General features: G+C 52.5%; 59 protein-coding genes (1 of these 59 cut by a window edge). 32 read left to right on the top strand and 27 right to left on the bottom strand.

Going from position 1 to position 56566, the window contains the following annotated elements:
- Positions 1-67: the 5' end (the start) of a M14 family zinc carboxypeptidase gene (locus tag AJE_RS09840; protein ID WP_008950735.1), read on the bottom strand. Its footprint begins 2480 nt before the window's first position; 67 of the gene's 2547 nt are visible here — the first part of the coding sequence; its start codon is at positions 65-67; its stop codon lies beyond the left edge, outside the window.
- A gap of 125 nt (positions 68-192) precedes the next feature.
- Here AJE_RS09840 and nfuA point away from each other — a divergent pair, with 125 nt between their 5' ends.
- On the top strand, positions 193-771 hold the full coding sequence (gene nfuA, locus AJE_RS09835) for a Fe-S biogenesis protein NfuA (RefSeq protein ID WP_008950734.1): 579 nt from the start codon (positions 193-195) through the stop codon (positions 769-771).
- Positions 772-891: 120 nt separating this feature from the next.
- Entirely contained in the window at positions 892-1899 is a 1008-nt protein-coding gene (locus tag AJE_RS09830; RefSeq protein ID WP_008609685.1) for a polysaccharide deacetylase family protein, read from the top strand.
- Here AJE_RS09830 and AJE_RS09825 read toward each other — a convergent pair.
- Genes AJE_RS09825 through AJE_RS09805 form a run of 5 tightly spaced genes read right to left on the bottom strand, consistent with a single transcriptional unit; the run spans position 1896 to position 5656 of the window.
- The gene (locus AJE_RS09825; RefSeq protein ID WP_008950733.1) at positions 1896-2534 is read right to left on the bottom strand and encodes an SCO family protein; all 639 of its coding nucleotides are present in this window, start codon (positions 2532-2534) and stop codon (positions 1896-1898) included. The genes AJE_RS09830 and AJE_RS09825 overlap by 4 nt on opposite strands.
- Positions 2524-3435, bottom strand: a complete 912-nt coding sequence (gene cyoE, locus AJE_RS09820) for a heme o synthase (RefSeq protein WP_008609687.1) — start codon at positions 3433-3435, stop codon at positions 2524-2526. The genes AJE_RS09825 and cyoE overlap by 11 nt, the downstream gene beginning before the upstream one ends.
- Position 3436: 1 nt before the next feature.
- Entirely contained in the window at positions 3437-4429 is a 993-nt protein-coding gene (locus AJE_RS09815) for a COX15/CtaA family protein (RefSeq protein WP_008950732.1), read from the bottom strand.
- Positions 4426-4935 carry a hypothetical protein gene (locus AJE_RS09810; protein WP_008950731.1) on the bottom strand — a complete coding sequence of 170 codons (510 nt, stop codon included), beginning with the start codon at positions 4933-4935 and terminating at the stop codon, positions 4426-4428. Before AJE_RS09810 ends, AJE_RS09815 begins: the two co-directional genes overlap by 4 nt.
- Positions 4922-5656, bottom strand: a complete 735-nt coding sequence (locus tag AJE_RS09805; protein WP_008950730.1) for an SURF1 family protein — start codon at positions 5654-5656, stop codon at positions 4922-4924. The genes AJE_RS09810 and AJE_RS09805 overlap by 14 nt, the downstream gene beginning before the upstream one ends.
- 21 nt (positions 5657-5677) lie before the next feature.
- Between AJE_RS09805 and AJE_RS09800 the strand changes: the two genes are divergently transcribed.
- Positions 5678-5887 (top strand): DUF2909 domain-containing protein, encoded by a 210-nt coding sequence (locus AJE_RS09800; protein WP_008950729.1) that lies wholly within the window; start codon positions 5678-5680, stop codon positions 5885-5887.
- 6 nt (positions 5888-5893) lie between these two features.
- On the opposite strand, the gene AJE_RS09795 is transcribed toward AJE_RS09800, so the two are convergent.
- From AJE_RS09795 to lexA, 5 genes are all read right to left on the bottom strand, one after another.
- Positions 5894-6772 (bottom strand): cytochrome c oxidase subunit 3, encoded by an 879-nt coding sequence (locus AJE_RS09795; RefSeq protein ID WP_008950728.1) that lies wholly within the window; start codon positions 6770-6772, stop codon positions 5894-5896.
- 1 nt (position 6773) lies between these two features.
- Positions 6774-7328: a cytochrome c oxidase assembly protein gene (locus tag AJE_RS09790; RefSeq protein ID WP_008950727.1), complete on the bottom strand. Its 555-nt coding sequence runs from the start codon at positions 7326-7328 to the stop codon at positions 6774-6776.
- Between the two features lie 8 nt (positions 7329-7336).
- Positions 7337-8923 carry a cytochrome c oxidase subunit I gene (gene ctaD, locus AJE_RS09785; protein ID WP_008950726.1) on the bottom strand — a complete coding sequence of 529 codons (1587 nt, stop codon included), beginning with the start codon at positions 8921-8923 and terminating at the stop codon, positions 7337-7339.
- A gap of 3 nt (positions 8924-8926) precedes the next feature.
- Complete coding sequence (gene coxB, locus AJE_RS09780) at positions 8927-9997, bottom strand: cytochrome c oxidase subunit II (RefSeq protein ID WP_008950725.1); 1071 nt, start codon at positions 9995-9997, stop codon at positions 8927-8929.
- A gap of 418 nt (positions 9998-10415) precedes the next feature.
- The gene (gene lexA, locus AJE_RS09775) at positions 10416-11039 is read right to left on the bottom strand and encodes a transcriptional repressor LexA (protein WP_008950724.1); all 624 of its coding nucleotides are present in this window, start codon (positions 11037-11039) and stop codon (positions 10416-10418) included.
- Between the two features lie 85 nt (positions 11040-11124).
- Here lexA and plsB point away from each other — a divergent pair, with 85 nt between their 5' ends.
- The gene (gene plsB / locus AJE_RS09770; RefSeq protein WP_008950723.1) at positions 11125-13632 is read left to right on the top strand and encodes a glycerol-3-phosphate 1-O-acyltransferase PlsB; all 2508 of its coding nucleotides are present in this window, start codon (positions 11125-11127) and stop codon (positions 13630-13632) included.
- Here the strand turns inward: plsB and tesB are convergent.
- Positions 13617-14486 (bottom strand): acyl-CoA thioesterase II, encoded by an 870-nt coding sequence (gene tesB, locus AJE_RS09765; protein WP_008950722.1) that lies wholly within the window; start codon positions 14484-14486, stop codon positions 13617-13619. The two genes, plsB and tesB, sit on opposite strands and share 16 nt — an antisense overlap.
- Positions 14487-14547: 61 nt before the next feature.
- On the opposite strand from tesB, the gene AJE_RS09760 reads away from it, so the two are divergent.
- Entirely contained in the window at positions 14548-15006 is a 459-nt protein-coding gene (locus AJE_RS09760) for an EVE domain-containing protein (RefSeq protein ID WP_008950721.1), read from the top strand.
- A 33-nt stretch (positions 15007-15039) separates the two neighbouring features.
- Positions 15040-15282, top strand: a complete 243-nt coding sequence (locus AJE_RS09755) for a hypothetical protein (protein WP_008950720.1) — start codon at positions 15040-15042, stop codon at positions 15280-15282.
- 90 nt (positions 15283-15372) lie between these two features.
- Here AJE_RS09755 and AJE_RS09750 read toward each other — a convergent pair whose 3' ends face one another.
- Positions 15373-17112, bottom strand: coding sequence for a DUF885 domain-containing protein (locus tag AJE_RS09750; protein WP_008950719.1), 1740 nt, complete (start codon positions 17110-17112; stop codon positions 15373-15375).
- A 262-nt stretch (positions 17113-17374) separates the two neighbouring features.
- Between AJE_RS09750 and AJE_RS09740 the strand changes: the two genes are divergently transcribed.
- The 10 genes from AJE_RS09740 (at position 17375) to hemB (ending at position 25147) form a co-directional block, all read left to right on the top strand.
- The gene (locus AJE_RS09740) at positions 17375-18379 is read left to right on the top strand and encodes a GGDEF domain-containing protein (protein WP_008950717.1); all 1005 of its coding nucleotides are present in this window, start codon (positions 17375-17377) and stop codon (positions 18377-18379) included.
- A 104-nt stretch (positions 18380-18483) separates the two neighbouring features.
- The gene (gene ubiE / locus AJE_RS09735; protein WP_008609703.1) at positions 18484-19239 is read left to right on the top strand and encodes a bifunctional demethylmenaquinone methyltransferase/2-methoxy-6-polyprenyl-1,4-benzoquinol methylase UbiE; all 756 of its coding nucleotides are present in this window, start codon (positions 18484-18486) and stop codon (positions 19237-19239) included.
- A complete protein-coding gene (locus tag AJE_RS09730; protein ID WP_008950716.1) occupies positions 19239-19856 on the top strand; it encodes a ubiquinone biosynthesis accessory factor UbiJ in 618 nt (205 codons plus the stop codon). Before ubiE ends, AJE_RS09730 begins: the two co-directional genes overlap by 1 nt.
- Positions 19847-21475 (top strand): ubiquinone biosynthesis regulatory protein kinase UbiB, encoded by a 1629-nt coding sequence (gene ubiB, locus AJE_RS09725; RefSeq protein WP_008950715.1) that lies wholly within the window; start codon positions 19847-19849, stop codon positions 21473-21475. The genes AJE_RS09730 and ubiB overlap by 10 nt, the downstream gene beginning before the upstream one ends.
- Before the next feature lie 30 nt (positions 21476-21505).
- A complete protein-coding gene (gene tatA / locus AJE_RS09720; protein WP_008950714.1) occupies positions 21506-21757 on the top strand; it encodes a Sec-independent protein translocase subunit TatA in 252 nt (83 codons plus the stop codon).
- A 2-nt stretch (positions 21758-21759) separates the two neighbouring features.
- Entirely contained in the window at positions 21760-22137 is a 378-nt protein-coding gene (gene tatB, locus AJE_RS09715; protein WP_008950713.1) for a Sec-independent protein translocase protein TatB, read from the top strand.
- Complete coding sequence (gene tatC / locus AJE_RS09710; protein ID WP_008609708.1) at positions 22115-22867, top strand: twin-arginine translocase subunit TatC; 753 nt, start codon at positions 22115-22117, stop codon at positions 22865-22867. Before tatB ends, tatC begins: the two co-directional genes overlap by 23 nt.
- Positions 22864-23358 (top strand): hypothetical protein, encoded by a 495-nt coding sequence (locus tag AJE_RS09705; protein WP_008950712.1) that lies wholly within the window; start codon positions 22864-22866, stop codon positions 23356-23358. The genes tatC and AJE_RS09705 overlap by 4 nt, the downstream gene beginning before the upstream one ends.
- A 1-nt stretch (position 23359) precedes the next feature.
- Positions 23360-24139 (top strand): TatD family hydrolase, encoded by a 780-nt coding sequence (locus tag AJE_RS09700; RefSeq protein WP_008950711.1) that lies wholly within the window; start codon positions 23360-23362, stop codon positions 24137-24139.
- Positions 24140-25147, top strand: a complete 1008-nt coding sequence (gene hemB, locus AJE_RS09695) for a porphobilinogen synthase (RefSeq protein WP_008950710.1) — start codon at positions 24140-24142, stop codon at positions 25145-25147.
- A 46-nt stretch (positions 25148-25193) separates the two neighbouring features.
- On the opposite strand, the gene gppA is transcribed toward hemB, so the two are convergent.
- Entirely contained in the window at positions 25194-26738 is a 1545-nt protein-coding gene (gppA, locus tag AJE_RS09690; RefSeq protein ID WP_008950709.1) for a guanosine-5'-triphosphate,3'-diphosphate diphosphatase, read from the bottom strand.
- Entirely contained in the window at positions 26707-27987 is a 1281-nt protein-coding gene (rhlB, locus tag AJE_RS09685; protein ID WP_008950708.1) for an ATP-dependent RNA helicase RhlB, read from the bottom strand. The genes gppA and rhlB overlap by 32 nt, the downstream gene beginning before the upstream one ends.
- Before the next feature lie 101 nt (positions 27988-28088).
- Between rhlB and trxA the strand changes: the two genes are divergently transcribed.
- Entirely contained in the window at positions 28089-28415 is a 327-nt protein-coding gene (trxA, locus tag AJE_RS09680; RefSeq protein WP_008950707.1) for a thioredoxin TrxA, read from the top strand.
- A gap of 196 nt (positions 28416-28611) precedes the next feature.
- Positions 28612-29877, top strand: coding sequence for a transcription termination factor Rho (gene rho / locus AJE_RS09675; protein ID WP_008950706.1), 1266 nt, complete (start codon positions 28612-28614; stop codon positions 29875-29877).
- 27 nt (positions 29878-29904) lie between these two features.
- Here the strand turns inward: rho and AJE_RS09670 are convergent, their stop codons facing one another.
- From AJE_RS09670 to AJE_RS09645, 6 genes are read right to left on the bottom strand one after another with little or no spacing between them, the layout of a single operon-like run.
- The gene (locus AJE_RS09670; protein WP_008950705.1) at positions 29905-30771 is read right to left on the bottom strand and encodes a hypothetical protein; all 867 of its coding nucleotides are present in this window, start codon (positions 30769-30771) and stop codon (positions 29905-29907) included.
- Between the two features lie 57 nt (positions 30772-30828).
- A complete protein-coding gene (deoA, locus tag AJE_RS09665) occupies positions 30829-32136 on the bottom strand; it encodes a thymidine phosphorylase (protein ID WP_008950704.1) in 1308 nt (435 codons plus the stop codon).
- The gene (locus tag AJE_RS09660; RefSeq protein ID WP_008950703.1) at positions 32137-32568 is read right to left on the bottom strand and encodes a cytidine deaminase; all 432 of its coding nucleotides are present in this window, start codon (positions 32566-32568) and stop codon (positions 32137-32139) included. It abuts the gene before it with no gap.
- A gap of 56 nt (positions 32569-32624) precedes the next feature.
- Positions 32625-33800 (bottom strand): MFS transporter, encoded by a 1176-nt coding sequence (locus AJE_RS09655; protein ID WP_008609719.1) that lies wholly within the window; start codon positions 33798-33800, stop codon positions 32625-32627.
- Positions 33801-33843: 43 nt separating this feature from the next.
- Positions 33844-34635, bottom strand: coding sequence for an amidohydrolase (locus tag AJE_RS09650; protein ID WP_008950702.1), 792 nt, complete (start codon positions 34633-34635; stop codon positions 33844-33846).
- Positions 34623-35801, bottom strand: a complete 1179-nt coding sequence (locus AJE_RS09645; RefSeq protein WP_008950701.1) for a methionine aminotransferase — start codon at positions 35799-35801, stop codon at positions 34623-34625. The genes AJE_RS09650 and AJE_RS09645 overlap by 13 nt, the downstream gene beginning before the upstream one ends.
- A 134-nt stretch (positions 35802-35935) precedes the next feature.
- On the opposite strand from AJE_RS09645, the gene AJE_RS09640 reads away from it, so the two are divergent.
- From AJE_RS09640 to AJE_RS09615, 6 genes are all read left to right on the top strand, one after another.
- Entirely contained in the window at positions 35936-36577 is a 642-nt protein-coding gene (locus tag AJE_RS09640; RefSeq protein ID WP_008950700.1) for a methylthioribulose 1-phosphate dehydratase, read from the top strand.
- Complete coding sequence (mtnC, locus tag AJE_RS09635; protein WP_008950699.1) at positions 36574-37251, top strand: acireductone synthase; 678 nt, start codon at positions 36574-36576, stop codon at positions 37249-37251. The genes AJE_RS09640 and mtnC overlap by 4 nt, the downstream gene beginning before the upstream one ends.
- A gap of 15 nt (positions 37252-37266) precedes the next feature.
- A complete protein-coding gene (locus tag AJE_RS09630) occupies positions 37267-37809 on the top strand; it encodes a 1,2-dihydroxy-3-keto-5-methylthiopentene dioxygenase (protein WP_008950698.1) in 543 nt (180 codons plus the stop codon).
- A 195-nt stretch (positions 37810-38004) separates the two neighbouring features.
- Positions 38005-38910, top strand: coding sequence for a LysR substrate-binding domain-containing protein (locus tag AJE_RS09625; protein WP_008950697.1), 906 nt, complete (start codon positions 38005-38007; stop codon positions 38908-38910).
- Positions 38911-39444: 534 nt separating this feature from the next.
- On the top strand, positions 39445-39750 hold the full coding sequence (locus AJE_RS09620; protein WP_008609726.1) for a helix-turn-helix domain-containing protein: 306 nt from the start codon (positions 39445-39447) through the stop codon (positions 39748-39750).
- The gene (locus tag AJE_RS09615; protein WP_008950696.1) at positions 39747-40997 is read left to right on the top strand and encodes a type II toxin-antitoxin system HipA family toxin; all 1251 of its coding nucleotides are present in this window, start codon (positions 39747-39749) and stop codon (positions 40995-40997) included. Before AJE_RS09620 ends, AJE_RS09615 begins: the two co-directional genes overlap by 4 nt.
- 75 nt (positions 40998-41072) lie before the next feature.
- Here AJE_RS09615 and lepB read toward each other — a convergent pair whose 3' ends face one another.
- The 4 genes from lepB to mtnA all read right to left on the bottom strand — a co-directional run bounded on the left by lepB (position 41073) and on the right by mtnA (position 43997).
- Positions 41073-41807 carry a signal peptidase I gene (gene lepB, locus AJE_RS09610; protein ID WP_008950695.1) on the bottom strand — a complete coding sequence of 245 codons (735 nt, stop codon included), beginning with the start codon at positions 41805-41807 and terminating at the stop codon, positions 41073-41075.
- Between the two features lie 47 nt (positions 41808-41854).
- A complete protein-coding gene (locus AJE_RS09605; RefSeq protein ID WP_008950694.1) occupies positions 41855-42064 on the bottom strand; it encodes a hypothetical protein in 210 nt (69 codons plus the stop codon).
- 121 nt (positions 42065-42185) lie between these two features.
- A complete protein-coding gene (locus tag AJE_RS09600) occupies positions 42186-42896 on the bottom strand; it encodes an SIMPL domain-containing protein (RefSeq protein ID WP_008950693.1) in 711 nt (236 codons plus the stop codon).
- Between the two features lie 72 nt (positions 42897-42968).
- Positions 42969-43997, bottom strand: coding sequence for an S-methyl-5-thioribose-1-phosphate isomerase (mtnA, locus tag AJE_RS09595; protein WP_008950692.1), 1029 nt, complete (start codon positions 43995-43997; stop codon positions 42969-42971).
- A 90-nt stretch (positions 43998-44087) separates the two neighbouring features.
- On the opposite strand from mtnA, the gene mtnK reads away from it, so the two are divergent.
- The 7 genes from mtnK to AJE_RS09560 all read left to right on the top strand — a co-directional run bounded on the left by mtnK (position 44088) and on the right by AJE_RS09560 (position 51353).
- Positions 44088-45287 carry an S-methyl-5-thioribose kinase gene (gene mtnK, locus AJE_RS09590; RefSeq protein WP_008950691.1) on the top strand — a complete coding sequence of 400 codons (1200 nt, stop codon included), beginning with the start codon at positions 44088-44090 and terminating at the stop codon, positions 45285-45287.
- Positions 45288-45410: 123 nt separating this feature from the next.
- Positions 45411-46091, top strand: a complete 681-nt coding sequence (locus tag AJE_RS09585; protein ID WP_008609739.1) for an ABC transporter ATP-binding protein — start codon at positions 45411-45413, stop codon at positions 46089-46091.
- Entirely contained in the window at positions 46079-47020 is a 942-nt protein-coding gene (locus AJE_RS09580) for an HlyD family secretion protein (RefSeq protein WP_008950690.1), read from the top strand. The genes AJE_RS09585 and AJE_RS09580 overlap by 13 nt, the downstream gene beginning before the upstream one ends.
- On the top strand, positions 47020-48027 hold the full coding sequence (locus AJE_RS09575) for an HlyD family secretion protein (RefSeq protein WP_008950689.1): 1008 nt from the start codon (positions 47020-47022) through the stop codon (positions 48025-48027). The genes AJE_RS09580 and AJE_RS09575 overlap by 1 nt, the downstream gene beginning before the upstream one ends.
- Positions 48027-49220, top strand: a complete 1194-nt coding sequence (locus AJE_RS09570) for an efflux RND transporter periplasmic adaptor subunit (protein WP_008950688.1) — start codon at positions 48027-48029, stop codon at positions 49218-49220. Before AJE_RS09575 ends, AJE_RS09570 begins: the two co-directional genes overlap by 1 nt.
- Before the next feature lies 1 nt (position 49221).
- Entirely contained in the window at positions 49222-50457 is a 1236-nt protein-coding gene (locus AJE_RS09565; protein ID WP_008950687.1) for an ABC transporter permease, read from the top strand.
- Positions 50458-50579: 122 nt separating this feature from the next.
- Positions 50580-51353: an amino acid ABC transporter substrate-binding protein gene (locus AJE_RS09560; RefSeq protein WP_008950686.1), complete on the top strand. Its 774-nt coding sequence runs from the start codon at positions 50580-50582 to the stop codon at positions 51351-51353.
- A gap of 45 nt (positions 51354-51398) precedes the next feature.
- Here the strand turns inward: AJE_RS09560 and AJE_RS09555 are convergent, their stop codons facing one another.
- Together AJE_RS09555 and AJE_RS09550 are read right to left on the bottom strand one after the other, a co-directional pair.
- Positions 51399-52001 (bottom strand): redoxin domain-containing protein, encoded by a 603-nt coding sequence (locus tag AJE_RS09555; RefSeq protein ID WP_237709336.1) that lies wholly within the window; start codon positions 51999-52001, stop codon positions 51399-51401.
- A 30-nt stretch (positions 52002-52031) separates the two neighbouring features.
- Positions 52032-54086 (bottom strand): protein-disulfide reductase DsbD family protein, encoded by a 2055-nt coding sequence (locus AJE_RS09550; RefSeq protein WP_008950684.1) that lies wholly within the window; start codon positions 54084-54086, stop codon positions 52032-52034.
- Positions 54087-54283: 197 nt separating this feature from the next.
- Between AJE_RS09550 and AJE_RS09545 the strand changes: the two genes are divergently transcribed.
- Positions 54284-56527: a TonB-dependent receptor gene (locus AJE_RS09545; RefSeq protein WP_008950683.1), complete on the top strand. Its 2244-nt coding sequence runs from the start codon at positions 54284-54286 to the stop codon at positions 56525-56527.
- Positions 56528-56566 lie beyond the last annotated feature (39 nt).

Here is a 56566-nt window from a genome sequence, read left to right as displayed (position 1 = left end):
CGTCAAAATAACTTGCCTGCACCTGCCAGATACTGCAGAGCAGGATGATGCCTAACATTTTTTTCATTATTGTCTCCCCAGACTCGCGGCTAAGTTAGCCAGAAACTGCCACAAAACTCAAGCAGGGCTGGCATCAGACAGGTAGGAAGAGTATGATAGCAACATAACCTAGTAATTTAGTCAGGTACTACGATGATTACGATTTCAGAACAGGCTCAGGCACACTTTGCCAAATTGCTGGAGAAGCAAGCGGCCGGCACTCATATCCGGGTGTTCGTGGTCAATCCGGGCACGGCCCAGGCGGAATGTGGCGTATCTTACTGCCCGGCTGATGCGGTAGAAGAAACCGATATCCGCTTACCTTTTAACGGCTTTGATGCCATCGTTGATGAAGAAAGTAAGCCGTTTTTGGTGGACGCTGAAATCGATTTTGTCACCGATCAGATGGGTTCACAGCTGACCCTAAAAGCGCCGAATGCCAAAGTACGCAAGGTGAGTGACAATGCCCCGTTGATGGAGCGGGTGCAGTATGTGATTGACAGCGAGATCAACCCGCAACTGGCTAACCATGGTGGCCGGGTCAGCGTGATGGAAATTACCGAGTCAGGTGTTGCAGTACTGCAGTTTGGCGGCGGTTGTAATGGTTGCTCCCAGGTTGACCTGACCCTAAAAGAAGGGATTGAAAAAGAGCTGTTAAATCGCTTTAGTGGTGAGCTGGCCGGTGTGAAAGATATCACTGAGCATCAACGTGGCGAGCACTCTTACTACTAAAAAGCCAGCGCTTTTTATGCTATAACATGCTCTCGGATTGGTCGGCGGCCTTTGGGCGCAGCCGACAGCGGCCTTTCTGGCCGTCTTCGGTTTTTTTGGAGTGGTGTTTGGAGTGCTGTTATGCGCGCTTTGCTGTTTTGCTGTTTATTAAGCCTGAGTTTGCCCGCCTCTGCGGCCGTGATGCTGATCTATCACCATGTTGCCGAGGATACCCCCAGAGTCAGCTCTGTCACCCCCGCTGAATTTCGCGGCCATCTGCAGTATCTGCGTGATAATAATTTTCAGGTCATCGGCCTCGACGTACTGATAGACCAGCTAAAAAGCGGCAAGCCCATTGCTGATAACGCGGTAGTGATCACCTTTGATGATAGCTATGAAAATAATTACACCACTGCGCACCCGATCCTGCAGGAATTCGGCTATCCCTACACCATCTTTATCAGCCCGGGAGATATTGATAAACGCACCGGTCCGGTAATGAGCTGGCAACAAATTAAACAAATGTCAGACGATGGCGTTCTGGTTGCCAACCACGCCATGTGGCATGAGCATATGGCCAGACCGGAAAAGGGCGAATCTGAAGCCGACTGGTTAAAACGGATGCGCCAGACTATTCTGGATGCCGAGCGGCGGATCAAGGAAGAAACCGGTCAGAGTCATCAGTGGCTGGCCTACCCCTATGGTGAATTTAGCGCCCCGCTGGAACAACTAGTAACGGAACTGGGCTTTATTGGCATTGGTCAGCAATCCGGTGCCATCGGGCCGCTGACGAAACTCACCCGCATCCCCCGTTATCCCGCGGCCGGTCAGTATGCGGATTTGAAAGATCTGGGGCAAAAGTTACGAACTTTGGCCTTTCCAATCACCGGCTATCTGTCTGCCGACCAAGTGATTAGTAGCAATCCGCCAACCTTACGCCTGCAACTGAAGATTGAAGATTTCCGTAAGCAGCAGTTGCGCTGCTTTGCCGGCTCTGAGGTCCTGGAGCCAACCTGGTTAGATGACAATACCTTTGAAGTCAGGGCCAGTAAGCCAGTAAATCGCGGGCGCAGCCGCTACAATTGCACTGCGCCGTCGCTGAGTAAAAAAGGCTATTTTTACTGGTACTCGCAGCCGTGGCTAAATTAATAACCCAACTTTGCCAGCACCAACGGAAAATCGGCCAGTAGCTGTTCGGTATCAATGACCGGCACCTGGCCAATTGCCATTTCAGGTTTGAACATCGCTACCAGCTGCCCCTGCGGATTAATCAGCACCACCGAAGCGCTGTGGTCGACCAGATAATTCCCCTCTGCATTGCTGTTCAGTGCATACATCAGACCCAGCTGCCGCACAAAGGGAAACAGCTGATCATGGCCGGCGGTCAGCCCCAGCACTGCCGGTTGCTGAAAGTAGTTTACATAATTATTGAGCTGCTCCACGCTGTCGCGCTGCGGATCAACCGAAATAAACCAGACTTTCAGCGGCTCCTTCACCATAGCAGCCAATTCCGGTTGCACCCCGGCCAGCTTGGCCAGCGTCAAAGGGCAGATATCCGGGCAATAGGTATAGCCGACAAAAGCCAGCGTCCATTGCTGATACAGCTGCTCACGACCGGTAGGCTGACCATGCTGATCGACTAACTGAAACTCCTGCAGATTGCGCGCTTGCGGATACACCAGTGCGGATTTCGGCTCAGCCGGCTGCTGCCATAGCTTATAACTGAGGCCACCGGCCACCACGGCAGCAATCGCCAGCAGTAAGTAAGTCAGATTACGAAACATAAAGCGCTAACACCTTAAAGTAATGGTCTACTAACAATAACAGGAAGAGTACCATTAAATGCACGATCGAGAACTTAAAAGTCGCCATCGCGGTGTCAGAGCCGGCAGCAAACTTCAACTTCCACGCATATTGTAAAAAGCGCAGATTCAGCAAGGTACTGCCAACCAGATAGATGGCACCGGTCATCCCGACAATGTAGGGCAGCAAGCACACCAGACATAACAACAGGGTATAAAGCAGGATAGCGCTCTTGGTAAAGTCGATACCGTGGGTTACCGGCAACATCGGCATGTTCACCCGGGCATAGTCATCGCGGCGGTGAATCGCCAGGGCCCAAAAATGCGGCGGCGTCCAGGTAAAGATAATCATCACCAATAGCAGCGCATAGCCATGCACCTCGCCGGTTACCGCCGTCCAGCCCAGCAACGGCGGCATAGCGCCGGCTAAGCCACCGATCACGATATTCTGCGGTGTTGCCCGCTTGAGAAACATGGTGTACACCACGGCATAACCAAACAAACTTAACAGCGTCAGCCAGGCGGTCAGCGGGTTCACCGCCAGATAAAGCAGGGCAAAGCCGGCAGCCGCCAGGCTACAGGCAAAGACGATCGCCTGCTTGCTGCTGATCCGTCCGCGGGCAACCGGTCGGCTGTGAGTACGCGCCATTTTGGCGTCAATACGTTGATCCACAACATGATTCAGTGCCGCCGCCGCCGCCGATAACAAACCTATGCCCAGGGTCGCACTTAACAGCAGCCACCAGGGCGCCAGGCTATTGCTGGCCAGCACCATTCCAACCCAGGCGGTCAACACCAGCAGCGCTACCACCTTGGGTTTAGTCAACTCCAGATAGTCGCGCCAGCGCCGGCTACTTGAGCCACTAATAATTGCCGTTGCCATCTTAAGCCTCCTGCGGTTTGGGGTATGCGATCTGGTAGCAAATCAGCACTGACAACATCAGTAAATTCGCTCCGACAAAATTATGCGCCACGGCATTTAACAGTGGTAAGTGCAAGACAATATTCAGTAAGCCCAGCGTCAACTGCACGGCCAATACCGCAGCCAGGGCCAGCGCAAACCTGCGCATCAATACTTCACTGGCCTGACGATACAGGCGCCAGGCAAAGGTCGCGACAATAAGGGTGGTGACTACAGCACCCAAGCGATGTAAAACATGAATAGTGGCACGCGCATCCTGCGACATCACGCCGTATTCGTAGTCATCATGGCCCAGGTGCAAATCGAAGGCTTCCGCAAAGGCCAGCCGGCTACTCCAACCGGCTTCACAGAACGGCAATTCGATGCAGGCCAAGGCGGCGTAGTTCGCTGCGGTCCAGCCACCCAGCGCGATCTGCAAACAGACCACCACTAAACTTAACAGCGCCAGCGGTAATAATGGCCTGAGCCCGGTATCCCGACTACGCCAGGCCGGCTGCTGCGTTAACCAGTAAACGGCCAACAAACTAAAGAGCGTAAAACCAAACATCAGATGCGCCAGCACCACTATCGGCAACAGGCCCATCGTCACCGTCCAGGCGCCGAGCGTAGCCTGAAAGATCACAATCAGCAGCAGGGCGGCCGGTAAACTGCGCTCAGTTTGTTGCCGCCGCCAGTGCATTACCGCCAGTGCCGCGATCAACAGGCCAAGCGTACCGGCCAGATAGCGGTGGATCATTTCATTCCAGGCTTTGGCATGTTCCAACGGCCGCTCGGGAAAGCGTTCTGCCGCCAGTTGCATTTTCTCCGGTTTGTGCGGCACCTTTAAAAAGCCATAACAACCGGGCCAGTCCGGACAACCGAGGCCGGCATCGGTTAAGCGGGTGTAGGCCCCCAGAATAATCACCAGCATGGTCCAGACTAACGTCAGCGTGATTAATTTTTTTTGTAGGCTCATACGCTGGTCCTGTCGTAGTTCATTAACTTCATTAAATCGGCACGAATCGCTTTCGCCGTAGCGGCCATCTGCTCGGCCTGGGCCGGTAGCGGATACTTCAGCAGCGCCAGACCACGTTGATCAACCAACACAATATGTTGCTGTAAGTCGGCACTCAGGGCGGCCGGGGTCTCGGCCTGGGTAAACATCGGATAATCGCTCAGACTGGCCTGCCCCAGCAGCACCGGCTGCACCTGGTTTTGCTTGCGGCCCAAACCAATATATAACTGCTTAACGGTATGCAGCGCCTGCTGGCAGGGAGTAGCACATTGCTCAGCGACGACCACGATACGCCAGTGCTTGGGCACCTTACCGGCGTCAGGCAACAGGTAAACTTCCTGGCTTAACCAGTCACCACGACTGGAGCTGCCCGGGTTGAACCAACCTAATTCCAGCACCAGCTTCGCCAGCAACAGTGGCAGGGCACAGCACAGGATAAACAACAGCAGAAATTTATTCTTGTTCATAGTTTTTCTCTCGTTGCCAACTGGTCGCCAGTCCGACGGCCAGCACCGCGATCGCCAGACCAAACCATTGCAAGGCATAACCACGGTGTTTTTCCGGCGGCATCACCACCGGCTGATAATGGGGGATAAAGTCAGATGCCTGCTGCTGATACAACACCGCCGGATACAGTGACCAGGGTAATTGTTGTTGCAGCAGGGCATAGTCGATTTGCTGCATGCGCATCGGATAGCTGTCGCCTTCCAGATTCTGCCCCAGCAATAGTGCATTAGACGGCCGGCTGCGTACCAGGGCCGCTATCGCGATTTCTGCCGGGATCTGCGGCTCGGGCAGCACTTGCCGGTTTTGGCCGGCAGCGAGCCAGCCCAGATTCACCAGCACCAGCGTACTGCTATCCGCAAATTGCACCGGAATAATCACATCGTAGCCAACCTTGCCGTGCAGAATTTGATTATCCAGTAACCAGATATAGGGCGGGACCCAATAGCCGGTGTCGCTAAGCAGAGCACCATCCAGTTCGGTTGCAGAACCCACCAGCAGCTGCCGGCCGCTTAGTGGCCCCTGCTGCTGCACTGCGGCGATCTGCTGTAACTGCACGGTTTTTTCGGCTGCCCGTTGCCATTGCCAATGTGATAACTTGATCAAAATGGCAAAAGCGGTCAGAGTAATTAATAACCAGACCCGGTTAACCGTAAATAATTGACCGAACAACTTAAACTGCATCAGTCAGACTCCGGAGTAGCTATGCTTATTAAAATCATTATCGGCGCACTGTTAATCTTTATCGTGTTTAATCTGGCCAGAGCCGGGGTGGCAATGGTGCGACAGCAGGAGAGTACCCTGCCAATGTCGCACTTTCTTGGCCGCAGGGTCCTGTATTCTGCCATCGCCCTGGGCCTGATCCTGCTGGCGATTGCCACCGGCCTGATCACACCAAACCCGCGGCCTTACTAGGCCGCGTCACAACACATAAACAAAGAAGAACAGGCACACCCAAACCACATCAACAAAGTGCCAGTACCAGGCTCCGGCCTGAAACGCGAAGTGTTTTTCTGGCGTAAAGTGTCCTTTCAGCACCCGCAGAAACACAAAGAACAGGATCAGGGCGCCCAGCGTCACATGTAGGCCGTGGAAACCGGTTAACAGGTAAAAGGTATTGCCATAGAAGCCGGAATCAAGCCGCAAGCCCAGATCGCGATAGGCGTGCACATATTCGTAGCCCTGCAGGCATAAGAAGATCACCCCCAGCAACAGGGTAACAAACAGCATGCCCTTTAGCTGACCCCGTTTATTCTGCTCCAGACCGGTATGGGCAAAGTGCAGTGTGACCGAGGAAATCAGCAGGATAGCCGTATTAATCGCCGGCAAACCCCAGGCTGGCATGGCCTGAGTTTCTATACCACCCGGTGTTTTTACCAGTGGCCATACCGGCTGAAAATCCGGCCACAGGATGGCAAAGGTCATGGCATTATTGCTTGCCCCTCCCAGCCATTCCATCGCAATGACCCGGCCGTAAAACAAAGCACCGAAGAAGGCCATAAAGAACATCACTTCCGAAACAATAAACCAGCTCATACCTTGCCGGAAAGATCGATCCATCTGGCTGCTATACAAGCCAGACATGGACTCATCAATCACATTGCGGAACCAGCCAACCAGCATAAAGACCAGAATGGCTAAGCCCAGTAACAATAACCAGCCACCAAAGCCAGTTTGTTGTTTACTCATATCAATAACATAGTGACCGGCGCCAAAAGCGATACAAAACAACGCCACGGCACCGACGATCGGCCAGGGGCTTTGCGCCGGGACATAATATTTTTCGTACGTTTTACTCATCTTATTCCCCAAGATTTTCAGTAGCGGCACTACCCTGCCAGTTAGCTGTCACATCGTACAGGGTGTAATTCAGCGTAATAGTGCTGAACTGCGCAGGCAGAGCCGGATCAACGTAAAACTGAACTGGCATCAGCATCTTATTGCCGGCTGCCAGTTGTTGTTGGGTAAAGCAGAAACATTCGATTTTATGCAGATACAAAGCGGCCTGTCCGGGCGAAACTGAGGGCACCGCCTGACCGACAATCATCCGGCCGGTTGGATTTTCGGCCAGATAATTCATCACATGCACTTCACCCGGATGTACCGTCAAACGGCGGATCTCCGGCTGAAAAATCCATGGCATGTCTTTATTCGGTCTGGCCAGAAACTCAATGGTCACTTCACGGCTGGTATCAATGCCATCTGCCAGTACCGTAGCCGGTACATTTGAGGTTTTGCCATTGATGCCAGTGACTTCACAGAACACGTCGTAAAGTGGCACCAGCGCAAAGCCAAAACCAAACATCAGTACCGTTACCAGTAGCAGTTTGCTTACCAAAGTCCGATGCAGCTGCATAGGGCCTCCTATTTCACTTCCGGCGGTGTATCAAAGGTATGGTAAGGTGCCGGCGACGGCACCTGCCATTCCAAACCTTCAGCGCCTTCCCATACCTGTGCTGTCGCTTTTTCGCCGCCGCGGGCACATTTGACAATCACCCAGACAAAAATCAGCTGCGATAAGCCAAACAGGAAACCACCCACGCTGATAAAGGCGTTAAAGTCCGCAAATTGCAGCGCATAGTCAGGGATCCGCCGTGGCATACCCGCCAGGCCAACGAAGTGCATTGGGAAAAACAACAGATTGACTGAGATCAGCGAACACCAGAAATGCAGCTGACCTAATCTTTCGTCGTACATATAGCCGGTCCATTTCGGTAGCCAGTAGTAGGCAGCGGCAATAATGGAGAACACCGCGCCGGATACCAGTACATAGTGGAAATGCGCCACCACAAAGTAGGTATCGTGATACTGGAAGTCCGCCGGCGTAATAGCCAGCATCAAACCGGAAAAGCCGCCGATGGTGAAGAGTACGATAAAAGCCAGTGCAAACATCATCGGGACTTCAAAGGTCATGGCACCGCGCCACATGGTTGCGACCCAGTTAAACACCTTCACGCCGGTCGGCACGGCAATAAGCATGGTGCAATACATAAAGAACAGCGTGGCAAATACCGGCATACCGGTGGTAAACATATGGTGCGCCCAAACCAGGAACGACAAGACCGCAATACTGGCGGTGGCATAAACCATAGAGGCATAACCAAACAACGGCTTGCGGGCAAAGGTCGGTATGATAGCCGACACAATACCAAATGCCGGCAGGATCATAATGTATACTTCCGGGTGACCAAAGAACCAGAAAATATGCTGGAACAATACCGGATCGCCGCCACCGGCCGCATCAAAGAAGCTGGTGCCAAAATACTTATCCGTTAATACCATAGTAACAGCGCCCGCCAGTACCGGCATCACCATAATCAGCAGGAAAGCGGTGATAAACCAGGTCCAGACGAACAGCGGCATCTTCATCCAGGTCATCCCCGGCGCCCGCATATTCCAGATGGTGACGATCACGTTGATGGCACCCATAATTGAGGAAATCCCCATAATGTGTACCGAAAACACGAAGAGCGCCGTGCTGTCATTACTGTAGGTAGTGGATAGCGGGGCATAGAAGGTCCAGCCGAAATCCGGACCACCACCCGGCATAAACAAACTCAGCAACAGGATCAGAAACGCAAACGGCAAGATCCAAAAGCTCCAGTTATTCATTCGGGGCAACGCCATATCCGGGGCGCCAATCATCATCGGGATCATCCAGTTCGCCAAGCCGGTAAAGGCTGGCATCACCGCCCCAAACACCATAATCAGACCATGTACTGTGGTCATCTGATTAAAAAATTGCGGCTCAACAAACTGCATGCCGGGTTGGAACAGTTCCAACCGGATCACCATCGCCATACTGCCACCGATAAAGAACATCAGTAAGGCAAACACCAGATACATGGTGCCGATATCTTTATGGTTAGTAGTAAACAGCCAGCGCTTTATCCCGGTTGGCTTATGGTCATGATCATGGTCATGCTCGTGTTCATGTGTAATAGCTGACATCGCTTACTCTCCCTTACCCTGCTGCACAGCGTAAACATCCGCAGCCTGCACGGCATCACCGGTATTATTATCAAAGGCATTGCGGGTATAGGTAATGACCGCGGCCAGTTCTTTCAGGCTGAGCTGCCGGCCAAAGGCCTGCATCGCCGTACCGGGTTTACCATTGACGATAATATCGATATGGGCGCGGCGGTCATTCAGCACCAGCTGACTGCCGCGGATTGCCGGGAAGATACCGGGTAAACCGTTACCGCTGGCCTGATGACAGGCGACACACCAGCCCTGATACACCCGTTCACCGGTAGCCATCAGTTCTGCCATATCCATATTCATCGCCAACAATTCGCGCTCTGCTGCCTTTGCTGCGGCAATACGGGCCTCTTCCTGTACCACCCAGGCCTGGTAGTCCGCAGGCTCTTTCGCAATCACCACCACTGGCATAAAGCCATGATCTTTACCGCAGAGCTCAGCACACTGACCACGATAAATGCCAGGCTCATCAACCCGGGTCCAGGCTTCATTAATAAAGCCGGGGTTAGCGTCTTTTTTTACGGCGAAAGCAGGCACCCACCAGGAGTGAATCACATCGTCAGAGGTCATCAGGAAACGGACTTTTTTACCGGTTGGGATCACCAGCGGCCGGTCAACTTCCAGCAGATAGTTCTCGCCTTTGGCCAGCTTGTTGGCAATTTGCTCACGTGGGGTGGCCAAAAGGGAGAAATATTCGATCTCATGATCAAGATATTTGTAATGCCACTTCCACTGCGAGCCCGTCACTAATACGGTGACATCCGCAGCCGAGGTATCTTCCATCGCGATTAAGGTTTTGGTGGCAGGTATTGCCATACCAATCAGAATCACCACCGGGATGGCGGTCCACAGAATTTCAACCTTAGTGCTTTCGTGAAACTGAGCCGGCTGCACTCCCCGCGCTTTGCGGTGGCGAATGATGGACCAGAACATGATCCCAAACACCACTGCACCGATAACGCAACAAATCCAGAAAATTGTCATATGCAGTTGATAAACCTGCTGACTAATTTCCGTAACGCCCCGGGTCATATTTAAAGGCATGGATGTTGATGCATTTGCCGATGCGGCAAAAAGCAGGGTCGGCAGCGACCAAAGCAGACAACGCGCGTTTGTCACTGTACTTCTCCTCTGTCATTTGCAAAGCAAATTGCAGAAACCAAGTACACAGAACTACACGGTTTTTTGACTACCTACCCAACCGAATCTATGTGCTATACCCGTCATCCTTGCAGATGCGGGGATATAAGTTTCGCAATTTATTATTGTTATTGTTCTTGGGTTGATTTCGAGGCTAGCGCTGAAATCAGTAGCGGCACACCTGTTGTTATTTTTTCGCCGGCTACCGTCTAAGAATTATCCAGGATGAAGATTATGTAAACCCCTAAAATGCAAAAGTGCCGATAAAACCAACAGGTCATACCAGCAATTTTAAAAATAAGCTATTGAGAAATTTTATAAATTATAACCAGCTACCGTTACGGATCACCCCGACTGCTAAGCCTTCTACGGCGAAAAATTGCTGTCGCAAGTCAACTTTTATCACCTCAAAATCCGGATTTTCCGGTAACAGCAATACCTGATTGCCATCGCGCTGAAAGCGTTTTACCGTGACCTCATCATCGACCCGCGCGACGATGACCTGGCCTGGCTGCGCCTGCTGGGTTTTGTGTACGGCCAGCAAATCGCCATCCAGAATACCGATATCCTGCATACTCATACCTTGCACCCGCAATAAAAAATCAGCGTGCGGTTTAAACAGGTTGGCATCGATCTGGTAATGGTCCTGGACATGCTCTGCTGCCAGGATCGGCTGACCGGCGGCGACTTTACCAATTAACGGTAAACCCAGTTGCTCCGGGGCCGCGTCCTCTTCCAACAAACGGATCCCCCTTGAGGTGCCGGGCAACATTGCGATCACGCCTTTCTTGGCCAGGGCTTTTAGATGCTCTTCCGCCGCATTGGCTGATTTAAAACCCAGCCGCACCGCAATTTCCGCCCGCGTTGGCGGCATACCGGTTTCCTGTTGATAATCCTTAATCAGCTGCAGAATTTCTGCCTGCCGTGGAGTAAGAGGTCTGTTCATGCTGGCTACCCATACAGTATTTACTGTGAGTATATACAGTCTTTCTGGCCTTGCCAAGTTTTCAGCGTGAACAAAACTTGCTGCTATGATCAGCTATGCTATTCTTAGCGCCCATTTTTTTCAGGTCAGTAAGGTTATGTTGTCAGGCTTTAAGCTGTTTACCAAACTGTTACGATGGCCCATCCGGCTGTTGGTGAAATATAAAATTGTGCCCGATAATCCGCTGCATGCGCTCGGAGTCGAGCCCGGACGGCCCTTGCTGTATATCTGCCATACTGAGTCCGCCAGTGATTTGGCAACCTTACGCCGGGTATGTCAGCAGTTACAATTACCTGATCCGCTATCTAAGGTGCAATTAGGGTCACAGCTGTTGCCCCGCACTCTGTTTCTGGAGCAACCACACCGGCTGATCGGCGGGCGCGGCAAAACCCGGGCCCTGCAACAAGGCCAGCAACTGTTAGCCGCCCATCTGGCACAGCCTGAGCTAAAAGCACAGTTAATGCCGGCCGCCATTTTATGGGGCCGGGCACCGGGTAAAGAGAACAGCATTAAATGGCTGATTGGCGAAGCACACTCACCAAACTGGCTGGCAAAATTACTTATTGTGCTGATTTCCGGACGCCATACGCTGGTACGGCTGAGTAAACCCGTGGATTTACAACAAATGGCGGCCCAGTTTGGTTCTGCACCGGAAACGGCGCGTAAACTACTACGAATGTCGCGGATCCACTTTTACCGGCAACGGCTGGCAGCAACCGGCCCCAAACTGATGCAACGAAATCAGTTATTTAATGCGTTACTGGCCTCGCCGGCGCTGAAAAAGGCCATTGCCGACGAGGCCGAAACTAAACGCATCAGTTATCAGGCGGCGCAACAGGAAGCCCGCAAGTTACTGCAGGAAATTGCCGCGGACTACCGCACCTCGACGCTACGCTTTGGCGACCGCATTCTGAGCTGGTTGTGGCAAAAACTCTATTACGGCATCAAGGTTAAAAATGCCGACAAGCTGCTTGAGCTGGCACAGAAAGGGCATGAAATCGTCTATGTTCCCTGCCACCGCAGCCATATGGACTACTTACTACTTAGCTACATTATTTATCATCAGGGCCTGGTACCGCCGCATATTGCGGCTGGTATTAATCTGAATTTCTGGCCGGCCGGTACCATTTTCCGTCGTGGTGGCGCTTTCTTTATCCGGCGCAGCTTTAGCGGCAACAAGCTGTACTCTGCGGTATTCCGTGAATACCTGAGTCTGTTGTTTATCAAAGGCTATGCCGTCAAGTATTACACTGAGGGCGGTCGCAGCCGCACCGGTCGCTTATTGCAACCCAAAACCGGCATGCTGGCGATGACAGTACAGTCGATGCTGCGCGGTATCGATCGCCCGGTCACGCTGGTACCGGTGTATCTGGGATACGAGCATGTGATGGAGGTCAATACCTACCTTAGCGAACTGCAGGGCTCAGGTAAGCAGAAAGAATCGGTGTTTGGTGTACTGAAGGCAATCCGTAATCTGCGCGATTATGGCTATGGCTATGTCAATTTCGGCGAGCCGATTTCACTGAACCAGTATCTGAGCCAGCAGGTGCCAGCTTGGAAAAGTGAAATTAACCCGCTGGAAGCGCCTAAACCGCAGTGGTTAAATCCGGTGACCGGCAAGTTGTCCGAGCAGATTATGCGGCATATCAATCAGGCGGCGGCATTGAACAGCATTAACCTGATTGCCCTCTGTTTGCTGGCCAGCGATAAGCATAGTCTGACCCGGCAGGAGTTGGTGCAACAGTTGCAAGCCTATCTGACGTTGCAGCAAGCGGTACCCTATCATGCCAATGTCAGCCTGCCAGAACAAAGTGCCGAGCAAATGCTGGAACATGCAGCCAGGATGCAAAAAATCATGCTGACGGCAGACAGTTTCGGTCAACTGGTCAGTTTAAGCCCACAGCAAGCGGTGCTAATGAGTTATTATCGGAATAATATTCTGCATCTGTTTATCCTGCCGGCCATTCTGGCTTCGGCCGTACTCCGACAACAGCGACTCAGTTTGACTGAACTGCAAAGCCTGGCCGAGCAACTGTATAGCCTGTTAAAACATGAATTATTTTTGCAGGTGCCCTCATTGCAGCACTATATCAGGCAACTGTTGCAACAACTGCAGGCGCAAGGGTTGTTAATACAGGACGGAGAAGATTATCTGGCTCCACCGCAGCACAGCCGCGAATATATGATGTTAGATTTACTGGCGCACAATGCCGAACATACGCTGCAGCGCTATGCCATGGTCTTTAACCTGTTGCGGGCGCATGGCCCGCTGCCGCGCCCGGAGCTGGAACAGCAAAGCCATCAACTGGCGCAACGCTTACTAACCTTGCATGGCATCAATGCACCGGAGTACTACGACAAGAACCTGTTTGCCAGCTTAAGCCAGGCGTTAAAACTGGAAGGTTACTGTCAGTCAGATCAGGACAACCGGCTACAGGCAACACCAGCTTTATCGCGGTTGGCAGCCACTGTTAACTTGCTGTTGCGTAGCGAGGTGTTACAAAGTATTCACAGCATTATGCCGGAGGCCGCAACCACTCAGCCCGGCTCCTGATACTCGCGGATCACCCCTTGCTGGATAGTAGTCGCCACCAGTTTACCATCGCGGGTAAAAAACTGACCTTGCACTAAACCCCGGCCGCCGGATGCGGCCGGGCTATCCACAGCGTAGAGCAACCAGTCATCAAAACGAAAATCCTGATGAAACCACATGGCATGGTCGATAGTGGCGACCTGCATATTTTTCGCCATAAAAGAACGACCATGCGGCTGCAAAGCAGTAGGCAGAAAGTTAAAATCTGATGCATAGGCCAGCAGATATTTATGCACCCGCAGATCATCTGGCATGCTGCCATTGGCTTTAAACCAGACATAACGCTTCGGCGCACTGACCACCGGCGAAAACGGATTTTGAAAATCCACCGGCCGCATTTCGATCGGTTTTTCGCAGATAAACTTACTGCGTAATTTTTCCGGAATTTGCGCCGCATGCTGCTGGTAGAAGTCGAGATCCGATACCAGCTGATCCGGCCCCGGTACCTGTGGCATGCTAAGCTGATGTTCAAAGCCCAGCTCCTCATCCTGGAATGACGCCGTCATATAGAAGATCGGTTTACCGTACTGAATGGCACTGACCCGGCGGGTACTAAAGCTTTTGCCATCACGGATATTGTCAACTTCATAGACAATCGGCTTGCTGGCATCACCCGGGCGTAAAAAATACGAATGGAACGAATGTAATTTACGCTCTTCGGGCAGCGTTTCTTTGGCTGCCGATAGCGCCTGACCCATCACCTGACCACCGAACACCGCCTTAAACCCCAGATCCTGACTTTGGCCGCGGTATAAGCCTAGTTCTATGGTCTCAAGTTTCAGCAGTGATAATAAATTCGCAAGTACCTGACTCATACGGTAACCTTTTCCGCTAGCAAGAGGAGTTATTCTGCCGTAATTACCGGAGCCTGGCAAAATGAACTATTGGTTATTTAAAACTGAACCCAGCGAATGCAGTATTGACGATTTTGCGCGCGCCCCAACAACGCCTATTGTTTGGGAGGGTGTACGTAATTATCAGGCACGAAACTTTCTGCGTGATGGCGTCCAGGTCGGTGATCACGTGTTAATCTATCATTCCAGTTGCAAGGATATTGGTGTGGCAGGGATCGCGGAAGTGGTCAGATCGGCTTATGCTGATCCGAGCCAATTTGACTGCCGTAGTATATATTATGATCCAAAAGCTAAAGCTGAGCAGCCACGCTGGGTCGCCGTCGATTTGCGTTTTGTGCAAAAATTGCCCAGACTAATAACACTAGACAAAATTAAAAGCTCGGCTAAGATGGCAGAGTTGCCGGTTGTTCAAAAAGGCAGCAGACTGTCAGTGATGCCGGTTACGATACAACAATGGCGGGATTTATTGGCTTTACAATAGTCCCTGACTTAATCCTGTGTTTTGGAGCCCGTTATGCTAGCGATACAGGTACAGGAAAGGCGCCAGACGGAAAAGGACCTTAATTATTTTTGGGATCAGTTAAGCTTAGCGCAGAAATTTTCGGTGGCTGAATTGCAGCGTTATGGCTACCAGCTACAGTTTGTTCGTCATTTACCCTACGGTAAGCTTGCGGTACTTGACTTTGACGGCAAGCTGGCGGCGATTGACCAGGAAGGCCAGATTGATACCACTCCCAGTATAGTACTTCGGGGCTGAGTGTTATTATCTGTTAACTGATTCAGATAGCTACAACAGCTACTCAAAAGATAACGCCGGCTTAGCCGGCGTTATTACTTTAAAGTCACGTCATGAGCTGCTTAGTTGCTGCTGAATATAATTTCGTACCTGTTGCTCCAACACCGCCAATGGCACACTGCCGTTATCCAACACTACCTGATGGAAAACTCGGATATCAAACTTATCGCCCAGCTGCTGTTCAGCCTGTTGCCGCAGCCGGCGAATAGTCAACTCGCCCAGCTTGTACGACAGTGCCTGCGCCGGCCAGCTAATATAGCGATCAATTTCCGTTTGTACGTTATGCATAGATAAGGCGGTATTTTCGGCCAAAAAGTCGATCGCCTGCTGCCGGCTCCACCCCAGACTGTGCATGCCGGTATCCACAACCAGCCGCGCAGCTCGCCACATTTCATAGGTCAGGCGGCCAAAGTTACTGTAGGGATCCTGATAAAAGCCCATTTCCAGCCCCAGATACTCGGCATACAGACCCCAGCCCTCGCCAAAGGCCGAGGTATAGAAGGTGCGTCGGTAGTCTGGTAAGTCGCCCTGCTCCCGCGCCAGGGAGATCTGCAAGTGGTGGCCGGGCACCGCCTCATGCAGTGTCAGAGCTTCCATTTCATACAGTGGCCGCCGGTTCAAGGCATAGGTATTCACCCAGTAGTAACCTGCCTGGTCGTCACGGGTAGCGCCAGAGTAGCGGCCAGTCGTATATTTGGGGGCAATCTCTGCCGGCACTTCCACTACGCCATAGGGCGTGCGTGGTAAGAGTTTAAAGAAACGCGGTAATTGGGCATCAGCCCGTTTCGACAACCAGGCGGCATACCGCAGGAGTTCGTCGGCTGATTGCGGGTAGAATTGCGGATCTTCACGCAAGAACTGCACGAAATCGGCAAAGCTGCCGGTAAAGCCGAGACTATCAATTACCTGCTGCATCTCAGCACGGATCCGCGCTACTTCCGCCAGGCCAATGTCGTGTACCTGCTGCGGTGTCATCTGTAACGTGGTGTAATGCTCCAAGCGATTTTGGTAAAAGGCTGCGCCATTGGGTAAGGTACTGGCAGCAATATCCTGGCGTGCACCCGGTAAGTAGTGCTGCACCATAAAATCGTAAAAGCCCTGAAATGCCGGATTCACCGCCGTCTCAATTATGCCGAGAGCCTGCTGCCGGAAGCTTTGCCATTCCTGCTCACTGATCAGGTCTGATTTGCGCTGTAGCGGCTGAAAAAACACGCTTTGCTCAGGCTGGGCAATATAGGAACTGATACTTTGCTCAAAACCCGCCAGCACTACCGCCGGCTGGGTGATACCTTGGTCCAGGCCCTGCTGCATCAACGCGATCTGTTGCATCATATAACCTGGAATCGCCGCCAGCCGTTGTAAATATTGCTGGTAATCATTGGTCTGCCGTAAAGCAGAGCGCTGAAAACTAAACGCCAGCGCGGTATGAAAGCCCGATTCAGAGGTTAACGGCATCAGATGCGCATTGAATCGATATTGGTCGATCTCATCTGCCAGGCGATAACTCAGGATAGCGTGATTAATTTTGTCCTGTTCGCTCAGTTGGTTCAGGTCAACCGCCTGTAACTGTTGCTGCAACGCCAGCCGTTGTTGTTGCCGTGCGGCCAGTGCTGCCGGCGACATATCGGTTAACGTGCCCGGTGCTGGCGTGCGCAAGGCGGTTTCAGCCTGCCAAATCTGCTCCGCCAGTTGGCTAAAGCTCGGTGCCACAGCGTCCGGGCTCTTACTGGCACAACCGGCCAATAGCAGTATCGCAGCAATCAGACTGAGAGGTTCCGCTCGTATTTGCATCAGTGACTCCCTGTTGTTTTATTTTTCTTTACTTGATTGTACCTGTCTGACCGCAAAAAAGCAGAGCACGGAACTGATTAAACCGGCACTTTATCGCTATTTTCGGCAATCGGCAGTTTGGCTTGCCGTGATTTTCATCACAATCACTAAATTATCTGTAAAAGATATTGCCTGTAATCTTTTATCACGTACTATAGGTTTGAAAGAATAATAAGATTGCGCTTATGGAGCCCAGATCCCTGCCATGAAGTACAAGGACACGATGCAGCAAGCTTTGGACAAAGCAACGCAGGTAGGTGCCTTTTTGCGCCATAACCAGCTTGCCGCGCATCCGACCAATTACACTGTTGCCTACGAATACATCAGCGGTAATAACGCTGAACTGTGTCAGGCAATAGAACAGAAGCTGGCAGCTAAGGCCGAGTTTGACGATTTTATTATGGCGGAGCTGTACAACCGCTATTTAATGCCGGAGCAGCAGCAACAGGAACAACTGTTGCAGGATGTTTCTGGCATGGTCAGCCGACTATCTGGCTACACCGACCTCGCCGCTGAAGCCACCGAGAACTTTATCGACCAGTTGGATCACACCGCTTTCAAGCTGGAGCAAGACGCCCAGCCGATGCCACCGGCGCTGGCAGAACTAAAGCAAGTCACCCTCGCCTACCGAAAACAGCAGCAACAGTTGAATCAGCAACTGGTGGCGGCAAACCAGCAAAGTCATCAGCTGCGTGATGAGCTAGAACAATTAAAGCAACAGCGACTGCAAGATCCCCTGACTGGCCTGTACAACAGGGTGGCGATGCAAAATCAGGTCGAGCTGTGGTTAAGCGAGCAACCTGATCGACGCATCGCAGCTATTGCGGTAGATTTGGATCATTTTGCCCGTTTTAATCAGGATTACGGCGCCACCATTGGCGATATTATTTTGTCTAAGGTGGCGAAAAAAGTGCGCAGCTATGTGCAGGAAAGCGGCATGCCAGTGCGCTCTGGCGGCGAAGAGTTTTTACTGCTGCTACCCGATGTTGACCTGAGAACCGCCGCCGAAATTGCAGAGCAGGTCCGCAAAGGCGTCGAGAAACTGCGTTTTGTCTCCGCCCGGGATAAGAAAAGCTTACCAAAAATCACTATCTCATTGGGTGTAGCGCTGTATCAGGCCTCAGAAAATTGGTATCAATTTTTATCGCGCACCAATAGCGTATTACAGCTGGCCAAACAACGCGGCCGCAATCAAGTTGCCAATGAAGTAATGCTGGCTGCCATCTAAAGCGTCCACTGTTGCATATTTTTTAACAGGATCCCCTCTGGTTGTTGGCTCTGCCGGCGTAATCTTTTACACTAGCGGCCTAATGTTCCCAAGCAGGCTTTGTTATGTCCGAACCTACCAATAACACCACGCATTTTGGCTTTAAATCTGTACCTAAAGAGCAGAAAGTTGCGATGGTCGCCGATGTCTTTCACTCGGTCGCCGCTAAGTACGACATTATGAATGACGTGATGTCGATGGGCATTCACCGGCTGTGGAAACGTTTTACTATTGACTGCAGCGGCGTGCGCGCCGGGCAACAGGTGCTGGATCTGGCCGGGGGTACCGGCGATATTACGGCGTTATTCTCCAAACGGGTTGGTCCAAGCGGCAAGGTGGTACTGGCCGATATTAATGAGTCAATGCTGAATGTCGGCCGCGATAAACTGCGCGACCTGGGGCTGGTGAATAATATCGAATTTGTGCAAGCCAACGCTGAAGCCCTGCCCTTTGCCGACAACAGCTTCGACATCGTCTCTATTGGCTTTGGCTTACGTAATGTCACCGATAAAGATGCTGCACTGCGCTCAATGTTCCGGGTGCTCAAGCCCGGTGGTCGCCTGCTGGTACTGGAGTTTTCCAAACCAGAAAGCGAATTACTCAGTAAAGCTTACGATCTCTACTCGTTCCGCATTCTGCCTTTTATGGGCCAGTTGATCGCCAATGATAAAGAAAGCTACCAGTATCTGGCCGAGTCAATCCGGATGCACCCGGATCAGGAAACCTTAAAGCAGATGATGCAGGATGCCGGCTTCCAGGAAGTCAGTTATCACAATCTGACCGGTGGTATTGTCGCCTTACATCGGGGCTATAAATTCTGATGTTGCCGTTATTGCCACAATTGCTGTGTGCTGTGGCAGAGCGGCTTAGCCGCAAAGCGATAGCGCTGGATCCATCCTGCCTGCCCAAACTGCGCCAGCTACAGGGCAAACAGCTGGCCTTCGCCTTACGCGAGCTGAAACTGACAATAGTGGTCAGCGCCGGTAGCGATAGTTTGCTATTTAATCAGCAGGACGAAACGGCCGATTGCCGGATCAGTACCGATCTGGCCAGTTTGCGCCAACTGCGCGACCCCAGCCAGTTAACCCGCCTGATTAAAGCCGATGCCCTGCAAATTGACGGCGACTTACAGCTGGCGCAGCAATATGCCAGTTTTTTCCAGCAGCTTGACCCCGATTGGCAAACCGAGCTTGCCCGCTATCTGGGGGATGCTCCCAGCCATAAGCTTTTGCAGACGCTGAGCCAACTCAGCAGCTACTGTAGTCAGAAATGGCAGTTGCTACAGCAAACGCAGCTCGAACTGGTGCAGGATGAACTGCAACTAGTACCGGTACGGGCGGAATACGAGCTGTTTACCCAACAGCTCAGCCAACTGCAAGGCCAGGTAGAGCAAGTCCGACGCAAAATCCAACTACTGCAGGAGTCCAGGTGCGCCTAAGCCGTTTCTATCAGATCCAGAAAACCTTGCTGCAATATGGGCTGGATGAGCTGATCCCTGCCCAGTGGCAACCCTGGTATGCCCGGGCGGCACGGCGTTGTCTGTTCTGGTTAAAAAACCGCTATCCCGAACAGTCTGTCGCCGCCAGACTGCGTCTGGCATTACAAAGTCTGGGACCGGTCTGGATTAAGTTTGGCCAGATGTTATCTACCCGACGCGATTTGTTACCGGCCGAGCTGGCAGACGAGCTGGCGATCTTACAGGATAAGGTCCGTCCTTTCCCTGGTGAGCAAGCCAAGGCACTAATCGAACAGGCGCTGGGACTAAGCGACATTCAGCAGCTGTTCGCCGAATTCGATATTACACCTCTGGCTTCGGCCTCAATTGCCCAGGTGCATAGCGCCCGCCTGCAATTAGCTGATGGCACTCAGGCAGCAGTGGTCGTTAAGGTGATCCGCCCTGGGATCGAAAAGCAAATCCTGGCTGATCTCGCCCTGATGGACAGCCTGGCCGTAATAGCGGCCCGCCTGCTACCTGATGGCAAACGTCTGCGGCCACGGGAAGTGGTTTCGGAATATCGCAAAACCATTCTCGATGAACTGGATTTACAACGCGAAGCAGCGAACGCTATTCAACTGCGGCGCAACTTTGAAGGCTCGGATTCGCTATATATCCCTTTTGTTTACGCCGATTACAGCCGCAGTAATATTATGGTCATGGAACGGATCTATGGTATTCCGGTTTCTGATATCGCGGCATTGGAAGCGCAAGGCACTAATATGGAGCTGCTGGCCAAACGTGGGGTCGAGGTGTTTTTTACCCAGGTATTCCGTGACAGCTTTTTTCATGCCGACATGCATCCGGGGAATATCTTCGTTGCGCGTGAGCATCCGGAAAATCCAAAGTATATCGGTATTGATTGTGGCATCGTGGGTACCCTCAATGCCGAGGATAAGCGCTATTTGGCAGAAAATTTTGTCGCCTTTTTTAATCGCGATTATCGCAAGGTAGCTCAGCTGCATCTGGACTCCGGCTGGGTACCCGCCCATACCAAGGTAGAAGAATTTGAAAGTGCGATCCGCACCGTCTGCGAGCCAATTTTTCAAAAGCCGCTGGCGGAGATTTCCTTTGGGCATGTGCTGCTGAATTTATTTAATACGGCGCGCCGCTTTGAAATGCAGGTCCAGCCGCAGTTGGTGCTGTTACAAAAAACCCTGCTCTATATTGAGGGTTTAGGGCGGCAACTGTATCCGCAACTGGATTTATGGAAAACCGCTAAACCCTTTCTGGAAAACTGGGTCAAACAACAGGTAGGCTTGCCGGCGATTTGGCGGCAGGTGAAAGAGAATTTTCCTTTTTGGGCAGAAAAAATGCCCCAGATGCCGGAGCTACTGCACCGCTATCTGGAGCAAGGCCCACGGCAACAACAGGCGCTGCTGTTGCAGTTGCAAGCGTTACAACAACAACAGCAACGTGGGAAAGCGCAAATTATTAGCGCGGTGCTTGCAGCAGCCAGCTTAATCAGTGCTAGTATAGCGCTTAGCATCAATTTACCGGTACTGGCCAGCCTGTTGGGGGCCGGTGCTATCGCCCTAACGGTTAGGGCGCTGCTGCACTAGCAGCAGTCAGGCAATTCCGAGGATAAGAGCATGGGTTTTGGTGGTATTAGTATCTGGCAACTGTTGATTGTATTGGCGATTATTGTTTTGCTGTTCGGCACCAAGAAGCTGCGCGGTATTGGCTCTGATTTAGGCTCAGCCATCAAAGGATTCCGCAGCTCAATTAAAGATGAAGAGCAACCGGAACAGCCAGCTGCCGAGCAAAAGCCACAACAGCTGCCAGAGCAGAAAAACACTGCTGCGAACAGCGACACGGTTAACAAAGAAAAAGATAAAGTCTGATTATGGGCTTTTGGGAACTGCTGGTTATCGCGGTGGTCGCCCTGCTGGTGCTGGGACCGGAACGGCTGCCCGGTGCCATCCGCAGTACCGTGAAGACAGTGCGCAGTATCAAACAGTTTGGCCAGCAAATGCAGGCTGAGCTGAATGACAATCTGCGCGTACATGAGTTGCATCAAAAGCTAAAAGACGCTGAGGCCAAAGGCCTGGTTAATCTGACTGCGGAGGAAACCGCAGCGCTAAAGGAGCTCACCGAAGCGGCAAATGCAGTGCGCCCGGCCAGTGCTGCTCAGGCTACACCTTTGCCAGTGCCAACCCCAGAAACTCCAGCACCAACTGCCGAAGAGACCGCTGTAAAGAATGAAAACAAAACCGGATCCTGACAGCCTGTTAGGTCACCTCGTCGAGTTACGTAACCGTCTGCTCCGCTGCGTTATTGCGGTCTTAATCGTCTTTGCCGCACTGGCTTACTTTGCGCGTGATATCTACGCCCTGTTGGCAGAACCACTGCTGGCGGTGTTGCCGGAAGGCACCAGCATGATTGCCACTGATGTTGCAGCCCCCTTTTTTGCGCCCTTTAAGCTGACCTTTATCGTCGCGATCTGTCTGGCTATTCCGTATATTCTGTGGCAAGTCTGGCAATTTATTGCGCCGGCGCTATATAGCCGTGAGAAAAAACTGATGGCGCCGCTGGTATTCAGTAGCACCCTGCTATTCTACGCCGGTATTGCCTTTGCCTATTTTGTGGTCTTCCCACTGATTTTCGCCTTTTTTACCAGTGTCGCGCCGGCCGGTGTCACCATCGCTACCGATATCAGCAGCTATCTGGATTTCGTGCTGAAGCTGTTCTTTGCCTTTGGTTTATCTTTTGAGATCCCGATCGCGATTCTGTTATTGATCTGGAGCGGCAGCGTAACCCGGCAGGCTCTGGCCGAAAAACGCCCCTATATTATTGTCGGCGCCTTTGTGCTTGGCATGTTGTTAACACCACCTGATGTCTTATCACAAACCCTACTGGCTATTCCGATGTGGCTGTTGTTTGAAGCCGGCCTTTGGCTCAGCCGTTTTTATCAGCCCAAGACTGATGAACCCTCGCAGGAACAAGAACCATGAAATTACTGTTTACTACTTCAACTTTCGCTCTGTTACTGTTAGCCAGCCCCATGCTACAGGCGCAAAGTTCGCTGGCAGCGCAATTAGAGCAGTGCCGTACCGAGCAAAATGCGTTAAAGCGGCTGGTCTGCTATGACGAAATTAATCTACGTACAGCAGGCACCACCGCCAGCCCGGCACCACAGGCCGCTGAACGCGCGCGGCAAGCCACTACTACCGCGTCAGCCACGGATAATTTTGGCAAAGAACATCGTCAGGTCGCGGCAGATCCGGTGGACCAACTCTATGCCACTGTTACCAAGCTTAGCCTGAGTCCACGTAAAGAAATGATTATTGAGCTGGATAATGGCCAGATCTGGCGTCAGAGCGGCTCTGGCCAATTCCCACTACAAAGCGGTGAGCGCATCTACATTAAGCGTGGCATGCTGGGCGCTTTCTATTTGGGCAAAGATGGCAGCAACCGCACCCTGAAAGTGGTGCGCAGCAACTAGGATGCGCTGGTTTGATGCCGGGGTAAATTTATTTAGCCCGCAATTTGCCGGTCAGGAAGCCGCTATTGTGGACGAGGCGCAGGCGGCTGGCGTAGAGCGCCTGTTATTAATTAGCAGTGAGCTGGCAGAAAGCCAATACAACCTTGGGTTCCGCCAGCAGTATGCGAACTGCTACACCACGGCAGGCGTCCATCCGCATCAGGCGGCGCAGGTTAGTAGTGACTGGCTGGCTAGCCTGCAACAGCTGGCGCTTCAGCCTGGCGTAGTCGCGATTGGCGAATGTGGCTTGGACTTTAACCGCGATTTTTCGCCGCGTCAGCAACAACAACAGGTGTTTGCCGAGCAGCTGCAACTGGCCAAACAGCTCGATAAAGCGCTGTATCTGCATGAACGGGATGCCTTTGCTACCCAACTGGCGATGCTAAACGAGCAACAAATCAGCTATGGCATCGCCCACTGTTTTACCGGCGATCGCAGTCAGCTCCAAGCTTACCTGGATCTGGGGCTCTATATTGGCATCACCGGCTGGCTCTGCGACGAACGTCGCGGTCAGGCATTACAGCAAGCCATCCACTATATTCCGGCCGATCGCTTAATTCTGGAGACCGACGCCCCTTACTTACTCCCCAGAACGGTAAGACCCAGACCAAAACGTAATACCCCGGCGTTACTGCCGGCGATAGCGGCGGAGGTCGCGCGGCTGACTGGCCGTGAGTTGGCCGAAATCGCAGCGCAAACCTATGCTAATAGCTGCCGGCTATTTCAACTTGAGGATCACTAAGTGAATACAAATCGCTATTTCCCTGCCAGCCGGCCCCGCCGGATGCGTGAACAGGACTTTAGTCGCCGCCTGATGGCCGAACACAAGCTAACAGTCGATGATCTGATTTATCCGCTGTTTATTGTCGAAGGTGAACAACAGCGGGAGAGTATCACCTCCATGCCAGGTATTGAGCGACTGAGCCTCGACCTGCTGCTTGAGGAAGCGAAAGAGCTGGTTGCACTCGGTATTCCTGCCATCGCGCTGTTCCCGGTGGTACCGGCAGCGAAGAAGTCATTAAACGCTGAAGAGGCCTGGCAGCCCGATGCGCTGGTGCAACGGGCGGTAAAACTGCTGAAACAGCAGGTTCCGGAACTGGGTATCATTACTGATGTGGCCCTGGATCCTTTTACTACCCACGGTCAGGACGGCATCATTGATGAAAACGGTTATGTGCTAAATGATGTCACCACTGAGGCGCTGGTGAAGCAGGCGCTGTCGCATGCTGCTGCCGGTGCCGATATCGTTGCACCCTCGGATATGATGGATGGCCGGATTGGCGTTATCCGCGAGGCGCTGGAAGACGCAGGCTATGTTAATACCCGTATTCTGGCTTACTCGGCGAAATACGCGTCCAGTTACTATGGCCCCTTCCGTGATGCGGTTGGTTCTGCTGGCAACCTCAAAGGTGGTAATAAAAAAACCTATCAGATGGATCCGGCTAACAGCAACGAAGCCCTGCATGAAGTAGCGCTGGATCTGGAAGAAGGCGCCGATATGGTGATGGTCAAGCCGGGTATGCCTTATCTGGATATTGTACGGCGGGTAAAAGACGAGTTTGGCGTGCCCACTTTTGCCTATCAGGTCAGTGGTGAATATGCGATGCATATGGCAGCCATTCAAAATGGCTGGCTGGCTGAACAACCGGTGATTATGGAGTCGTTACTGGCATTTAAACGCGCCGGCGCCGATGGCATCCTGACCTACTTCGCCAAGAAAGTTGCGATCTGGTTAAAACAGGCCGCCTGAGGCCGGCGGCGCCTCTGCCACGCAGCAGGCGCCCGGCAAAGCCCGCTTAATTGATACTCAGCTGCCAACCCGCTTGTTGCTGGTACTGGATTTCCTGTTCCAGCTCGGCACGCATCAAAGGGTGTTGTTCCAGCCAACCGTTCGGTAACACCAGTTCCAGGCTTTCTGCCTTAGCGCTGATCGAGACCTGAGGCAGGGCCTCATGTCGGCGTCGCATCGACAATATCACCGCCAGGCGCAGGATACGGGTCAGACGCACCGCCAGCACCACTGATGTCATCGTTTGCCGGGCCAGTACTTCAGGCATGATTTCGGCGCGATGATTATGTACCAGAGCCATTAACAACTGCTGCTGTGCGCGGGTAAAGCCGGGTAAGTCGGAGTGGCTGATAATATAGGCACCATGATGGTGGTGGTTTTTGTATTCGATTAACAGGCCAAGTTCATGCAACAAGGCACTGCACCGCAGCATGCTCAGGCCTTCAAACTTCTGCAGATCCCAGCGACTTTGTAATTGCGCCGCCAGTTCCAGTGCCATCTCAGCTACCCGCTGCGCATGCTGCTGGTCAATAAAATAGCGGACCATCAGACTGTTTACGGTACGGTGCCGGACATTGGCATCCTGCAGTTGTGGCAGCATACTGTACAATATACCCTCACGCAGCGCTCCGCCAGACAATGTCATGCCCTGAATATCCAGCTGCCGGAACAGGGCAATCAGAATGGCTAAGCCGGATGGAAATACCTGCTTGCGTTCCTGCGCCAGTCCAACCAGGTTTAGCTGCGGCAACTGGCCACAGGCCATCACCTGCTGCAAGATATCATCCAGCTTTTGCAGGGTAATCACTTCGTCTTTACCCTGAGCCACCAGCATTTCCTGTACCGCCTGCACTGTGCCCGATGCGCCCACTGCCAGCTGCCAGCCTGCCTGCCGGAACTCGCTGACAATAGGCTGAATTTGTTGCTCAGCCGCAGCTATCGCCGCCAAAAAGTTCTCTTCGCTCAGTTGCTGATCGCTGAAATAGCGTTCCAGGTAGGTGACACAGCCCATATTTAAACTGGCCAGCTGTTTCGGGCTAAAGCCCTGACCAATCACCACCTCGGTACTGGCGCCACCAATATCAATCACCAGGCGACTGCTGTCGCTGTTGGAGGTATGGGCCACGCCCAGATAAATGATGCGGGCTTCGTCCTCGCCGCTAATCACCTCGACTTTTTGCCCTAAAATGGCTTCGGCCTCGGTTAAAAAGCTGCTGACATTGCGCGCCAGGCGCAAAGTCGCGGTGCCAACGATACGGATATTCTGACTGGGGATGTCCTGCAGGCGCTCGGCGAAAAGGGCCAGGCACTCCCAGCCACGTTTCATTGCTTTATGACTGAGCACCAAGCTGTCGTTTAAACCGGCCGCCAGCCTGACCTTGCGTTTGACCCGGCCAATCACTTGCACCGAGCCGCCGACCACCTTGACCATCAGCATATGAAAGCTGTTGGAGCCAAGATCGATCACCGCATAGATATCACTATGCGGTGAAGGCGTAGCCACTTTGGCTGCGGTGAGATCAGGGGCGATTACGCGGGGCTCTGGCGCCATGGCTACTGCGTCCACTATGGCTGCGACCACCACTGCGGGCCTGGCCCGGGCGGCGTCTGACCCGCGGTTTTGGCGGGGTAAGATCGGTCAGCAAGGCATCCACGTCGTACTGGGTAACCGGGATCGGATGCTTGATATAGTCTTCAATCGCCGTCAGATTTAACGCATAACGTTCGCAGGCAAAACTGATCGCTTTACCACTCTCGCCAGCGCGACCGGTGCGGCCAATGCGATGTACGTAGTCTTCGCAGTCATCCGGCAAATCGTAGTTAAAAACATGGCTGACTTTCGGGATATGTAAACCACGGGCGGCAACATCGGTCGCCACCAGGATATCCAGTTTGCCGGTAGTAAAATCATCGAGGATTTTCAGCCGCTTTTTCTGGATCACGTCACCGGTCAATAAGCCAACCCGGTGACCATCGGCGTCTAACCAATGATAGACATCTTCACAGGCATGCTTGGTATTGGCAAACACAATGGCTTTATCCGGCCATTCCTCTTCCAACAGCGTTAGCAACAGCGGCATCTTATGTTCATGCGCCGGATAGAACAGTTCTTCACTGATCCGGCTACCAGTCATTTCTTCCGGCGCGATATGGATATGTACCGGCTGATTCATCTTCTCAAACGCCAGTTCCTGCACTTTATATGACAGGGTGGCAGAGAATAATAGACTTAAGCGTTCAGTCGCCGGCGGCATCCGGTTAAACATAAAGCGGATATCTTTGATAAAGCCAAGATCAAACATCCGATCTGCTTCATCCAGCACCACGACCTGAATTTGTGACAGGTCGTACAAACCTTGTTTCAGGTAATCGATCAGCCGGCCGGTGGTACCAATTAAAATATCTACACCCTGCTCCAGCGCCTGGCGTTGAGAATCATAGCCCTCGCCCCCATAGATCAGACCAAGCCGCAGGTTGGCTTTTTGCGCCAGCATTACGGCATCATTATGGATCTGAACGGCCAGTTCGCGCGTAGGAGCCATAATAATAGCCCGCGGTTGGCCTGAGCCTTTTGGCGCATGGGTCAGCAGATGGTGAAAGGTCGCCGTCAAGAAAGCCAGGGTTTTACCCGTACCTGTTTGCGCTTGACCGGCAATATCTTTGCCAGCTAACGCCAGGGGTAAACATTGGGCCTGAATTGGCGTACAATAACCGAAACCTTGCGCATTCAAAGCGTCAAGAACCTGGGGTGCCAATGCGAAATCGGCGAATTTATGCGATGTTAAGTGTGTTTTATTCATACCTGCCTAGCATAACTGTTACGCTTGCAATAAGAAACAGCCGCGATTAAATTGATAATAGATATTTGCAGTGTAACTGCACAGCCTGAACGGAGAAATAGATGAGCGAACATATTTTACAGGTTTCTGACGACAGTTTCGAAACTGACGTGTTAAAAGCAGAAGCGCCGGTACTGGTAGACTTCTGGGCAGAGTGGTGTGGGCCTTGTAAAATGATCGCGCCAATCCTGGATGATGTCGCAGCTGAATACGCCGGTAAAGTGACTGTTGCTAAGGTCAATATCGACCAGAATCCAAACACACCACCTAAGTTTGGTATTCGTGGTATTCCAACCCTACTGTTATTCAAAAACGGTCAGGTTGCAGCAACCAAGGTCGGTGCGCTGTCAAAAACCCAGTTAAAGCAGTTCCTGGATAGCAATATCTAAGCACAGTACGAAAAAAGGCGTATTTTTATACGCCTTTTTAAATTGTCTGCTGGACGCAGTCATTATCAGCTGCTATTGTGTGCAATAGCAAAAGTCCTGAACCACGCTTGTCTGTCGAAAAAACCAACTTCAATCCCTTATTTTTATCGAACCGATAAGCTTTTACTCTGTTTTTACCAACAAGAACCCATCAAATATGCATTTAACAGAACTGAAACTGAAGCCAATTAGCGAACTGGTTGAGCTGGCTGAGTCTATGGGCCAGGAAAATATGGCCCGTCTGCGCAAGCAAGACATCATTTTCGCCATCCTGAAAGCCCATGCCAAAAACGGTGAAGAAATTTACGGTGATGGCGTACTGGAAATTCTACAGGACGGCTTCGGTTTTCTGCGCTCCTCTGACAGCTCTTATCTGGCCGGCCCGGATGATATCTATGTCTCGCCGAGTCAGATCCGCCGTTTTAACCTGCGTACCGGTGACAGTATTTCAGGTTTGATCCGGCCACCAAAAGAAGGTGAGCGTTATTTCGCGCTGTTAAAAGTCAGCGAAGTGAACTTCGGTAAACCAGAACAAGCCCGCAATAAGATCCTGTTTGAAAACTTAACGCCGCTGCATGCCAATTCACGCCTGCGGATGGAGCGGGGTAATGGCAGCCGTGAAGATATCACGGCCCGGGTATTAGATCTGGCAGCGCCGATTGGCCGCGGTCAACGCGGTCTTATTGTAGCCCCGCCGAAAGCCGGTAAAACCATCTTATTACAGAATATTGCACAGTCGATTGCCGCCAACCACCCTGAGTGTGTGCTGATGGTCTTACTGATCGATGAGCGTCCGGAAGAAGTCACCGAGATGCAACGCCTGGTAAAAGGTGAAGTGGTGGCCTCGACTTTCGATGAACCAGCCAGCCGCCACGTCCAGGTTGCGGAGATGGTGATTGAGAAAGCCAAGCGCTTGGTCGAACACAAAAAAGATGTGATTATCCTGCTCGACTCAATTACCCGTTTAGCCCGTGCTTACAACACCGTGATCCCAAGCTCCGGCAAAGTATTAACCGGTGGTGTTGATGCCAACGCCCTGCATAAACCAAAACGCTTCTTCGGTGCCGCCCGTAATGTGGAAGAAGGTGGCAGCCTGACCATTATCGCGACGGCACTGGTTGATACCGGCTCGAAAATGGATGAGGTTATCTACGAAGAGTTTAAAGGTACCGGTAATATGGAATTACACCTGTCGCGCAAAATTGCTGAGCGCCGGGTATTCCCTGCTATCGACTTTAACCGCTCTGGTACCCGCCGCGAAGAGTTATTGGCGTCACCGGAAGAGCTGCAAAAAATGTGGATTTTACGCAAGATCCTCAATCCAATGGATGAGACAGATTGCATGGAGTTCCTGATCGATAAGCTGTCGATGACCAAAACCAACGATGAGTTTTTCGAAGCGATGAAGCGGCAGAAATCTTAATTCTGTCTGCAGCAAACAAAACCGGCTTTATGGCCGGTTTTTTTCTGCCATTTGCTGCTTCAACTGCAGAAATTTCGGCAGCAAAATTTGTCTGGCGTTCTGATCCAGCCAGTAAAACAGCAACTCCTGAAAATCATCAGCCTGCCACAATACCGGCAATACCTGATTGATCTCGGTGATCAGCTGCTGACTCAGCGGATGCTTATTGCAAGTGATATAGGACACCGAGTAAGGCGAGGCGCCGAGCAAGGCGGCACTAGCAATATCGCTGGTATAAGCCAGGTTACGCTGATAAAACTGCATCCGCTCAGGATATTCAATGACATAATCGATGCGTCGGGAATGCAGCAGCGCTGCCGCATTTAGTTCACTGGTAAACTCTGTCGCCAGCAGATTGCTGCCTTGCTGGCCTATCGCCTGTAGCATCACCTCGGGATAATACCTGTTGGGTTGATAGGCGCCAATCAGCTCCGGATGCTGTACCAGCTTATTAATATCCAACGTCAGATCGCTTTCAACATAGTCGGCGACCATGCTAGTACTAACATAATTTACCGCGAAGCCCGGGCCGATCGCCACCGGCAAAGAGTAATAACGGGTACTGGCCCGCTCCTCGGTATACAACGAGCCCGCGATACAGATAATTTCATCGCTGCGCTGAAAATGCGGCTCAATTCGCCCCAGACTGATTAAGCGGCTTTGATGCTGATACTGCGGCAGTAACGCCACTAACTGCTTAAGTATCAGGTCAAAGGTACCCTCACCCAGATGTGGCCCTTTCAGGATCTGGTGCGGTGCCCAATCTGTTTGTAACCAGACCACAGTAGGATTGCCCGCCGCAGCAGCTGCGGGCAATATTGAGGTCGCCACCAGATAAAACGCACTACTTAACACTAAAATTCCCTCTTGTGTTATCAGGGCGGATGCTGCAGAAATTCTGCAGCCTTTCGGTTAGCCGATAACCTGATGCAATAATGGGTAACTGACAGCGGCACCAAACTGACAGGCCGCCAGATATTCCGCTTGTGCTACAGCGGCAGCCTCGCTAGTCGCTGCATGCACCATCGCAATCGGCTCGCCGGCGCTAACCTCAGTGCCCGCGGCAACAATGTTGCTAAAACCCACTGCTGGATCAATTTGTTGTGCCGGGTGTGAGCGACCGCCGCCCAAACGTACCACCGCCATCCCCAAGCCAACGGTATCAGTATAGACCAGTTTACCCGTTTGTGGAGCCAGTACCGGAACAACCACCGGCGCCTGCGCCAGATAGTTATCCGGCCGCTCTAGTAAATCTGCCGGCCCACCCAAGGCACTGACCATTTTGGCAAAGATTTCAGCGGCTTTACCACTGCTCAGACTATATTCCAGCGCAGCGATGGCGGCGGCCTTATCCTGATAGCGTTTACCGAGTAGCAACATATTGGCACCCAGCTCCAGCGTCAGCTGGTGTAACCGTGGTTCGCGGTATTTGCCGGTCAGATAATCCAGTGTTTCCACCACTTCCAGCGCATTACCGGCGGTGGTACCGAGGATCTGATTCATATCAGTAATCAGCGCCCGGGTGGCGACACCGGCGCCAGTCGCCGTGTTAACAATACTGTGGGCTAAGGCACTGGCATCCTCTGCCGTGGCCATAATGGCACCGTTACCGACTTTGACATCCATCACCAGTGCATCCAGCCCCTCGGACAGTTTTTTCGATAAAATCGAGGCCGTAATCAACGGAATAGACTCTACTGTCGCCGTCACATCACGAATCCCATAGAGCCGGCGATCGGCCGGCGCCAGTTCACTGCTCTGGCCGACAATGACACAGCCCAGCTCAGGTAACAGCTGGCGAATTTTCGTCAGGGGTTGCGTACAGCTATAGCCCGGTATGGCTTCCAGTTTATCGACGGTACCACCGGTGTGCCCCAGGCCGCGCCCGGCAATACTGGGCATAAAGGCGCCACAGGCCGCAACCATCGGCGCCAGCATCAGGGTCACCTTGTCACCGACGCCGCCAGTACTGTGTTTATCCACCACCGGACCATTCAGGCCCGGCCATTGTAATACAGTACCGGAGTCGCGCATGGCCAGCGTCAACGCCACCGTTTCCGGTACCGTCATGCCATTTAAATAAATCGCCATTGCCAGCGCCGCAGCCTGGCTATCGCTAAAGCTGTCGTCGGTCAGCCCCTGCACAAACTGCCGGATCTCGGCTTCGTTTAACACGCCACCATTGCGCTTACGTTTAATAATTTCCTGTGGAATGGCCATTTATACATCCTTTTCAATTTTTGTGCTGGCTGCCAGATAGGTTGGCGTAAACGCATCCGGCAATAATTGCTGCAAACTCCAGCTCTGTTGCTGGCCTAAATGATTACAACTGGCGATCGGACTGTCTGGTAAAAAGAATTCGGCGATCACCTGCCGGCAAATACCGCAGGGCGGTGTAAGTTTCGTTTGCGGGGTATATACCATTAACGCCTGAAAGCGACGTTGGCCGGCCACCACGGCGGCGGCGATGGCATTACGCTCGGCGCAAACCGTACCGCCGTAGGAAGCGTTTTCAACATTACAGCCGGTGAAGATCTGACCATTTTCAGCCAGTACTGCCACACCAACCGGAAACTGACTATAGGGCGCATAAGCCTGCGCGGCGGCATCTTTGGCAGCCTGTTGCAGGGCTGCCCAATCGAGTTGTTTCACTATTTGAAACCCGGTTAACCAATGGGCATATAGTGTTGCCGCGAATCCGTCGCCGGTCAAGCCCTGCTTACGCGTGCCGCCAGCAGTCGACAAAACACGAGCAGGGTCAGCAATAACCAGAAACTGGCCAGTGGCACCAGCCAGAACGCATTAACGATGCCGGCTTGCTCGGCCCAAAGCCCGGTTAGTAGTCCGGCAAACTGGAAACCAACCGCACTGCCAATGCTGGCAATACCGGACAGTACCGGGCCATTGTCACTATCCAGATCCATCACCGTAGCCAGCATCAACGGGAAAATGGCACCAATCCCCAGACCCAGCAATAAATTTCCTACCCCGAGCAGCGCAACGGTCGCTCCCAGCTTTACCAACAAAGCACCACTGACGGTCAGGATACCTAATAGCAGTAACAACTGGCTTGCCGTTAGCCAGCGCAGCAGCAGCGCAAAGCCCAGCCGGCTCAGCACCATACCGCCAGTAAACCAGGCCAGCAGTAACCGGCTTTGCTCTGCCTGTAAACCGAGGCCGGTTACCGCATAGCTGACAAACCAGTTACCCTGGCCCCACTCCGCCGCGCCATATCCAATCATCACCAGCAGTAGCAGTAAAAACAGTGGCTGGCGTAATAATGCCGTGTAAGACAAACTTCTGGCGCCGCTACGCGCCGGCTGCGCCAAAGCCGGTAACCTTGAAGCCGCCCAGTAGCTGTAACAGGCAATAACAAGCAGGCCAAAAGCAAGGATCCGTAGCGGCCAGCGCCAGTCATCCAGGTAGCGGAACAGCAGTACCACCCACAGGGGCGCGGTAAGGGTGCCAAGACTAAACATAAAGTCCATCAGTCCCATCATCGCCGCCCTGCGGTTAGCAAATAAGCGGGCGATCAGCGTATGGCCAATGGTAAACATAATGGAATAGGTCATGCCGATCAGAGTGATCAGCAGCAGTAAATAGCGCCAGTCGTTAACCAGCGAGATCAGTAGTAACCAACAGGCGGATAACAGCGCCAGTGCCGCGAACAGCTTTAAAAACTGAAACTTCTGCGCATACTTACCGCCCAGCACGGCACCGAGTATGGTGCCAACCGACATCAGACTAAAGAACAGACCACTAAGGCTTTTCGATAGCGCCAGCTCTGCCGCCAAATCAGGCAGCAGCAAGCCCCACAGAATAATCAGGTTACCGAGGATAAAGAAACCGCTAAAGATCACGGCAGTCGGTGCAGCACGCGACATTGCTAAACTCCCTGTGCCAGCTTACCGCCGCTGCGGTGTGGCACTAACGTAATTCGAAAGCATCGGCATCCAGCTGCGCCGGAAACTGCTGCCGGAACTGCTGTAACGCCGCCAGATCGGCCTCAGCATAAAGGATACCGCTCTGCTCAGGCGCCAGCTCAGCCAGCGGCTGGCCCAGATAATCGGCAATCAGGCTATCGCCGCGGTAATTAAGACCATTAGCATCCTGCCCCACCCGGTTGCAACCAAACACATAGGCCTGATTTTCAATCGCCCTGGCCTGCAATAATAACCACCAGGCACGGCTACGCGGCGCCGGCCAGTTTGCGACATAAATTATCGCATCGTAATCGCCCAGGTTGCGGCTAAAAACCGGAAAGCGCAGGTCATAACAGACCTGCAGCAAGATGCGCCAGCCTTGCCAGTTAACAATAACCCGCTGCTGTCCGGCCGCATAAGCCTGATGCTCACCGGCCATGCGGAATAAATGGCGTTTATCATAGGACTGTACCGCACCATCCGGGGTGACAAAATACAGCCGGTTCACATAGTGACCGTCAGCTGTGCGAACCGCCAGCGAACCGGCAATGGCGCCTTGATAGTGCGCAGCCTGCTGCTTAAGCCAGCTTAGTGCCGGCCCGGGCTCATGCTCGGCGATACGGGCACTGTCCATACTAAAACCACTGGCAAACATTTCCGGCAATACCAGCAAGTCTGCGGCCGGGGCGGCGGCCAGTTGCCGTGACAGCGCCTGCAGGTTAGCCGCAGTATCCTGCCATACCAGTTCGGTTTGCAGCATCGCCACCCTTAGCTTAGGTGCCATCACAGCCGGCATAACACCTCCGCGGCCTGAGCCAGGGTGGTATCCTGCTTGGCAAAACACAGCCGGATTATCCGTGCACTGGACCCATGCTGATAAAATACCGACAACGGGATCGCCGCCACTTTATGCTCGATGGTCAGATAACGGCAAAAACTCAGGTCATCCAGCTCTGGCGCAATGGCGCTATAGTCCAGCAGCTGAAAATAAGTACCCTGACAAGGTAACAAGCTGAACCGACTACCGCTTAAAGCCTGGCGGAACTGATCGCGCTTGTGCTGGTAAAACCCAGCCAACTCGGTCACCTGCTGCGGCTGTTCGCGCAGCATCTCGGCGATCGCATATTGCGCCGGCGTAAAACTGGAGAAGGTGACATACTGATGAATTTTTCGAAACTCTGTCATCAGCGCGGCTGGCGCCACGGCATAACCCAGTTTCCAGCCGGTGACATGAAAGGTTTTACCAAAGGATGACACGATAACCGAGCGTGCCGCCAATTCCGCAAAACAATTCGCGCTCAGCCGCGGTGCCGCATCGTACACCATATGCTCGTAAACTTCGTCGCTAAGACAATACAGGCCATGCTGGGTAACCAAGTGCTGCAAGGCCAGCCAGTCTGCATGGCTAAATACCATTCCGGTTGGATTATGCGGGCTATTGACGATAATCAACTTAGTACGCGGCGTGAGCCGTGTCGCTACCTGCTGCCAGTCAACCCGATAATCCGGCGCCTCTAAACGCAGATGCACCGGTACACCACCGGCCAACTGAATAGCCGGGCTATAGCTGTCGTATGCCGGGTCAAACAGGAGTACCTCGTCACCCGGCTGCACCAGCATCTGGATCGCGACAAATAAGGCCTCAGTGGCGCCGCTGGTGACGGTGATCTCACGGCTCTCATCCAGAGTTCGGCCATAACAGCGTGCGGTCAGGGCGGCAATTTGCTGCAGTAACAAAGGAACACCCGGCATCGGCGCATATTGGTTTAAGCCAGCGCTACTGTGCCTGGCCAGCGCGGCCAAAAGCTGGCTATCGGCAGCAAAATCGGGAAAACCCTGCGATAAATTAATGGCTTGCTGCTCTGCCGCTAACTGCGACATCTGACTGAAGATGGTGGTGCCCACCGCGGGTAACTTGGAAACTATCGACATAAGGGCTGAAAAAGTTGCGAAAACCGGCATCAATGCTATCATTTGGCAGGTTTCAAGTGTAGACATCTAAACGCTCAAGCGTATAAACGCCTTAATGGTTAAAATATTTAACCGCGTCAGGCAATAAATAGCGACGAATCGCAGCGAATAACCAGGTCAGTAGCATGAATAATACAGCCCATGTGCATCAGCTTAACCCGAACGCCATTGCGCTCTGCAGCCTTGGCCGCTGGATCGCCAGCCGGCATTGGGTGCCCGCCACCGGCGGTAACTTCTCCATTCGTCAGGGCGAAAACAGCGCCCTGGTCACCGCCTCCGGCAAAGATAAAGGCGAACTCAGCCCACAAGATCTGCTACCGGTAAGCTGGCAGGATGAACAACTATCCAGCCCGCACGGTACTCCGTCAGCAGAAACCGCCTTGCACGCCGAATTGTACCGGCTGGATCCGGCCATTAAAGCGGTGCTGCATACCCACTCAGTACATGCCACCGTATTTTCGCGTCTGGCGCTGGCCGACAGCTATCTGTTTAGCGGCTACGAGATGCAAAAAGCCATCACTGGCATTAAAAGCCATGAGCAGTTATTGCCACTGGCGGTATTTGATAATACGCAGGATATCCCGGCCCTGGCGAAACAGCTGCGCCAACGCTGGCAGCAAAAACCCTTGCCGTTTGCACTGCTGGTACGCGGCCATGGTCTTTATGCCTGGGGCCATAGCCTGGAGCAGGCAAAAAGGCATTTGGAGGGTTGGGAATTTCTTATACACTGCGAACTGGAACGTATTAAATTAACAGGCTTACCGTGAACTACCGCGCCATTATTACCGATATTGAAGGCACCACCAGCCGCATCAGCTTTGTCACTGACATCTTGTTTCCGTACGCCAAAGCGCATTTACCGACCTTTATTCAGCGTGAGCAACACCAGCCGGCCGTGGCAGCAGAACTGGATGCCATCCGGCGCCTGCTGGGCCAGCCGGCCGCCAGCACCGACGACTGTATTGCCGCCCTGCTGGACTGGATCGCTGCCGATAAAAAACTGACACCGCTAAAAACTCTGCAAGGCATGGTTTGGCAGCATGGTTATCAGCAAGGCCATTTTCAGGGCCATATTTATCCGGATGCCGCCGCGCAACTGCGCCACTGGCAACAGCAGGGCATCCAACTTTATGTATACAGCTCCGGCTCAGTGCAGGCGCAACAGCTGCTGTTCCAGTACAGCGAAGCCGGTGATCTGCGGCCGCTGTTCAGCGGCTACTTTGATACCCGCATCGGCGCTAAGCAGGAGATCGCCAGCTATGCGGCTATCCTGCAGCATTTGCAGCTGCCGCCCAATCAGGTGCTGTTTTTATCCGATGTCCCGGCCGAGCTCGACGCCGCCGCCAAGCTTGGCATTGCCACAGTGCAACTGATCCGGGAGCAGCAAGCGCCCAGCCAGCACCAGCGGGCCGAAAATTTTTATCAGATTGAGGTGCAATAAGAGGTGGAAAGTTAGATGAGCCGTTTACAAATCTTCGACCTGAGCCAGCCCCAGCAAGCGCGATTTAGCAGTAGCGACGCCGCTGAGATCGCCGCGAAATTGCAGCAACAGGGCATTCGCTTTGAACAATGGCAAGCCGCAGCACCAGTCAGCGCCAGCAGCAGTAGCGAACAGGTGCTCTCAGCCTATGCCGCCGATATCAGCCGACTAAAAGCAGAGCAAGGTTATCAGACCGTGGACGTGATTTCGCTGCACCCGGCACATCCGGATAAGGACGCGCTACGGCAGAAGTTTCTGGATGAGCATATCCATAGCGAAGATGAAGTGCGGTTTTTTGTCCGTGGTCAGGGCTTGTTCTGCCTGCATTTAGGTGAGCAGGTCTATCAGGTGTTGTGCCAGCAGAATGATCTGATCAGTGTGCCGGCCAATACCCCGCATTGGTTTGATATGGGCAGCGCCCCGGATTTTACCGCTATCCGGCTGTTTAATAACCCAGCGGGTTGGGTGGCGCACTTTACTGGCACCACTCTGGCCCGACAATTTCCGCTGTTAGATTAGGCGACAAGCCGCTACCAGACACCATTTTGCCGCAGTAAGATGCTGCAAAATGGTGCAACACTGATAAAAGGGCTAGATAAGTTAGCTTAACCAACTGAAAGTAAATCACTTTTAATTATGGTTTAGCTCTTGCAGTAATTTTGTCATACTAGTTTCCTATACTTCGCGTTGATGCTGATACCCGGGTAAGTTGATATGTCTTTGCAAACACCGCTGCGAGGCTTGCGCTGTTTCTGCGTTGCCGCAGAATGCCTTAGCTTTAAAGAAACGGCGAAACAGCTGTACCTGACGCCATCTGCGGTAAGCCATCAAATCAAACAGCTGGAAGATAACCTGAACCTGAGTTTATTTGAGCGCAAAACCCGCGCCATTGAATTAACCGAAAGCGGTAAACAGTTTTATCACGCCATTAAGCCGCTGCTGGAGCAACTTAGCCACACCATTAACCAGTTTAGCCAGGTAGAACGCACCCAAGAAGTCAGTATCTCGATGCCGGAGTTCTTTGCCAGTGAGCTCTTTGTCCCGCGCTTGCGCGGCTGGTCGGAACAATATCCGAATATTAACCTGACGCTGGAAACGGTGAAATCGCGCCGTGAGACCCCGAAATATACCGATGTGTCGGTGGTGCTATCCGGCAAAAAGCCGCAGGATGTGCTGTCTTACGATCTGTTCCCCATTAGCTATATCCCGGCCTGTAACCCCAGTTTGTTTCAAAAGCTGCATGGCAAAGGCTACCGGGTGCTGGAGAAAACACCGCTGATCCTGCATCAGGCGCGGCCCACAGCCTGGCACCAATGGGCAGAGCGGGTCGGTTATCATCAGTTTCAACCAAAACAAATTATTCAACTGGACAGTATGTTTAGCGTAGCCCGGGCGGCGCAGCAAGGTCTGGGGGTGGCGCTGATCCCGATGCCGATCAGCCACGCCTGGTTTAGCAGCGGCGCCCTGGTCAAGCTGTTTGAACAGGATTTACTAAGCCGCGACCGTTACTATCTGGTGCAGCATAATGAGGATCCGGAGCGGCCGGAAATTAAGCTGTTAATAGACTGGGTACTGCAAAGCTTTAATACGCCGGAAGTAGCGCTGCAACCCGCGAGTTAACGGCATTTTCCGCCACTTTTCACTGAAGCAAAGTTCCGCCGCCATAGATGAATTTTTTTAACCTGTCAGGTGTTTTTTTATCGTTTGTACAGCCTGTCGGTACGGCTTATAGTTAACCCGTGTTCGAGATTCGAATACAGCGGTTAAAGTTGTTGAAGGGTGTAACCTACCCTTACCTGTCTACCTTGTCTTAGCCCGATTGAATAAATCGGGCCTTTTTTTGTCTGCTAGCACCGGAAACCGGCTTTATTGTTGCAAGGCGTACTGCCCTGCGCCTTTGTCTTTTTCAGCACTGGACCATCATCGACAAATGCACTAGTAACCGACTTTGAGCAACTTGAGCGATATTGGCACAAATCAAAAATTTAAATTAAACCAACTGCGTTTCCTAAAATAGGATATTAATGCCATTTAAATAACAAAAGTGGGATTATAGTACCACAATCCCTGAGTCAACGTTGCCAAGCCACCAGAGTTAGACTATATTCCCATTAATGGCTGAGTAATGGGAATATAGTCCTATTAGGATAATCTATGGCTAAGCGTGATTTACATAACATTCTGTTTCCCAAACAGCGAAAAATTCTGGCTCATTTTGGTGAAGACTTGCTGTTAGCAATGAAACGTCGAGGTTTTACCAAAAAACTGTTGTGCGAACGGACTGGCTTTGATCACAAAACCGTGAATAAAGTCTTTGCCGGTGACCCAGGTGTTGCTATTGGTACTTATTTGAAAGTTATGGCCGTTTTGGGCATGGAAAGTAATTTTGAAGATATGGCGGCTCGCGACGAAGTGGGTATCAAGCTGCAAAACTTAAAATTACTGGAAGGTTCTAAATGAGCCGTGAAATAGTCGAAGTATATGCTGACTGGTATCCAATTCAGGAGCCCCTGTTAGTTGGGCAACTTGCCTACAGTGATTCAAACCGTGGCGGTGTATTTAGCTTTGCATACGAGAAAGCATTTTTAACGTCAGCCTATCGTTTGCAAATTGATCCGATGCTGATACTACATGCAGGCCAACTCTACAATGACGAGGCTGACAAAAACTTCCGCGCATTTTTGGATTCATCCCCCGATCGTTGGGGGCGCATTTTGATGCAGCGCCGCGCGGCTATTGAAGCTCGAAAAGGCTTAAGGACAACAAGTCGATTAAACGAATTGGATTATTTACTTGGAGTGCATGACTCTTACCGAATGGGAGGGCTCAGATTTAAACGAACTGGCAGTATTGAATTCTTGGATAATAATGCAGATTTTGCAGCACCGCCTATGGCTTCACTGCGTGAGTTGGAGTACGCCGCTTTACAGATTGAAAAAGACGATAACATAGACACGGATGACTATTATCGCTGGTTGAAAATGCTGATTGCGCCAGGTTCATCTTTAGGTGGTGCCAGACCTAAAGCGTGTGTAACCGATGATAATCATCATTTATGGATCGCGAAATTTCCCAACTCAAATGACACACACGATGTGGGGGCATGGGAAATGCTCTGTTATGAGTTAGCGATAGCAGCGGGCGTTGAGATGTTTCCAAGCGAGATCAGGAAATTTTCATCACACCACCACACTTTTTTGACCAAACGCTTCGACCGCCAAGGTAAACAACGCCTGCATTTCTCATCTGCGATGACTCAACTCCAATACTACGATGGTGAACAATCTCAAGGAGCAAGTTACCTAGAAATTGCAGAGTTCCTCTGCACACAGGGAGCACAAACAGAAGCGGATTTAGCGCAATTGTGGCGTCGTATCATCTTTAATATTGCTGTGTCTAATACTGATGATCACCTGCGTAACCATGGCTTTTTACTGACAAAAAATGGCTGGAAGTTGTCACCTGCTTACGACTTAAACCCTATCGTTGGCAAAAGCGGGCTTCATCTGAATATCACTGAAACCGATAATGCCTTAAATTATCAGTTAGCCTTTGAAGTAAAAGAGCTTTTTCGACTTTCTCAAAACCAAGCAACGCAAATTTACGATGAGGTATTAGCTGCGGTTAAGCATTGGAAAATCGTTGCTAAGCGTTTGGGTATCAGTCGGGCTGAGCAAGCAATAAAGGCCTCTGCATTTAATCTTTAACATTAAATGCAGAGCGGCCCCAAAGCTATAACCGTTGCCTGCTAGCACAGCAAACCGGCCTTATTGTTGCAAGGCTTACTGCCCTGCGCCTTTGTCTTCTGCGGGAGCGACAAACTCGGCAGTTAAATACCGCACCGTCATATCATCGCGTATCGCATACAGAAAATTTTCATACAGCGCAGTTCTTGGCACTGGACCATATTGTCTGGAATCCCGGCTTTGGTTAGTGTTATCCCCTAACACAAAATACTCATCCGCGGCGAGTTGCAGCTTACGGTACTCTCTTTGACACTGCGCAGCGTTTTCAAATCGAAAACCCACCCAATTATTAACCTGCTGATAGGCAATATCATTGACGTATACCAAGCCGTCGCAGATGGTGATTTGATCTCCCGGTACGCCATGGATTCTCTTGATACTGCTCTTACCTTCAATTTCCGCTCGTACCATCACACCAGGCTGAAATGAAAGCGCAAAGGTCCGACCGATAACCAGATCCCCTTTTGTCAGCAAAGGCCAGGCAGAACCTGAACCTAATATATTGCCAAGGACGTAGCCGATAGCTCCGGTAGCCATAAATATGACCAGCAGCAGAATCGCAGAGATATAATAGCCAATACCAGCCAAAATATTTTTGCGTAAGGCAAAAGCAATACCCTGAGCAGCGAGCAAAGCGATCCCCAGGTAACTCCAGCTTTGCAGCTGCTGTGGGCTATCGCCGAGCTGAAACAGCCGCAAACTCAGCAAAAACCCAAACCAAATTAGGATATTTAAAATAAAGAAATGCTGCGTACGACTTTTTCTAAACAAGCTAACTCCTTTAGCTAAAAAGACCTATCTCAATTAGCAACACAAGCTCACGACCAAAGCAGCGAGTTAATATAATAACTTAGCACCAAAGAAATCGCGGCTAAAATGGCTGGTAAAGCCGCTGCTAACATATTTTTCCAACCCTTGTCATATTCAGGCAGCGGGGCGAATAATTTCACGCCAAGGCGTCGTTTGATCAGCCAGGCCAAGCTGAAACTGATAACGACTATCAATGCAAACAGGGTGAACAATTCCATTGCGATCCTCCATTCCTGCTCAGCTCAGCTCAGCTCAGCTCAGCTCAGCTCAGCTCAGCTCAGCATGCGGATTATGGCTTAGTTGTACCCTGTTGTAAGCCATAGCTGCGCTAATTCCGGGCTAATCTGACAGATAATACTCAACTGTGGTCACTACGCGTACCTTTTTAATATGGGGTGTATTGGCATCCCGGTCGCTAATCGAAAACTGCCCCTGCGAAGCGGTTTTGATTTTGCCCAGCTGGCTTTGTGAATCCTGCGCAAATTTTAACGCCACTTCGCGCGCCTGCTTGGTCGCTTCTTCAATCATCTGTGGCTTTAGCTCATTCAGTGCCGTAAAGCTGTACTCCACCCGGTTCTGGTAAGGATCCTGATTAAAGACAATACCCTGACGTCCCAGTTGCCCGATAGCACTGATCAGGCCGCGGATTTTTGCCACATCCTTACTATAAACCGTTAGCGTCTGGCTGGCGATATAGCGAAACTCCGCCCGATCGCCTTCACCATACTGCTGCGCTTTTTTATCAATCACATTTGGCGCGGCACGGCTGATGGCACTGGCCTCGACACCGCCCTGTTGCAAAAACGCCGTAATTAGGCCGCTTTGCTGCTCCAGGGTTTCAAATAAGCTGCCCAGCTGATTATCGGCCACCGTAAACTGGATCGGCCAAATTACAGTATCGGCTGCCACTTCCTGCTCGGCCAGGCCTTTTACATTCACCACCCGCTCGTATTCTTTAAATTTTACCGCCATTTGCTGCACCAGAAATCCCAGTGCCGCCAGCCCGAGCATCAGGCTAAAACCCAGTATTGTTGCTGCCTTGCTTTGCATCTTCATTCTCCTTATTGCCAGTACCCTACTGCAACACCGGCATACTGTGCGACTTGAGTGATTAACGCCAACTTAATAGTTTAGTTGCTGTAGCACACCGGCAGCAATTTGCTGCTGGTTATATACCCCGCTATCCAGTACCCAGCCGGTGACCAGCTTCGCCGGTGTCACATCAAAGGCCGGGTTAAATACCGCGGCCTGCGCCGGCGCCCACAGCGTTTGGCCAAAGGCCCCCGACACCCCACGTACTTCATCCGCAGCGCGCTGCTCGATCGGAATAGCACCCCCATCCGGACAGGCCAGATCGATAGTCGTACGCGGTGCCACCACATAAAACGGCACCTGATGATAATGCGCCAGCACCGCCAGGCTATAGGTACCCACTTTATTGGCAAAGTCACCATTGGCGGCAATACGGTCGGCGCCAACAAAGATCCGATCCACCTCACCGCGAGCCATTAACATCGCCGCCATATTGTCGCAAATCAGTTGATAGGGAATGCCCAGCTGTTCGCACTCCCAGGCTGTCAGCCGGCCGCCTTGCAATAACGGCCGGGTTTCATCTACCCAGAGCCGGATAGCTTTGCCCTGCTGCTGCGCCAGCCGAATCACCCCCAGCGCAGTGCCAACACCAGCAGTGGCAAGGCCACCGGTATTACAATGCGTCAGTAACCGCTCGCCGGGTTGCACCAGCGCAGCACCATGTATGGCAAGTTGCTCACATAACGCCACATCTTCGGCAAACAAGGCTTCTGCACAGGCCACTGCCGCCGCGACAAAATCCGGCTGCGCCAGCGCCGTAAGCATACTGTCCAGATTATTCATTAAATTGACTGCGGTGGGCCTTGCCGCACGCAGCACAGCAGCGTCTTGCAGCAGCTGCTCGCGGCTATCCCCCTGTAAGGCGCGGTAGGCCAGTAACAGCACAGCGCCAATGCCAATAGCCGGCGCACCGCGCAATTGTAAGTTCTTGATCAGTCTCACCATCTGTGGCACGGTAGTACAATGCAACCATTGCTGTTGCTGCGGCAGTAAGGTTTGGTCCAGCACATAGAGCTGTTGCTCGACTATTTTCAGGCTTAAGGCGGTCAGGTTTTTCATCTGTTTTATCTCATTTGGCGTTGCAGACGTCTGGATGTTTTGCGATTATGCAGCCCTGTTTACCCCTGAGCAAGTGATTGAGGCAACCCGATGACGGCTTATCATATCTTTACCCCAGACGATGCGTTACGTTTTGCGGACCGGCATAGTGAACTCTTTGGCGATCACAGTAAATTATCTGCCGTCGAATTTGGCGACGGTAATCTGAATCTGGTATTCCGGGTCAGCAATGATAAAGGCACCTCGCTGATCGTCAAGCAGGCATTACCCTATGCCCGTTGCGTGGGGGAAAGCTGGCCGCTTAGCACCGACCGCGCCCGGATCGAGGCTGAAGTGTTGCAGCAGCATGGCCGCTTTTGCCCACAGCATACGGTGGAAGTATTGCATTTTGAGCCAGCGTTGTCGGCTATTTTAATGGAAGATCTGAAGCAGTATCAGATTTTGCGCAGCGAACTGGTCAAGGGCAAAACCTTTGCGCATCTGGCCAGCCAGATGGCAACCTATCTGGCACAAACCTTGTTTTACAGCAGTGATTTTGTGCTGAGCGGCTCGGTTAAAAAAGCCGCCGTGGCCCGCTTTATCAACCCCGAGCTGTGCCTGATCACCGAGGATTTATTCTTTACCGACCCTTACTGTAATCATGAGCGCAATACTATCCATGCCCTGATTCTGCCGCGGGCACGCCAGCTGTGGCAGGATGAGAAACTCCAGGCCGAAGTGGCAGCGCTAAAGGCCGACTTTTTGTCCAAACCCCAAGCCTTACTGCATGGTGATGTGCATAGCGGCAGTATCTTTATTAATGCTGATAACTGCAAAGTCATCGACGCCGAGTTTGGCTTTTATGGCCCGATCGGCTTTGATGTCGGGTCTCTGCTCGGTAACTTATTGCTAAACTACGTCGCCTGCCCCGGCCTGTTTGCGCCAGCACAAGCAGAGCAGCAACAAGCCTATTTATTAGCGCAAATCCGTGAGCTCTGGCAGCAATTTGCCTCGCAGTTTAGCCAGTTAATGGCCTGCGAGACGCAAGACAGCGCCTTGCAAAACAGCCGCTACCAACAACACTTTTTACAGCAGGTATTGGCAGATAGTCTGGGTTACGCCGGTTGTGAGCTGATCCGCCGTACCGTTGGCTTGGCGCATGTCGCTGATCTGGAGAAAATTACCGATGCCACCAAGCGGGCAGAGGCGGAGCTGCGGGCTATTGAGTTGGGGCGGGCCCTGATTATGCAACGGGCACAGTTACCGCAAATGGACGCCGTGCTAACACTGGTGCAGCAATTTGCGCTATAAGTACCTAACGCAGGTGCGCTGTTCCTGAAATAACTGCTTACATTTTTCGCGCCGGCCTGGCTGGTAGCAGCGGGCCCGGCTATGGCAGACTGTTGTTAATAAACTATTACAACAGGGAAAGCGATGATCCAGGCCTCAGCACTTAGCAAAGTATTTGGCAGTGGCGATACCCAGGTGCAGGCATTACGGGATGTCAGTCTGCAAATTGCTGAAAACGAATTTGTTGCCATTATGGGCAGCTCCGGCTCCGGCAAATCGACACTAATGAACATTCTTGGCTGCCTGGATACGCCAAGCAGTGGCAGCTATCAGTTAGCCGGCGCCGATGTCAGCCAACTGGATGACGCCGCCCTCTCCGCCATGCGTAATCAGCATATCGGTTTTATTTTCCAGTCTTTTCACCTGTTACCACGCCTTAGCGCGGCCGAGAATGTGGCGCTACCGCTGCGCTATACCGCTACGCCGGCTGAGCAGGCATTACAACGGGCCGAAACCTTGTTACAGCAGGTTGGTCTGGGCCATCGCATGCACCATAAACCTGCCGAGATGTCCGGCGGCCAGCGCCAGCGCGTTGCTATTGCCCGCGCCCTAATCAATAACCCCAAGGTGATCTTTGCCGACGAGCCGACCGGCAACCTCGACAGTAAAACCTCAGTCGAAATTATGCAGCTGTTAACCGAGTTACATCGCCAGGGCAATACCGTGGTGATGGTGACGCATGAGGATGATATCGCTGCCTATGCGCAACGGGTGATCCGGATGCGCGATGGTCAGATCCTGGAGGATAGCGGATGTTCAGTCTGAGTTTTGTCTTTGCGCTGGCACTCAGTCAGCAAGCCGATAAGCCATTACCGCTGCTGTTAACCGGCAGCCTGGTATCGGAATACCGGCAAAATATCGTGGCGCCGATGAGCGACACCTGGCGCATTCAGGTGCAGTGGCTAAAACCGGAAAATGAAGCCGTACAGGCCGGCGATCTGGTCGCGGTATTCGATGCCGGCACTATTCAGGCCAATATTGAACGCCTGAAAACATCCCTGATCAGTGCGCAGGAACAGTATAAACAACTGGAAAGCCAGCACGCCTTAAAGGTGCTGGAAGCCGAGTATGAACTGGAGCGGCGGCAGTTACTGCTGGAAAAGGCCGATATCGATGCCGCTGTACCCAAGGCCAACTTAAGTTTGTACGATTATGAAAATAACCAGCTTACCCAGCAACGGGCGCGCACCGAACTGAAAAAAGCCGGCGAAACCCTGGTTACCGCGCGCCAGGAGCAGCAAAACGCGCTCTACAAGCAGCAGCTGGTGATTGATAAGGCAACAGCAGACCTGGCTGAGGCCGAGAAAAACTTACAGAATATGAGCGTTTATGCCGAACGGGATGGCGCCATCAGTTACAGCCTGCATCCCTGGTACCGCACTAAGTTATTCGCTGGCGTCACCGCTCAGCCGGGTTGGCAAATTGCCGAGGTCACGGAAAAACAAGGGCTCTATGTTGAAGCCTGGGTACATGAAGTCGACGTTGCGCGGCTACAACAAGCCAAACAAATTGAAGCACGCTTTGATATTGCGCCGGAGCAGCCCTTTACCCTGTTGTTACAGCAACTGGCCGGCCAGGGTGAAAAGCGCCAGGCCTGGGGCAATGCCCTCTATTACCGCGCTAAATTTACTGCTGAGCGCTTTCCGATCAATCAACCTATGCTGGGCATGGGGTTATTACTGGAAGCCCGCTAATGAAGCTGCCCGCTATCTTTACTATCAGTTTATTCAGTCTGAGCTTGTGCGGCCTGACCGCCTGCAGCAAGCCCAGCGATGAGGTGACGCAACAGCAACAGCGTCAACAGGTGCGTGCAACCGGTCAGCTGGCGGCAGCGACCTACTTTACAGTGTCGCCACCCAGTGTCGCCCGGATGTGGCAATACAATATCCGCGAAATGGCACCCGAGGGCGCCATGTTAGAAGCCGGGATGCCGGTGGTAGGCTTTGACGGCCAGAGTATTCAGGATGATCTGCGCAATAAAAGCATTGAACTGAAAAGCGCCCAGCAGGAGCTGGCAAACCGCCTGACCACCGATGAGCAGCGCTATGAAGAGCTGAAGCTGCAACTGGCAGAGCGTAAAAACGATCATGACCGGGAACAGCGCAAAGCCGAAATCGTCGATCATTCCCGCTCTGAGAACGACCGCCGTAAAGCACAAATTGATTTTACGCTGGCGAAAAGCCAATACCAGCTGGCGCAGCGCCGGCTGGATTTTCATCAGCAGCAACGTGAAGCAGAAAAGCAGATTATCTCGTCAAAAATTGCCCGCCTGACTGCCGAAGTACAGCAACTGCAGGCAGAGTTCGCTTCGTTACAAATCAAAGCCCCCTATGCCGGCATTATGGTGTATTTGCCTGACTATAATGGCGAGAAATCCTCAGTAGGCGATACCGTACAATTCGGACAACCTATTGCCGAGGTCAGTCAACTCGACAGCCTTTATATCAAAACAGAAATTGATGAAGTTGACCTGAAATATCTGCAGCCTGGTCTGACAGTGCAAATTACGCTGGACGCGTATCCCGAGCGGAACTTTAGCGGGGTACTGACTGATCTGGGCAAAGCGGTGCGGAATAGATCCGCCGAAAATCTGAGCCGGGTGGTTGATGCCAGTATTAAGCTGGATGAGCCGGACTTAAGTATTATGCGGCCGGGTATGAGTGCCCGCCTGGTTATTCGTCTGTCGCAGGGAGCGAATTAATGCGGTTACTCTCAGGTTTTGCTGTTAGCGTTGCGATAAGTGCCCTACTACTTGTGGGCTGCTCTGATCCGGCACAAACCCAGCCCTTGCTTAAAGTCAGCAGCGGTGAACTGGAACATCGCATCAGTGCCGAAGGTGAGCTGTTTGCGGTAAATTCCATCAGTATTAATGCGCCCCAAAATACCCGCGGCCCGCGTTTTATCGCTGAGTTGGCGCCGGAGTACAGCACTATTCAACCCGGCGATCTGGTGATCCGCTTTGACGCCACCCAACTGGAGCGCAGCCGCCGTGATGCCAGTAATTCTCTGGCGGCAGTGCTTTCTGATCAACAATTTAAAGGTACCCAACAAGCGGCTGAGCTGGCGAATATCGGTCTGGACCAACGGCTGGTGCAGCAGGAGTTTGCCTTTGCTGATCGCTTTAGTATTGATGATATTCAAATCCGTTCGCGGTTGGAAATTCTCGATTCGCTGCAAAACAAAGAATTTCTTGGCGAAAAGCAAGCCTATCTGGACTGGCAACAGCACAGCTTTGCCGCCCGCTCGCAGGGTGAACTGGACTTGCTGCAACTGCAAAAAGGCCAGCAGCAAAGCTTGTTAGAACAGGCCGAAACCGGCTTGTCAGCGCTGGAGATCCGGGCGCCACACAGCGGTATTCTGCTTTACGACAGCAACTGGCGCGGTGAAAAGCCAGAAGTCGGCCGCATGGTGTTCCCTGGCGAAAAGCTGGGCAGCATCCCCGATCTGAGCCTGCAACACCTGAAGCTGCAAATTATTGAGCAGGAAGCCGTCGGTCTGGCGGTGGAGCAAAGCGTTAGCTTTCGGCTGACGGCCCGGCCGGAGCAGCTGCTGTCCGGTAAAATTGTCAGTGTTGGCCAGGTAGCGCAGTCCCGCGAGCGGCGCGACCCAAGGCGCTATATTGAAGTGATCGTCGCCCCCGACAGCCAGCAAAGCTTTTTCCTGCCCGGTGCCAAGGTCAGAGCCGAAATCCTGGCCAATCGTTTAACCGAGGTTCTAACCGTGCCACTGCAGGCGGTGTTTAGCGACGAACAAGGGCAGTACGTTTGGAAACAACAAGCAGGAAAACTGGTTCGCCAGCATGTCAGCCTGGGCGCGAAGAGCCTGACCCATAGCGAAATTACTGCCGGCCTCAGTGCAGGCGATCGGATCAGCCTGCTGGCACCGGAGAATTAATATGCAGCACAGTGCGATGCTTAAAGATACGCTGGCCGAACTGGCGCAGCATAAGTTACGAACCTTTCTTACCTTACTGGGCATGATCTTTGGTGTTGGTGCGGTGATCGCGATGCTGAATATTGGCGAAGGCGCAGAGCGCGAAGCCTTAAAAACCATCGAAACCATGGGCCTGCGCAATATTATCGTCGAGAGCAAAAGCTTTGATGAGAAAACCCTGCTGGAGCACCGCAAACACTCACTGGGCCTGAGTCAGAGTGATCTGCAAGCGGCGGTCAGTACCCTGCCCGGCATTACCGGCTTTAGTGCCGAACGGCAGCTGGAAACCTATGCCATTATCAGCCATAGCGGCAAAAGCGAAGGGGTGGCGATTGGCGTCTTACCCAGCTATCTGGAACTAAGCAGCCTGCCGCTGGCGGCCGGACGCAACTTTACCGAGCTGGAAGATCTGTATGCGGCCCAGGTTGCTATCCTGGGTTCGCAGATGGCGGCCAGTCTGTTTCCGGACGGTGATGCGCTTGGCAAAAATGTGAAAGTTAACCATGTCTGGCTGCAGGTCATTGGTGTGCTGGCCGAGCCCTATACCGGCCAGAATGAGTTTCAGGGTATTAAGCTCGGTGGTGAACAGAACCAGTTGTTTATGCCGCTGCAAACGGCGCGTAACCGTTTTCGCAGTATTCCGCTGGATGCCGAACTCAGCTCCTTCCGGCTGCAGCTGGCCGAGGGGGCCAGTACCGCGATGATTGCCCGCGCCCTGAATCATCTGCTGTTGCAACGCCATAATGATATTGATGATTTTCGGATCGTGGTGCCGGCGGCATTGCTGGCGCAGCAAGAACAAACCCAGAAAATTTTTAATATCGTCATGTCCTGTGTCGCCGGTATCTCGTTGCTGGTTGGCGGTATCGGTATTATGAATATTATGCTGGCGACGGTGCTGGAGCGGACCAAAGAAATTGGTTTGCTGCGGGCCATTGGCGCAACCAAACGGGATATTAAACTGCAGTTCGTGGCTGAGAGCTTTACCATTGCCATTGTCGGTGGTATCGCTGGTATTCTGTTTGGCATAGTGCTGTCGGAGTTAATTGCCTTCTATTCCGGCTGGGCGGTGTCCTGGTCGCTACCGGCCATCGTGCTGAGCTTTAGCATTTGTGCGCTAATTGGTATCGCCTTTGGCGTCTATCCGGCGATCAAGGCCTCTGAGCTGGATCCGATCACTGCGTTACAAACCGACTAGGCGTTAGTTAAGGACAAAAGGCCGCCAACTGCTGGTTGGCCTTGAGCCATACAGTTGACGACTGTACTGATTTTAACCATAGTACTAGCAGTATTGATGTACCGGGTTAACAGGACAGTCCTATGAAGTTACTGCTATTACTGACAGTGTTAATCCTGGCCTTACCACCGGCTCTGGCGAGCATTCCGGTGCGGGTTGGTGCCTACGAATTCCCACCTTATGTGCAGCTGCAACAGCAGCAGGCCAGCGGTTTAACGGTGCAATTGATTACGCAACTGAATCAACTACAGCAGCAATATCACTTTGAATTAGTACTCACCACACCGGTACGCCGGCATCAGGACTTTCAACAGGGACTGTTTGATGCAATTTTTTTTGAAGACGAAAACTGGGGCTGGCAAAAGAAAGGGCTGATGATGCAGGCCTCTCCGGCCTTTGCCCAGGATGACGAGGTTTTTATTGCCCTGCAGAGTCAGGCGCAATCGCAGCAATGGTTTGCCGATCTGAGCCAAAAGAGCAAAGCCGGGATTCTGGGTTATCACTACCGTATCGCTAACTATGAAACCGATCCTGATATCCTGGCAAACCAGTACCTGATGATCCCGGTAACAGACCACCTGGCCAGTGTCGAATTAGTGTTAAAACAGCGCACCGACACCGCTATTGTGACCCGCTCCTTTATCAAACAGTATTTAAAGTCTTACCCACAGTATCAGAAAGCCCTGCTTGTCTCCGACCGGGTCGACCAAAGTTACCAACTACAACTGCTACTGGATCCAGCACATCCGTTAAAAATGGACGCGCTGTACCAGTGGGTATGCCAGATTATGCAACAACCGGCGATGCAGCAGGCCTTTGCCGACAACGGCTTAACCTTGTTGCCCAAACCAGACTAAAACGGCGTGGCTGCGCCTGTATCAGGTCGCAGCCAGCGTACAGCCTTAGTATTTAATACTGCAACCATAAGGGCGGGTTACCGCCGGATCCGGCGCCTGGCCTGCTAACACGGCCTTAGCAGCATTGGCAAAATACGGCGTGGCTTTGGCGATATCTTCGACCTTGGCCGACGGAATGCTATCAATACCGCCCATATACTGCAGCACACCATTCTTATCGATCACATACATATGTGGCGTGGTGCGGGCGTCATAGGCTTTACCCATTACACCGTCTGCATCGAAAATGACTGCGGTTGGCGCGGCGCCACGGCTGCTGGTCAGCTCATCAGATTTTGCCTGATCCACATGACCCTGCTTACCCGGTGCCGAAGAGATCACACTCAGCCATACTACGTCTTGCGATGTCAGATCTTGTTGCAATTGCTGCATATTGCCCTGATAGTGTTTTACCACAAACGGGCAATCGTGATTGGTCCATTCCAGCACCACATTCTTACCGGCGAAATCCTGCAGACTATGCACCTGACCGGCGGAATCTTTTACAGTAAAAGCCGGCGCGGGTTGCCCTACCTGTGGTGCCGCCGCCAAACTACCGGCAAAGACCGCGGCCGCGGCCAGTGCTAACAATTTCATTTTCTTCATCATAGACTCCTGTTGCGTTAAAAACGGGCGACATTACTGACTACTGAGTCGCTCTAAAGTTTGCCGGAGCGTATCCGGCGTTAAAATCTGTGGTAACACTTCCGGCGTTTGCCCTGGCCAATACAGCACATACAAGGGCACGCCATCACGTTGGTACTGATGTAGATAGGCCGTGATCTCTGCGTCGCGACGGGTCCAGTCGCCTTTTAAATAGGTCACGTCATACAGCGCCAGCGCAGCCTTACTGCTGTCGGTATTAAGTGCCACCCGCTCATTGACCAGACAGGTAATACACCAGTCGGCGGTCATATTCACCAACACCGGCTTGCCGCTTTGTCTCAGCTGCGCCAGTTTATCCGGGCTCCAGGCTTGCCAATGTGCGTCTGTTGCAGCCGTTGCCGGCGTGGTGCTGTCTGGCACCAGACGTAACACACCAACTGACAATAACAGTAGCAGCGCCGCCAACAGCGGTCGGCTCCATCCAGCGCGGCTAAATTGCCAACTACCGTATAACCAGCAGGCAGCGGCGATTGCCACCATACCGCAAAGCAGCACAGCGACCGCATCGATACCCGCCTGGCGACCAAATACCCAAACCAGCCATACTGCACTTAAATACAACGGAAACGCCAACAGCTGCTTTAGGGTATCCATCCAGGCGCCGGGCTTGGGCAGTGCCCGCGCCAATGCCGGCACGTAGGCCAGCAGTAAAAATGGCAACGCCATCCCCAGGCCTAAAGCAACGAATACCAACAGTGCCAGTAACGGCGGCTGGGTTACGGCATAGCCTAAAGCCCCGCCCATAAAGGGCGCAGTACAGGGGCTGGCAACTACCACGGCTAACACACCGGTAAAAAAGCTACCTTTGGCGCCTTTACTCTGGGTTAAACCGCTACCGGCACTCATCAGGCCAAGGCCAAACTGCACCACGCCGGATAAACTTAAGCCCAGGGCAAACAATAAATACGCCAGCAGGGCCACCAACCACGGGCTTTGTAACTGAAAACCCCAGCCTACTGCCGAGCCTGCAGCGCGCAGTGCCAGTAACAACAGCGCCAGACTGACAAAACTGAGCACCACCCCCAGCGTGTACCAAAGCGCATCGCGGCGCTGCTCAGCACGCTGACCGCTGTTAGCGGCAATACTAAGCGCCTTGAGCGATAGCACCGGAAACACGCAGGGCATCAGATTTAGGATCAAGCCGCCGGCCGCCGCCATTAACAGCACTAACCACAGTCCCCGGCTGGTAGTTGCAGGCGTCTTCGCCGTGCCATCGGCCAGCGTCAGGCTTAGGCTGTAACCCTGACCATTACTACTCACCATAACAAGCTCAAAGTGCTCTGGCGCTGACGTAAAATAGGTATTTAAATTCTGACGCAGCAGCCACTCACCCTCGCTGAACAACAACTGCTGCGCAGCGGCATGATCAACCAGTTCCGTCGCCGCGACAAAGAACTGCTGAAAATCCACATCAGGCAGGCCGCGGATCGCCGCTGAAAAACTGCCACCGGCAAGATCAAAGCTGCCACTGACGGTCAGCGGAATAGGTAGCTTACTGTTACCGCTGGCCACTACAGCAGTCGCGCTGTCCGAGAGCACCGCGGCCTGGCCGACCGGCAGGGTCAGCGCAAACTCGGCATCGGCCGGGATACAGATTTCCTCACAGACCAGCCAATCGGCGCGCGCCCTTATGCTGAGCTGATCACCACGGAAATCGGCGGGCACCGTCAGTTGACTTAACAACACGGTCGGGCCTTCAAAGCCATAATTCATCAGCGGCGGGATCGAAAACGCCTGCGGCGTTGGCCACTGAATGTCCCCCACCGTCACGCCATCAGGCAGTTGCCAGCTAATGCTGGTCGCCAGACCTGAGTCACCGGGATTCTGCCAGTAGGTATGCCAGTGTTCGTCCGGAATAAAATGCAGCGCTAACCACAGCTGTTGCCCCGGCATCACCTGCTGATATTCACTGACCAGTTCGGCTTTTAAATGCTTTGCTTGTTGCCAGCCCGTGCTGTAGGCCGCCACCCCGCCACTTAGCAACAGACAACAGCTGACCAACAAAGCGCTAAAAAATTTACCCAACACCCGATACCCCTTTTTCTAATTGCTTACGTTAATACAACAAAGCCGATCAAAGGACCAGCCAAAGTGCGGGAAATTTCGGCTAAAAGCAGCAAAATTCACGATAAACTGCTATAATTTTGCGCCGCTCGCAGCCGCTGTGGTCACTCCAGTCCGGCATGCAGGCAGCATCCTCTTCCAACAATTAAGGTGTAACATTAATGACCCCATTTACCAAATCTGCTGTGTTTGCAGCGGTGCAGGCGGCACTGTTAGGCGCAACCCTGGGTTTTTCTCCGGTGCTACAGGCACAGGAAAGTGACAAAGACCCGGCCGCGACCGAGAAGAAACTGGAAACCATTACCATCACGGCACAGCGCCGCAGTCAAAGCATTCAGGAAGTCCCCATTTCGGTAGCAACCCTGTCAGGCGAGAAGTTTGACAGCATCTTTGCCGCCGGCGATGACATTACAGCACTGGCGATTAAGGTACCTGGCCTGTATGCCGAGAGCTCAAATGGCCGCGCGGCACCACGTTTTTATATCCGGGGTTTAGGTAACACCGATTTCGATTTGGCCGCCTCACAACCAGTATCGATCGTGATGGACGAAGTGGTGATGGAAAACGTGATCCTAAAAAGTTTTCCACTGTTTGACGTGCAGCAGGTAGAAGTGATCCGGGGTCCACAGGGCACACTGTTCGGCCGTAACACCACTGCCGGTATTATTAAATTTGATAGCGTGAAGCCACGCCAGGATTTCGATGCTTATCTGAAAAGCACCGCCGGTACCCTGGGTACTGCACATTTTGAAGGTGCTGTCGGCGGCGGTCTGACCGATTCGCTGTCGGCACGGGCCTCGTTCCTGTCGCAACATCGCAGCAACTGGATCGATAACAGCTTTACCGGCCAGAAAGATGTAATGGGTGGTTATGACGAGCGCGCCGGCCGCCTGCAGTTTTTATATGAAAATGAACAGTTCGATGCCTTACTGCGGGTGCATAGCCGCAGCTATGATGGTACCTCGACCATGTTCCGCAAAAATATCTTAAGCCCTGGCAGCAATAAGCTGAATCAGAACTATAAACGCGATGTGGTAGCGTATGATGCGCCAGGCAACAATGTGCAAAGCTATGACGCCTGGGGTAGCTCACTGAAGTTCGATTTCCACCTCGACGGCATGACCCTGACCAGCATCTCAGCGATTGAAAAAGCCAAGGGTGGCGGCATCGGTGATATCGATGGCGGCAACCCGGATCAGGCCGGTTTTGCTGCCGTACCAAACGCGGTAACCGAAGATCAGCTGCGTGACCTGAAACAGGTTACCCAGGAAATCCGTTTAGCCAGTGACACCAGCCAGGCCCTGAGCTGGCAGGTAGGCGCCTTCTATTTTGACTCTTCGTTTGGCGTCAATACTATTGATGGTTTCTTCGGTGCCACTGAAGTGTTCCACGGCAATACCAGCTGGGCACTGTTCGGCCAGACGTCTTATCAGGTTAACGATAAGCTGACCCTGACCGGTGGTTTACGCTATACCGATGATGAAAAAACTTTCGCCGTTGGCCAGCAAAACGTTGATGGCTTTGCCTTAGTGATTGGTGCAGCACAAGTCCAACAGTATGACCCGATCAAAGTCCGCGATGATCAGATCAGCTGGGAGCTAAGTGCTAACTACCGCTTAACCAACAGCACCAGCCTGTTTGGCCGGGTTGCCGAAGGTTTCCGCGCCCAGACCATTCAGGGCCGTGATGTGGCCTTTGAAGCGCCACCGTCAGTCGCCGGTGCCGAAACCATCACCTCGTTTGAAGTGGGTACCAAGTCTGATCTGCTGGACAATACGCTGCGCTTAAATGCTGCGCTGTTCTACTATACCATTGATGATATTCAGTTATCCGCGATTGGTGGCCAGACGCAGGGTAACCAGTTGATCAATGCCGACAAAGGTACCGGCTATGGCTTTGAAGTCGATTTCGACTATCGGGTGCTGCCAAACCTGAGCTTTGGCGGTGGTTTTAGCTATAACAATACCGAGCTGAAAGACGCCAGCCTGACTGTGGCGCCCTGTGGCTCTGGCCTGTGTACCGTGCTGGACTCAAGAACGGCTGATGGCTTAGCGCTGATTAATGGCAATCCGTTCCCGCAAGCACCGAAAACCATCCTGACGCTGAATAGCCGCTATGCCTATCCGGTTGCCAGTGGTGAAATTTATGTGTTTGCTGATTACCAGCTGCAGGGTAAAACCAATTTATTCCTGTATGAGTCGGCGGAGTTCCGTAGCAATAATAACTACGAAGCCGGTTTACGCATCGCCTATGTTAACGATCAGCACAACTACGAAGTGGGTGTATTTGGTCGCAACATCACCGATCAGGACAACCTGAAAGGCGCGATCGACTTTAGTAACCTGACCGGCTTTGTCAATGAGCCGCGGGTATTTGGCGTCGATTCTAGAATTAACTTCTTCTAAGCCATTGCGTTAATGATAAGAGGGCAGCGATGGCTGCCC

Origin of the sequence: Alishewanella jeotgali KCTC 22429 (assembly GCF_000245735.1) — a bacterium.
GTDB classification, from domain to species: Bacteria; Pseudomonadota; Gammaproteobacteria; order Enterobacterales; family Alteromonadaceae; genus Alishewanella; species Alishewanella jeotgali.
Note: the sequence above shows the minus strand (reverse complement) of the source record. Positions and strands in the feature narration are given on the sequence as shown.

What these genes read in the sequence shown, in the direction of transcription:
- AJE_RS09555 (WP_237709336.1), bottom strand. Translation starts at nt 52,001, where the DNA reads ATGATGAAGAAAATGAAATTGTTAGCACTGGCCGCGGCCGCGGTCTTT.
- AJE_RS09650 (WP_008950702.1), bottom strand. Translation starts at nt 34,635, where the DNA reads ATGCCGGCTGTGATGGCACCTAAGCTAAGGGTGGCGATGCTGCAAACC.
- AJE_RS09565 (WP_008950687.1), top strand. Translation starts at nt 49,222, where the DNA reads ATGCAGCACAGTGCGATGCTTAAAGATACGCTGGCCGAACTGGCGCAG.
- AJE_RS09620 (WP_008609726.1), top strand. Translation starts at nt 39,445, where the DNA reads ATGGCTAAGCGTGATTTACATAACATTCTGTTTCCCAAACAGCGAAAA.
- AJE_RS09740 (WP_008950717.1), top strand. Translation starts at nt 17,375, where the DNA reads ATGCAGCAAGCTTTGGACAAAGCAACGCAGGTAGGTGCCTTTTTGCGC.
- AJE_RS09760 (WP_008950721.1), top strand. Translation starts at nt 14,548, where the DNA reads ATGAACTATTGGTTATTTAAAACTGAACCCAGCGAATGCAGTATTGAC.
- AJE_RS09645 (WP_008950701.1), bottom strand. Translation starts at nt 35,801, where the DNA reads ATGCCGGTTTTCGCAACTTTTTCAGCCCTTATGTCGATAGTTTCCAAG.
- ubiE (WP_008609703.1), top strand. Translation starts at nt 18,484, where the DNA reads ATGTCCGAACCTACCAATAACACCACGCATTTTGGCTTTAAATCTGTA.
- AJE_RS09810 (WP_008950731.1), bottom strand. Translation starts at nt 4,935, where the DNA reads ATGAACAAGAATAAATTTCTGCTGTTGTTTATCCTGTGCTGTGCCCTG.
- plsB (WP_008950723.1), top strand. Translation starts at nt 11,125, where the DNA reads ATGATCAGCTATGCTATTCTTAGCGCCCATTTTTTTCAGGTCAGTAAG.
- cyoE (WP_008609687.1), bottom strand. Translation starts at nt 3,435, where the DNA reads ATGGCAACGGCAATTATTAGTGGCTCAAGTAGCCGGCGCTGGCGCGAC.
- AJE_RS09570 (WP_008950688.1), top strand. Translation starts at nt 48,027, where the DNA reads ATGCGGTTACTCTCAGGTTTTGCTGTTAGCGTTGCGATAAGTGCCCTA.
- rhlB (WP_008950708.1), bottom strand. Translation starts at nt 27,987, where the DNA reads ATGAATAAAACACACTTAACATCGCATAAATTCGCCGATTTCGCATTG.
- AJE_RS09640 (WP_008950700.1), top strand. Translation starts at nt 35,936, where the DNA reads ATGAATAATACAGCCCATGTGCATCAGCTTAACCCGAACGCCATTGCG.
- AJE_RS09705 (WP_008950712.1), top strand. Translation starts at nt 22,864, where the DNA reads ATGAAATTACTGTTTACTACTTCAACTTTCGCTCTGTTACTGTTAGCC.
- mtnA (WP_008950692.1), bottom strand. Translation starts at nt 43,997, where the DNA reads ATGAAAAACCTGACCGCCTTAAGCCTGAAAATAGTCGAGCAACAGCTC.
- AJE_RS09545 (WP_008950683.1), top strand. Translation starts at nt 54,284, where the DNA reads ATGACCCCATTTACCAAATCTGCTGTGTTTGCAGCGGTGCAGGCGGCA.
- AJE_RS09750 (WP_008950719.1), bottom strand. Translation starts at nt 17,112, where the DNA reads ATGCAAATACGAGCGGAACCTCTCAGTCTGATTGCTGCGATACTGCTA.
- nfuA (WP_008950734.1), top strand. Translation starts at nt 193, where the DNA reads ATGATTACGATTTCAGAACAGGCTCAGGCACACTTTGCCAAATTGCTG.
- AJE_RS09825 (WP_008950733.1), bottom strand. Translation starts at nt 2,534, where the DNA reads ATGTTTCGTAATCTGACTTACTTACTGCTGGCGATTGCTGCCGTGGTG.
- gppA (WP_008950709.1), bottom strand. Translation starts at nt 26,738, where the DNA reads ATGGCGCCAGAGCCCCGCGTAATCGCCCCTGATCTCACCGCAGCCAAA.
- ctaD (WP_008950726.1), bottom strand. Translation starts at nt 8,923, where the DNA reads ATGTCAGCTATTACACATGAACACGAGCATGACCATGATCATGACCAT.
- lexA (WP_008950724.1), bottom strand. Translation starts at nt 11,039, where the DNA reads ATGAACAGACCTCTTACTCCACGGCAGGCAGAAATTCTGCAGCTGATT.
- mtnK (WP_008950691.1), top strand. Translation starts at nt 44,088, where the DNA reads ATGACGGCTTATCATATCTTTACCCCAGACGATGCGTTACGTTTTGCG.
- deoA (WP_008950704.1), bottom strand. Translation starts at nt 32,136, where the DNA reads ATGGCCATTCCACAGGAAATTATTAAACGTAAGCGCAATGGTGGCGTG.
- AJE_RS09795 (WP_008950728.1), bottom strand. Translation starts at nt 6,772, where the DNA reads ATGAGTAAAACGTACGAAAAATATTATGTCCCGGCGCAAAGCCCCTGG.
- AJE_RS09560 (WP_008950686.1), top strand. Translation starts at nt 50,580, where the DNA reads ATGAAGTTACTGCTATTACTGACAGTGTTAATCCTGGCCTTACCACCG.
- AJE_RS09730 (WP_008950716.1), top strand. Translation starts at nt 19,239, where the DNA reads ATGTTGCCGTTATTGCCACAATTGCTGTGTGCTGTGGCAGAGCGGCTT.
- AJE_RS09830 (WP_008609685.1), top strand. Translation starts at nt 892, where the DNA reads ATGCGCGCTTTGCTGTTTTGCTGTTTATTAAGCCTGAGTTTGCCCGCC.
- AJE_RS09815 (WP_008950732.1), bottom strand. Translation starts at nt 4,429, where the DNA reads ATGAGCCTACAAAAAAAATTAATCACGCTGACGTTAGTCTGGACCATG.
- AJE_RS09605 (WP_008950694.1), bottom strand. Translation starts at nt 42,064, where the DNA reads ATGGAATTGTTCACCCTGTTTGCATTGATAGTCGTTATCAGTTTCAGC.
- AJE_RS09790 (WP_008950727.1), bottom strand. Translation starts at nt 7,328, where the DNA reads ATGCAGCTGCATCGGACTTTGGTAAGCAAACTGCTACTGGTAACGGTA.
- rho (WP_008950706.1), top strand. Translation starts at nt 28,612, where the DNA reads ATGCATTTAACAGAACTGAAACTGAAGCCAATTAGCGAACTGGTTGAG.
- tatC (WP_008609708.1), top strand. Translation starts at nt 22,115, where the DNA reads ATGAAAACAAAACCGGATCCTGACAGCCTGTTAGGTCACCTCGTCGAG.
- tatB (WP_008950713.1), top strand. Translation starts at nt 21,760, where the DNA reads ATGGGCTTTTGGGAACTGCTGGTTATCGCGGTGGTCGCCCTGCTGGTG.
- AJE_RS09615 (WP_008950696.1), top strand. Translation starts at nt 39,747, where the DNA reads ATGAGCCGTGAAATAGTCGAAGTATATGCTGACTGGTATCCAATTCAG.
- AJE_RS09755 (WP_008950720.1), top strand. Translation starts at nt 15,040, where the DNA reads ATGCTAGCGATACAGGTACAGGAAAGGCGCCAGACGGAAAAGGACCTT.
- tatA (WP_008950714.1), top strand. Translation starts at nt 21,506, where the DNA reads ATGGGTTTTGGTGGTATTAGTATCTGGCAACTGTTGATTGTATTGGCG.
- AJE_RS09800 (WP_008950729.1), top strand. Translation starts at nt 5,678, where the DNA reads ATGCTTATTAAAATCATTATCGGCGCACTGTTAATCTTTATCGTGTTT.
- AJE_RS09580 (WP_008950690.1), top strand. Translation starts at nt 46,079, where the DNA reads ATGTTCAGTCTGAGTTTTGTCTTTGCGCTGGCACTCAGTCAGCAAGCC.
- AJE_RS09655 (WP_008609719.1), bottom strand. Translation starts at nt 33,800, where the DNA reads ATGTCGCGTGCTGCACCGACTGCCGTGATCTTTAGCGGTTTCTTTATC.
- AJE_RS09585 (WP_008609739.1), top strand. Translation starts at nt 45,411, where the DNA reads ATGATCCAGGCCTCAGCACTTAGCAAAGTATTTGGCAGTGGCGATACC.
- AJE_RS09805 (WP_008950730.1), bottom strand. Translation starts at nt 5,656, where the DNA reads ATGCAGTTTAAGTTGTTCGGTCAATTATTTACGGTTAACCGGGTCTGG.
- trxA (WP_008950707.1), top strand. Translation starts at nt 28,089, where the DNA reads ATGAGCGAACATATTTTACAGGTTTCTGACGACAGTTTCGAAACTGAC.
- coxB (WP_008950725.1), bottom strand. Translation starts at nt 9,997, where the DNA reads ATGCCTTTAAATATGACCCGGGGCGTTACGGAAATTAGTCAGCAGGTT.
- AJE_RS09600 (WP_008950693.1), bottom strand. Translation starts at nt 42,896, where the DNA reads ATGCAAAGCAAGGCAGCAACAATACTGGGTTTTAGCCTGATGCTCGGG.
- AJE_RS09700 (WP_008950711.1), top strand. Translation starts at nt 23,360, where the DNA reads ATGCGCTGGTTTGATGCCGGGGTAAATTTATTTAGCCCGCAATTTGCC.
- AJE_RS09625 (WP_008950697.1), top strand. Translation starts at nt 38,005, where the DNA reads ATGTCTTTGCAAACACCGCTGCGAGGCTTGCGCTGTTTCTGCGTTGCC.
- tesB (WP_008950722.1), bottom strand. Translation starts at nt 14,486, where the DNA reads ATGAGTCAGGTACTTGCGAATTTATTATCACTGCTGAAACTTGAGACC.
- AJE_RS09575 (WP_008950689.1), top strand. Translation starts at nt 47,020, where the DNA reads ATGAAGCTGCCCGCTATCTTTACTATCAGTTTATTCAGTCTGAGCTTG.
- AJE_RS09630 (WP_008950698.1), top strand. Translation starts at nt 37,267, where the DNA reads ATGAGCCGTTTACAAATCTTCGACCTGAGCCAGCCCCAGCAAGCGCGA.